A 56,759-nucleotide genomic window follows, 5' to 3' on the forward strand; every position below is an offset into this window, starting at 1 on the left:
ACCATTCGACGCACCATCCTGATTCACCGCAGAACCACGCACCACCGCCAACACCTCATGCCCCAACCGCCGAGCATCCGACAACCGCTCCAACAGCAGGACACCGACGCCCTCGGACCAGCCCGTGCCGTCGGCGGCCTCGGCGTACGGCTTGGGGTGGCCGTCGGCCGCGAGCGCGCGCTGCCGGGAGAACTCCACGAACGAGGTGGGCTTCGCCATGATCGCCACGCCACCCGCGAGGGCCAGGGAGCATTCGCCGGCGCGGAGGGCCTGGGCCGCGAGATGCACGGCGACCAGCGACGACGAGCACGCCGTGTCCACCGTCACCGCCGGGCCTTCAAGACCCAGTGCGTACGACACCCGCCCCGACGCCACACTCCCCGCGTTCCCCGTGCCCAGATAGCCTTCGAGTCCTTCGGGGACACGGCCCAGTTCGGTGGCGTAGTCGTGGTACATCACTCCGGTGAACACGCCGACGCCGCTGCCCCGCAGTGAGGTCGGGTCGATGCCCGCACGCTCGAAGACCTCCCACGACACCTCCAGCAGCTGCCGCTGCTGCGGATCCATCGCCAGCGCCTCACGCGGGGAGATGTCGAAGAACTCCGCGTCGAACGCTCCTGCGTCCCGGAGGAATCCGCCGTGCCGGGCGTAGGACGTACCTGGGCTGTCGGGGTCCGGGTCGTAGAGGCCCTCGAGGTCCCAGCCCCTGTCGTCGGGGAAGGGCGAGATGGCGTCGCCGCCCTCGGCGACCAGTCGCCACAGGTCGTCGGGCGACGCGATACCGCCCGGGAGCCGGCAGCCCATCGCCACGATGGCGACCGGTTCGTCGCCGTCGTCGCGTCGCCGGACACCACCGGCGGCGCCCACGGAGCGCGTCGGGGCGGCGCCCTCCGCCGCGCCGAGGAGCCGGGTGCGCAGGTGACGGGCCACCGCCGCGGGTGTGGGGTGGTCGAAGGCCAGGGTGGCCGGGAGCTGGAGACCGGTGCCCGCGGTGAGCCGGTTGCGCAGTTCGACCGCCGCGAGCGAGGTGAAGCCGAGGGCCTTGAACGGCCGGTCGGCACGCGCGGGTGTACTGCCGTCCTCCGGTTGCAGCCCGGCGACCTCCTTGCGTACGAGGTCGAGCAGCACGCGCTCCTGCTCGGCCTCGGAAAGGCCGGCGAGCCGCTCCCGCAGTGCCGCGGACGTGGCGTTGTCCGGAGCGGAGCTGCGGGTGGGGGCGTCGATCAGGCCCCGGAGCGGCGGGGCGATGGTGGTGCCCGCCGCCTCGGCCTCCAGCGCTTCGGGGGCGAGTCGCATCACGATGAGTGAGGTCCGGTCGGTGAGCTGGGCGGCGTCGAACATGGCTGTGCTCTGCTGCTCGGTCAGCCGGCCCAGACCCGCGGGTGCGGTCCTGCCGTCTCCTTCGAACGGCCCGGTGCGCAGGGAGAGTCCGGGCAGTCCGCGTGCGGCGCGGTGCTGGACGAGCGCGTCGAGGAAGACTCCGGCCACGGCTTCGTCGCTGTCGACGAACCCGCCCTGTACCGGGGCGTCCTGTGCGGGCACGCCGAGGACCCCGGTGACGGAGGAGTACAGAACGAAGGCCGACAGGTCGTCGTCGGAGGTCAGTTCGTGCAGATTGAGGGCGCCTTCCAGGACGGCCGTGAGGTCGCGGGTGTGGGCGCCTTCCGTGTGGACGATCGCCCCAGGCCTGCCGCCCCGGCGCTTCCCCGTCCGGTGCAGCAGCTTCTCCAGAGCTGCCCGGTCGGCGATGTCGCAGGCGGACAGGGTCACGTCGACGCCCCGCCCGGTGAGCTCGGCGCCCAGTTCGGCGGCTGCCCGGTCCGCCTGTCCGGTGGGGCTGACGAGGTGCAGCCGGCGGACTCCGTAGCCACCGACCAGATGGCGGGCCAGCGTCGCCGCGGCCGGCCCGTCGGCACCGGTGAGCAGTACCGGACGCCGGGGGTCGAAGGTGGCGGTGGGCTGTTCGGTGTCGGTGGAGGCGGAGACCCGCGATGCCCGGGGATGGAGGCAGACGCCGGAGCGTACGACGATCTGGGGTTCTCCCGAGGCCACCGCGTCGGGGAGTGCGTGGGCCGGCCTGTCGTCGTCGATGTCCAGGTCGATCAGCACGAGCCTGCCGGGGTGCGCGGCCTGGACGCTCCGTACGAGGCCCCAGAGGGGGGCCTGGATCAGGTCGGTCACGTCGTCCTCGGCGGCGACGGCGACCGCTCCCCGGGTCGCGATGACCAGGGTGGACGTCGCCGTACGGTCGTCGGCCAGCCAGCGTTCGAGCTGCTCGCCCAGGGTGCGGACGGTGTCCCGTACGGCGTCGGCGAGGCGGCCGGGCCTGCGGATTCCGGCTCCCCAGGCCAGTACGGTCACCTCCGGGAGGGGCTCGCCCGCCGCGGTGTCCCGGCGCAGTGCGTCCAGTGTCGGGTGCTCGGCGACGTGCTTGCCGAGCCCGCGCAGCCGGTCCGCCACACCGAAGGCATCGGCGCCGACGACCGCCCAGTCCTGGGAGAGCGGCCGGGGTGCGGGCACGGACGACTGGGGTATCCAGTCGAGGCGGAACAGCTGCTCGTAGTGGCTTCCGCCGCCGGCACGGAGCCTGGCGGGCAGTTCGAGCAGGACGTGGCGGGTGATCTTGCCGGAGGCCGTGCGGGGGATGCGGTCGATCTCGTAGAGCTCCTCGGGGACCTTGAAGTAGGAGAGACGGTCGCGGCACGCGGCGAGCAGCGCCTCCGGGTCGGCGCCCGTCCCTCCCGGCACGACGAAGGCCACCGGCACCTCGCCGAGCACGTCGTGGGGTTTGCCGACGACGGCGACGTCCGCGACGCCGGGGACGGAGCGCAGGACCTCCTCGACCTCGCCGGGGTGGATGTTCTCGCCGCCGCGGATGATGAGTTCCTTGATGCGGCCGGTGACGGTGAAGTAGCCGGCGTCGTCCCGACGGGCGAGGTCCCCGGTGTGGTACCAGCCGTCGCGAAGCGCTTCCGCGGTGGCCTCGGGCTGGTTGTGGTAGCCGAGCATCACGCTCGGGCCCCGGACCCAGACCTCGCCCTCCTGACCGGCCTGCGCGTCCAGGCCTGTCTCGGGGTCGACGAGGCGTACCCCGAGGCCGGGGACGGGGAGGCCGCAGGAGCCCTCGACCCGGGCGCCGGTGGGCCAGTTGATGGTGATCGAACCGCAGGTCTCGGTGGAGCCGTAGGCGTCGAGGAGCGGCGCGTGGAACGCCTCCTCGAACGACCGGCGCAGGGCCGCCGTCGTGACCGCTCCGCCGACGAGGCACATCCGGAGGTCGGGCGCCTCGAAGTTCTCCTCCCGTGCGGCGCGCACGAGTTGGTGGTACATCGTGGGTACTCCGGCGAGGAAGGTGGACGCCTCCTCGCGCAGCGCGTCGAGCACGTCGGCGGCGGCGTACCCGTCGACGATGCGGGCGGTGGCTCCGACGGCGGTCACGCCCAGGACGCAGACGATGTGGGAGAGGCTGTGGAACAGGGGCAGCGGCCACAGGACCCGGTCGTCCGCGCTCAGGGCGGGGATGGGCGCGTAGCAGGCGGCCACCGACCAGAGGCAGTTGCGCTGCGTGGAGAGCACGCCCTTGGGCCGGCCGGTGGTGCCGGAGGTGTAGAGCATCCAGGCGGGGTCGTCGAGGCCGAGGTCGTCCCGGGGCGGTGTGGCCGGCTCGGTGGCCGCCAGCGTCTCGAAGGAGTCCGTGCCCACGGGGGCCGGGCCGTCACCGGTGACCAGGACGCGCAGGTCGGCGCGGTCGGCAAGGAGGTGCGCGAGCTGCTCCGCACGCGTCGGGTCCGTGATCACGAGGCGTGCGCCGCTGTCGTCGAGGAGGTAGGTCAGCTCGGCTTCGGTGATCCGCGGGTTGATGGGTACGCCGATCACCCCGGCCCTGGTGAGGGCGAGGTAGCTCTCGACCGTCTCCACGCTGTTGCCGAGCAGGATGGCCACGCGGTCGCCGGGATGGAGTCGGCGCTCGGCCAGGTGGCCGGCCAGGTGGCGGGTGCGCTGCTCGAGTCCGGCGTAGGTCACACTGCGCAGGGCGTCCCGGAAGGCCACCTTGTCGCCGAATTGCCGGGCGTGCTCCGCCAGCAGTTCGGGCAGTGGCCGAATGAGCTCCGTACGCAACAATGCCTTCACATCCCTCGGTGACGTGGAACGCCGGAATAATGGAGCCGATGCGTGGGCGGGACTTCGTACACATGGAATTCACCATGCCGCCCTGCATAACGCCGTTCGCACGTCCAGTGTTGACGCGCGGGAAGGCGGGGCCTCCCCTAACCAGCCCCCTATGCCAGCCCTTACCACTGCTTGTGGGCCGTTCTCAGGTCTGCCGGAATGGAAAACGGCATCCCGCGCGAAGAGGCCCCGCAGCACGGTGGGCCCCGACACGTCGGACGTGTCGGGGCCCACGGTGCGCGGTGGATTCGGTCAGCGGGTCACGCGGTGCGAGGGCACGGGCAGCAGGGCCAGCAGGTCTCCGGGGGCGTGCAGAGCGGCGTCCGGCCCTTCCGCGTGCAGGGCCTCGGCGTCCGCCTCGCCCCACAGGGCCGCGACAGCCGTCACCTTCGCGGCGCGGGCGCTCGCCAGGTCGGTCACCGCGTCGCCGATCATCATGGCCTCGCCCGCCGGCACGTCGAGCAGGTCGAGTGCGCGCAGGACGATGTCGGGGGCGGGCTTGGCCCGGGCCACCTCGTCGGAGCCGATGACGTGCTCGAAGGAGCCGAGGAGTCCGAGCCGGTCGAGCAGGGAGCGGGCGCGGGGCCCGCTCTTGCCGGTGGCGACGGCGAGCCGCAGCCCTCGCCCTCTCAGCTCCGAGAGCAGTTCGGGTACGCCGTCGAACACGGTCACCTGGTGGGCGAGCCGGTAGCTCTCCCGTACGAACGGGGCCTCCAGCTCACCCGGCAGGCCCATGATGCTCATGATGTCGGGGAAGTACCGGCCCAGGTGGCGGCTGTACTCCTCGAAGGGTGCCTGGCCGTCTCCGACGACCTCGGCGTACGCGGTCAGGAACGCCTGCCGCATCACCGCGAAGCTGTCCACGATCACCCCGTCGAGATCGAAGATCACGGCGCTGGGTTCGGGAAGAGTGGCCGAGGGGGTCGTGGCGGAAGGCTGGAGCGGGGTGTGCATGAAGCTCTCCGTAGGTTGTCGGGCGGCCCACGTCCGGGCCTCAGTGGGCGGCCCGGCCGGCCGGCACCGGGCGGGAGGGGCCCGCGGAGCGGGCGGAGGCGTAGAGGCGTTCGATGACGGAGATCGTCTGCCGGGCCTGCGCGACGGCGGCTCCGCGGCTCGCGGGATCTCCGAGCCGGACGAGGATGTCGTCCAGCTGCCGGGCGTACTCGGCGCCGACCGGGTCCGGGGTCAGCGGGATCTCGGTCGTCCTGCCGTCGGCGGTGCGGGTGAGCACGGGGTCCTGCCGGTTGGGGCTGAAGCCGAAGGTGCAGCTGAGCGTCACGCTGCCGGCGCTTCCCTCGACGGAGACGCGGGTGACGTCCCGGGCCTCGTGCGACGCCCAGCTCGCCCGCAGCGCCACGGATGCGCCCTGCCCGGTGACCAGGAAGCCGCGTGCGGTGTCCTCGACGTCCCTGGTCCCCGGTGCCGTGGGGCCGACGGGCAGGCCGGTCCCCTCGCCGCGCCAGGGCGCCTGCCGGGAACGGCTGTTGACGAAGTCGTCGGTGACCGTGCCGACGACCTGCTCGAACTCCGAGGGGCCCAGCAGCGGGCCGATCGTGTCGAGGAGGTGCCAGCCCAGGTCGACCAGCGCTCCGCCTCCGGCCAGCCTCCTGTCGGTGAACCAGCCGCCCGCGTCCGGGATGCCTCCGGCCCGCACCCAGGACACGTCGATGTGCCGGATCCGGCCGAGGTCCGCGGCGATGGCGTGCAGGGCCCGCACATCGGAGCGGTGGCGGGCGGCGCTTCCCGCGAGGAGCACCGCTCCGCCCGTCCGTTCGGCCTCGGCCAGCCGGTCCGCCTCCTCGACGCTGAGGCAGACCGGCTTCTCCAGGAAGACCGGGATGCCCCGGGCGAGCAGCCGCGTGGCGACGGAGGTGTGCAGATGGTTGGGCACCGCCACGACGGCCAGATCGACCAGGGAGGCGTCCAGTTCACGGTCGTGCGAGAACACCTGGGGGCTGCCGCTGCCGGCGAACGCCCGGCGGCCCTCGGCGTCGGGCTCGACCACGGCGGTCACCGTGTATCCCGGGTGCTCGGTCAGGCGCGGCAGGAAGATGGTCCGGCCTGCCCAGCCGAGCCCCACCACGGCGACCCTGACCGGCCTGCCGTCCCCCGTCGCGGCGCTCACGCCGCGGCCAGGACGTCGGCCACGATCTCGGCGATCTCGTGCATGTTCCGCTCGGAGCCCAGCAGCGTGCGGTGGTGCAGCCAGATGCCGTCGGAGGTGAGCGCCTCGGTGTTCGGGCAGCGGCGGGCGAGTTCGTCGACGGAGGCCTGGGGCGCCCCGGTCTCCCAGAACCCGTCGGACCGGTAGATCGCCCGGAAGACCACGAAGGCGGGCAGTCCCCGGGCGATGAGCTCGTCGACGAGGGCGTTGCGCCGCTCCTCGCCGATGCCGGGTATGCGGAACATGGCCATGTAGTGGGGAATCCGGTCCGCGCGGTCGTCGCGGCCCTGGGGCACCACACCGGGGATCTCGGCCAGGAGCCGCTTGAGCAGCGGCGAGCGCTGCTCCCTGGTGGAGATCTGCCCGTCGAGGCGGCGCAGCTGCGCGCGCAGGACGCTCGCCGAGAACTCGTTGAGGCGGAAGTTCGAGCCCGAGGTCTGGTGGAAGTACTTACGGTCGCTGAACGGCCGCCCGCAGCTGTGCCGCAGGAACGCTTCCTCGTAGGACGCGTTGTCCGGGAAGGTGACGGCGCCGCCCTCTCCCGCGGTCATCAGCTTGCCGTTCTGGAAGCTGAACGCGGCGATCGAGCCGAGTTCTCCGACCTTGCGTCCCTGCCACTGCGCGCCGTGGGCGTGGGCGGCGTCCTGGATCACCGGTACGCCGCTGTCGGCGGACAGCTTGTCCAGGGCGTCCATGTCGGCCAGGTGGCCGGCCATGTGGACGGGCATGATCGCCCGGGTGCGTTCGTTGACCGCCGCCTCGGCGGCCCCGATGTCGAGGCAGTAGGTGTCGAGGTCGACGTCGACGGGCACGGCCACGGCGCCGAGGCGCTGGGCGGCCTGGGAGGACGAGATGAAGGTGAACGCGGGCACGATCACCTCGGTCCCGGGTCCCACGCCGAGCACCTGGAGGGCGAGCTCCAGGGCGTGGGTCCCGTTGGTGACGGCGAGCGCCCGCTCGGCCCCGTGGTATTCGGCGAATTCCCTCTCGAAGGAGTCGACCTCGCTGCCGCCCATGCGCCACCACTGGCCTTGTTCGAGCGCGCGGATGAGGCCTTCCCGTTCATCTGCGTCGTACTGCGGCCACTCGGGAAATACCGGAGCCTGGTGTTCGGTCGTACCCATATTCCGCTGCCTTTCTTGTCGAGGACGCGGTTTTTCGGCACGCTAACCCACGCAATGGCAAGCCGTCACTTCCCCTAGCGACCCCCCTATGTTTCTCCTGTTCCGATTTCTTTCCACCGGTTTTACGGAAGCCTCGGAGAAGGGCTGTTATAACGGGGACATGACCGAGCTGCTTTTGTTGAACGGACCGAACCTGGGGATTCTCGGCCGCCGCGAGCCGGAGGTGTACGGCACCGATACGCTCGCGGACATCGAGGAGTCGGTGGCCCGGGAAGTGGCGGGGCGGGGCTGGAAGGTCGTCTCCGTCCAGCGCGAGTCCGAGGGTGAACTGATCCAGGCGGTGCAGGAGTCGTACGACACCGTCGGCGCCATCATCAATCCGGGCGCCCTGATGATCGCCGGCTGGAGCCTCCGTGACGCCCTGGCCTCCTATCCGCGTCCCTGGATCGAGGTCCATCTGTCGAACGTGTGGGCACGGGAGGCCTTCCGTCACGAGTCGGTGCTCGCTCCCCTGGCCGTCGGTGTGATCGCCGGGCTGGGAGCGCACGGCTACCGGCTCGCCGCTCAGGCGCTGTCGGCCAGGATTCCGGCCTGAGGACAACGCCTCTGGCCGGCCACTACAGCGACCGGGAGTCGTCATCGGCCATCTGGGAATCGACGTGGGCGGCACCAAGGTGGCGCTGCGGGTGGAGGACGGCGGCGGCACGAGGTGGCTGGAGTCGGACCTCCGCTGGCAGACGTCCTCGGACAGCGCCCGGGACTGGAAGCAACTGACGTGCTCCGTCGAGTCGTTGTGCTCCGCGTGGGGTGAGCCCATCCGCTCGGTCGGTGTCGCGATGCCCGCGACACTGGACGGCGGGGGCCGCGTCTCCGTGTGGCCGGGCCGTCCGCACTGGGCCGGACTCGGCCTGCGCGACGCCCTGGCGGAGCTGTTCCCCGGCGCCGGGGTGCGGATCGCGGACGACGGGGATCTCGCGGCCCTGGCCGAGGCGGAGCGGGCCGGATGCCGGAATCTGGTCTATCTCGGTGTGGGCACCGGCATCGGCGGTGGCGTCGTGGTGGACGGACGGCCGCTCCCCGGCGCCGGCCGGGGCTCCTGCGAGGTCGGCCACATCGTCGTGGAGCGCGAGGGAGCGCGCTGCGACTGCGGGAGGAACGGCTGCGTGCAGGCCCTCTCGTCGGGCCCGGCGACACTGCGGCGGGCCGCCCGCATCCGTGGTGGCCCGGTGGACTACGAGGCGCTGCGCGACGGATACGCGTCGGGGGCGGCATGGGCGGTGGCCGCCGTCGCGGAGAGCGGCGCGGCCCTCGCGGCGGCGGCGGTGAGCCTGTGCGAGCTCACCCGCCCCGAACTCGTCCTGATCGGCGGCGGTTTCGCGGCCGGGCTGCCGCAGCTGGTTCCCGCCGTGGCCGCGCACACCCGCGCACTGGCCCGGCCCGGTTCGCCTCCGGTTCCGGTGAGGCCCGCCGCTCTCGGCGGGCTCTCCTCGCTGTACGGAGCGGTGTCCCTGGCGCGTTCCGCGGCCCCCGGGCCGCAGGAACGCCCTCAGCAGCAGAGAATCGGAGAAGAGACATGACCGCCGTACCCGCCGTCGCGCACCGGCGCATCGAAGTGCCGCTGGCCGGACGTGGCTACACCGTCCATATCGGCCCGGGGGTACGGCACTTGCTCCCCGAGGTCGTCGCCGCGACGGGCGCGCGGCGGGTGGCGGTGGTCACGGCGAGGCCCGCCGGGTGGACACCCGATCCGGGTGTGCCGTTCCTGACGGTGCCCGCCCGGGACGGCGAGCGGGACAAGACGCTGGCCTGGGTGGAGGAACTCTGCTCCCTGTTCGCCTCGTTCGGGCTCAGCAGGTCGGACGCGGTCGTCTCGGTCGGCGGTGGCACGACCACCGACTCGGTCGGCCTGGCCGCGGCGCTCTACCATCGCGGCGTCCCCGTGATCCATCTGCCGACCTCGCTGCTGGCCCAGGTCGACGCCAGTGTGGGCGGGAAGACCGCCGTAAACCTCCCCCAGGGCAAGAACCTGGTGGGCGCCTACTGGCAGCCCCGTGCCGTTCTCTGCGACACCGACTATCTGGAGACCCTGCCGCCGCGTGAGCGGATCAACGGGCTGGGGGAGATCGCGCGCTGCCACTTCATCGGCGCGGGCGATCTGCGCGGGCTCCCGCTGCACGAACAGATCGCGGCGAGCGTCGCGTTGAAGGCCTCGGTCGTCGCGTCCGACGAGCGGGACGCCGGTCCCCGGCATCTCCTGAACTACGGCCATACTCTCGGTCACGCGCTGGAGCGGGCCACCGGGTTCGCGTTGCGCCACGGCGAAGCGGTGGCCGTGGGGACCGTGTTCGCCGGCCGGCTCGCGGGCGCGCTGGGCCGGATCGGGGCGGACCGCGTCGCCGAGCACGAGGAGGTCGTGGCGGGCTACGGTCTGCCGACCGCGCTGCCGCCGGGCGTGGACACGGCGGAGCTGATCGCGCTGATGCGGCTGGACAAGAAGGCCACATCGGGGCTCACGTTCGTCCTGGACGGTCCGCGCGGAGCGGAGCTGGTGCGGGACGTCCCCGAGCGCGCGGTGGCGGCCACCCTGGACGCCATGCCCACGGGGCCGGTCCCGCATGCCTGAGATCAGCGGCACGACGAGGCTCTTCGCCGTACTCGGAGATCCGGTGGTCCAGGTCCAGGCCCCCGCGCTCCTCAACCCGGTCTTCCGCCGACTGGGCCTGGACGCGGTGCTGTTCCCCGTGCACGCACCCGCGGGTGAGCTCGGCCCGGTCATCACGGGGCTCCAGCGCATCGGCAATCTCGACGGGCTCCTCATCACCGTCCCGCACAAGATGGAGGCCTGCCGGTACGCGGACGAGCTCAGCCCCGCCGCCGCCCTGACCGGCAGCACCAACGCGATGCGCCGCGACCCCGACGGCCGTTGGTACGCCGACAACTTCGACGGTGCCGGTTTCGTCGCGGGGCTGCGGGGCGCCGGGCACGACCCGCGCGGCAGGCGGGTGTTCCTGGCCGGTGCCGGTGGCGCGGGCACGGCGATCGCCGCCGCGCTGCTGGAATCGGGCGTCGCGCACCTCTCCGTGTACGACCCCGCGCCCGACCGTTCGGCGGCGCTGGTCGGCAGGCTGCGTGGCACCGCCCCCGCCCGCGTCGTCGGTGCCAGCGCGCCGCGCCCCCGCGACGCCTGGCTGGCCGTCAACGCGACACCGCTGGGGCTGCGCCCCGGAGATCCGCTGCCGTTCGCTCCGAGTGAGCTGCCCGCCGGGGCCGTCGTGGCCGACATCGTGATGCACCCGAGGGACACAGCCCTGCTCCGGGAAGCCGCCGCGCAAGGGCTCGCCGTCCATCACGGTATCCACATGCTGGACAGACAGGTGGGTCTCTATCGCGAGTTCTTCCGCCTCGACACACCGGCCCCGTGACCCCGCCACGCTCCTGAACAGGGATTACACGCTTCCGCCACCGGACTGTGAACAGCTCGCTGCCCCGTCCACGACAGGACTGTGAACAGACCGTAAAACGCGGCGGCGGCTCCGGCATGCCCCTCCTATGCTGGGCGCCCGGGATCGTTCGGCATGACTGTCGGACCGGCTCGACGGCTTCGTGTGCGCGGCGCCTCGCCCGTTCCGCGTGGCCGGCCAAGAACGGGGGGCGTATGCGTTTCAATCTGCTGGGGCCGTTGGAAGCCACGGACCACGGGGTTCCCGTGCCGCTCGGAGGCGTCAACCAGCGGGCGGTGCTCGGCTACCTCCTGCTGCACCCCAACAAGGTCGTGGCGACCGGCGAGCTCGTCCAGCGGCTGTGGGGCGCCGGGGCACCCCCCACCGCCCGCAAGATGGTCCAGAACGCCGTCGCCGGGCTGCGCAGGGCACTGGCCGGGGACGACACCGTGTCGCTGTCGACCTCCCCGCCCGGTTACATGCTGCGGCTCGCCCCCTCGGACATCGACCTGGCCCGCTTCGAGGACCTGGTGCAGCACGGACGTGCCGCTCTCGCCGCGGAGTCCTGGGCCGTGGCGGCGCGGTCCCTGCGCGAGGCGCTCGCGCTCTGGCGTGGTCCGGTGCTGGCCGATGTCCTGGAGACGGGCGTGACCTGGCCGGAACTGGCCGTGGTGCGGGAGGCGCGGCTGACGGCCTTCGAGGACTGCGCCGAGGCCGAACTGGCGCTCGGCCGCCACCGCGAACTCGTCGGTGAGCTCGCCGCCATGGCGGAGGAGGAGCCCGTACGCGAACGGCTCTGCGGGCTGCTGATGCTGGCGCTGTACCGCTGCGGGCGCCAGCCGCAGGCGCTGGCCGTGTACCAGGGCATCCGCGACAGGCTGGTCAACGGCTTCGGCCTCGATCCGGCCCCCGAACTCCAGGACCTGGAACGCGCGATCCTGAACCAGCGCCCGGCGCTCGCCTGGCACCCGGGAGCCGAGCCGGCCGCGCTCGCCGCTCCCGCCGGCCCCGCCGAGGGGAGCTCCGCCGCCCCGACGCCCGGCCTGCTCTCCCTCCCCGCCGCCTCGGGCCCGTGCGGCGCCGGGCAGCCGGCCGAACCCGCCGCTCCGGCCGCCGCGCCCCCGGTCGGGCGCCTGCCACGGGCGATGACCGAGCGCAAGCAGGCCAGTGTGCTTCTGGTGCGCGCGCGGGTGGAGGCCGCCGGGGACGACCCCGAGCAGGTCGACGAGGCGCTGAGGGTCCTCACGCGCATCGTCGTGGAGGAGGCGGCCCGCTTCGGCGGACTGGTCCGGGGCGCCGTCGGTTCCGTACGGTCGGTTCTCTTCGGCGTCCCCCGCACCTACGAGGACGATCCCAGGCGGGCCGTCCGGCTGGCCCTCGCCATCCGTGACCGGCTCCACGGCAGGCCCGGCCGGTCCATGGCCATCCGGATGGCCGTCGCCACCGGCGAGGTCCTCGCGACGTACCGCGACGCCGACGACGAGGAGCCCGAGGAGGTATCGGGCTCGGTGCTGGACGAGTGCGAGGCCCTGCTCGCGCTCGCCGGCCGGGAGGGCGTCCGCATCTCCGACACGACGCTCAGGGCCAGCGGTTACCTGTTCGACCACTCCGCTCCGGGCGACACGGGTGACGGACGGCAGGTCTCCGTCGTGCTCCCCTCCCCCGCCTCTCCGCCGCCGGCCACGAGGCTGCTCGGCCGCGAACGTGAACTGGACATCCTGTCGGGCCTGTTGAGCGACACACTACGCCGCAGCCGGCCCCATCTGGCCACCGTCCTCGGCGAGTCCGGCATCGGCAAGAGCCGCCTGGTCGCGGAGTTCGGACGGTCGCTGCAGAACCGGCGCGAACCCGTACGGCAGTTCTCGGTGCGCGTCCCGGCCTTCGGCGGCGGCAGCTCATCGGCCCCGCTGGCCGCCGTCGTGCGGTCGTACGCCGGTATCGCCGAACGCGAACCGGAGGCGCTCGCCGAGCAGAAGCTGACCACGGCCGTCCGTCGGCTGATCGGCCCGGGCGACGAGGCGGACTGGATGCTGGGTCTGCTGCGCCGCTTCATCTCCCCTCCCTGGCCCGCCATGGACGGCACCGAGGAGGAGGAGACGCTGCGGGCCGTGCAGCGCCTCATCGAGGAGGTGGCGGCGGAACGGCCCACCGTGCTCCTGCTGGAGGACATGCACCTGGCCTGCCGCGGCTTCCTCGACCTGGCCGAGGACCTCACCGAGCGTCTGGCCCATGTGCCGCTGCTCGTCGTCGTCACGGCACGGCCGGAACTGAGGGAGCGCAGACCGCGCTGGACGTGCGGCAAACGCGATGCGACCACGTTCGTCCTCGACCCGCTCCCCGACGAGACCGTCGCCGGCATGCTGACCGGGCTGCTCGGCCGGCCGGTCGGCACGGCGGACGACGCGGACCTCCTCTCCCTCGTGGGCGGCATCCCGCTGTTCGCGGAGGAGTACGCCCATGAGCTGAGGAACCGCCAGCGCGACAGAAGGCCGCCGGTGCCTCCCCGGGTCCGCAACATCGTCGCGGCGAGGCTGGACACGCTGCCGCCCACGCGGAAGACCCTGCTGCGGGACGCGGCGGTCCTCGGGGGGCCGATCAGGGCCGACGGCGTGGCCGCCCTGTCGGGCCGCGATCCCGAAGAGGTCGCGGCGGGGCTCAAGCAGCTGGAACGGAAGGAGTTCCTGCGCCGCGTCCGGAACAGCACGCTGCGACGGGAGGCCGAATACGTCTTCCGCCACACGCTGGTGCGCGAGGTCGCGTACGCCCAGCTGCCCCGCCGCGACCGGGTCCTTCTGCACCGGCGGGCCGTCGACTGGATCGCCCTGCTCCCCGCCGACCAGGGCGATCTGCTCGTCCACCACTACCGGCGGATCCTGTCGCTGACCGCCTCCACGGGCCGGCCCACCGCGGCCCTCGTCCAGCACATCACCCAGGCCCTCACCGAGGCGGGCGGACGGGCCTTCGACGCGGGCGCCCACCGGAGCGCCATGCGCTGCTACCGCAGCGCCGCCGAACTCTCGCCCAGCGCGGGCACGGCACGGCGGCAGCTTCTGCTGCTGAGCGCGCGGGACGCGGAGCCGATGACAGCCGGGATGGCGCACCCGATGTGCTGCTGAGACGGTGCGGGCCGCGGGCGCGCGGTGCACGGGCGCGCGGGGTCCACTTGCCTACGGTTCAGGGTCGTACGGGGTTCACGGGCGTACGCCACGCAGTCCGGGGTGACATGTCAACCCGCCCCTGTCTGCCGGTAGAATCACCGGCCATGACCAGCACCGCGGACCACCTCTCGGCACGCGAAGATCGCGTCTGGCGCGCGTACTTCGAGACGCAGGTGCTGTTCTGGCGGCGCCTCGCCCAGCAGCTCCAGCAGGACACGGGCCTGTCGGAGCCCGACTTCGCCATCCTCAGCGCCCTGGTGGAGGCACCGGACACCCGGCTGAGGGCCTTCGAGCTGAGCGGTGTCACCCAGTTCGAGAAGAGCCGGCTGCACCACCATCTGAACCGGATGATCGGGCGCGGCCTGCTCACCCGCGAACAGTGTCCGGGCGCCTCGCGCGGCACCGTGATCGCGCTGAGCCCCGAGGGCCGCGGCGCCATCGAGGCCGCGCTGCCCGTCCGCGCCGAGCACATCCGCCGCGCGCTCACGGCCCCGCTGGACGAGGGGCAGATCGACGCCCTCACCGAGATCTCCGAGACCATGCTCGCCCATCTGCGCACCACGGACGGCACGCAGGACGAAACCGAGGGCGGCTGCGGCTGAGGGCTGAAACCGAGGGCGGCTGCGGCTGAGGGCTGCCCAGCCCTCGGGGCTTCGGATCAGGCCGGGCTCGCGTGCCCTGGCCTGATCCGGACGAATGGCCTCAGGAGACTTCTCCGGACGGGACGGCGGCGGTATTGCCGGTGGGTTCCATCAGCCATACCGTGCGCCCATGGAGCTGGAGTTGCGTCACCTGCGCACCGTACGGGCCATCGCCGACACCGGCAGCCTCACCAAGGCCGCGGCGGCTCTCGGGCTCGCGCAGCCCGCGCTCAGCGCCCAGCTCCGGCGGATCGAGAAGGCTCTGGGCGGGCCCCTCTTCGACCGGGACCACACGGGTGCCCGGCCGACCCTGCTGGGCGAACTGGTCCTGGAGCGGGCCCGGGTGGTACTGCCAGCGGTGAGCGGTCTCCAGGAAGAGGCGGTGCGCTTCGCCAACGCCTGGGCCACGGTGGAGCGTTTCCGGCTCGGCGGTACGCACGGCCCGCTCATGGGCGGTCTCGTCGACAGGCTCGCCACCGCGCATCCGACGGCGCCGGTGACGACGCACACCTCGTGGTCGGTGGCGGAGATCGCCTCTCTGCTCTTCGACGGCAGGCTCGACTTCGCGTTGATCGGTGTCTGCGGGGAGAGTTCGCCTCCGATGGCGGACCGGCTGGTCTGGCAGGTCATCGGCATCGACCCGGTCTTCGTCATGCTGCCCGGGAACCACCCGCTGGCCGACGAGCCGGAGCTCGAACTCTCCGCGCTGGCGGACGAGTGCTGGGCCGATGTGCCGGGCGACGGCTGTTTCGCCGACTGCTTCACCGCCGCGTGCGCGCGGGCCGGCTTCACCCCGCTGTCGGTGTACGAGACGGACACGGCGTCCGTCGTCCATCTGGTCCAGGTGGGCCGGGCCATCGGACTGTGCCGGGCCACGTTCCCGCCGACCCCCGGTGTGGTGACCCGCCCCCTGGCGGGCACGCCGCTGAGCTGGCGCCATCTGCTGGGGCGGCACCCACGCTCACCCGCCGCGAGCGCCACGGCCGCCGCGGTGTCCGGGCACACCCGCGCGGCATACACGGAGGCGGTGCGGCGCAGCGACAGCTATGCGCGCTGGCTCGCCGCACACCCCCGCTTCGGCGAGGCTCCGTGAGCCCGCAACGCCGCTACTTCGCGCCGTGGCCGGCCGCGACGGCCTCGATCCGCGCGGCGAGCGCGAGGTCCTTCCGTGTGACGGCGCCGCCCGCGTCGTGGGTGCTCACGGCGATGACCACGGTGTTGTAACCCAGTGTCAGATCCGAGTGGTGGTTGAGCTCGTCCTGGATCTGGGCGACGTGGACGGTCAGCCCGGCGGCGGCGAAGTGGGAGGGAAGCCGGTACGTACGTGTGATCCTGTCCCCTTCCAGCTCCCAGCCCGGCAGCTCGCGCAGCCCCGCTTCGATGTCGGATGCGGACAGCGGTTCGGTGGGCATACGGCGGCTCCCCGGCGTATCGGTGGGTCAACGGTGCCCGCGACGTTACGGTCCGGGGCGTCGGCTGTCCCGTACGACACGGGTTCCCTTGCCGGGGCCGTGCGGCACCTTCACCTGCCGGCGGGCGGCTTGGTCCAGGGCGCGTCGCTGCGGGCCAGCAGGGTCGCGGCGGTGCTCACGGCGGCCAGGAGGACGGCCGAGAGCAGCAGGGGCAGTGACGGGTGCCCGTTGAGCACGGCGAGTGCCCCGACGAACGCGCCGGCCAGCATGGCGGCGGCCGAGAGGACCCGGCGTCCCGCCCTGCTCCCCGGCCCTTTCGCGAGCCGGCTGTCGGCGACGGTGCCGGTGATGGTGAGCGTCAGCACCGTGGTGGTGAGGTCCGGTACGGCGAGCGCGCGGACGGCCGCGTTCTGCAGGCCGAGACCGAGGCCGAGCAGCGCGATGAGCGCGAAGCGGACGCCGCCGGTGTACGGCTCGCCCGAGACGAGCGTGACGATCAGGGCGGCGGCCACGAAGGAGGTCTCGGCGAGCAGGGCGTGCTGGAGCTGTCTGCCCCGGTGCGCCCGCGCCAGGTGGACGGCGACGCCGCCGACCAGCGCCCCGGCCGAGAAGGACACGAGCGCCACGGCCGAGGCGAGCAGCGAGAAGCCCGGGGCGCCTGCGAGGGCGAATCCCATGAAGACGACGTTGCCCGTCATGTTGGCGACGAAGACATGCCCGAGGAGCAGATAGCTGAACGCGTCGACGAGCCCGGTGAGTACCGTCAGGGCGAGCATCAGCGGCGGCAGCGGGCCGTGCGGACCGGCCATGTCGGGTACGAGCGTGTCCCGGGCCTCACGCAGCACGACGGGCATGAGCGGCACACTCCGATCACTGGATGTGGTCAGGATTGTGCCGCAGCCCGGCGCCCGTACCGCCCGTACGCGCCGGGCAGGGCGGGTCCCGCCCCTGCCCGGCGCACCGTCCGTGCCACCGGGGCGGCACGGACACAGCAGGCAGGCGTCCTACACGCGGGCCCCGTTGTCAGCGGGGTCCCTGCGTGTCCGCCCGGCCGCCGCCCCGCGCTTGGGTGCGCGCTTCCTGGCCGGGGGCGGAGCCTTGCTGCTCCGCTCCAGGAGGAGCGCCCCCGGGACGGCGGTCAGCACGGAGGAGTACGTCCCCACGCAGATGCCGATGAGGAGGGCGAGCGCGAAGTCCGCGAGCGAGTCCCCGCCCAGCACGGCGAGGGCCACCAGGATGAACAGGGCTCCCATTCCCGTGTTGACGGTGCGTGGCACGGTCTGGAGCACGGCGCGATTGGCCACGTCGGCGACCGGTGAGCGGCGGGCCCTCGCCCAGAGCTCCCGTACCCGGTCGAAGACCACCACCGAGTCGTTGACGGAGTAGCCGATGACGGTGAGCAGGGCGGCCAGGAAGATGCCGTCGACGGGGCGGCCGAGCCAGGCGAACGCGCCGACCAGCACGATGACGTCGTGCACCAGCGCCCCGACCGACGCGACGGCGAAGGTCCACCGGAACCGGGCCGCGAGATAGACGAGTTGCACGAGGACGGCGACGCCCAGCGCGATCAGCGCGTTGCGCCGCAGCTCGTCGCCGAGGCTGGGCCCGATGAGTTCGTCACGCACCTTGGTGGTCTCACCGCCCACCTCGGCCAGGGCGGCCCGCAGGGCGTGTTCGCCGTCGTTGTCGAGCTTCCCGGTACGTACGGAGAGGTCGCGGTCGTCCGCCGTGGTGACCTCGGCGTCGTCGAATCCGGCGGCGGCGATCGCATCGCGGGCGGTCTCGACGTCGACGGTGCGGCTGGTGGAGTACTCCATCAGCCTGCCCCCGGTGAACTCGACGCCCAGGTCCACGCCGCGCACGAGGATGCCGCTCACGGCGAGGACGACGACCGCACCGGACATCATCAGCCAGCGGCGCGGCGAACGGAACAGCTGCGGGTCGCGCCCGTTCAGCCAGGTGCGGACGCGGCCGGGCCGTCCGATGCCGTTGACGCTCCGGTAGTCGTTGACGAACCGGGAGCCCGCGGCGAGCTCGGTGAGCGCCCGGGCGATGACCAGCGCCGAGAACATCGAGGCCAGGACGCCGATGGCGAGCGTGACCCCGAAGCCCTTGACCGGTCCTGCGCCGAGGAAGAAGAGCAGGGCCGCCGCGATGAGGGTGGTGACGTTGGAGTCGGCGACCGCGCTCCACGCGTTACGGAATCCGGCGGTCAGCGCGGAGCGCAGCGAGCGGTTCCTCCGGTCCGCGTACTCCTCGCGGGCCCGCTCGAAGACAAGGACGTTGGCATCGACCGCCATCCCGATGGCGAGGACGAACCCGGCGAGGCCCGGCAGGGTCAGGGTGACTCCGAGGGCGACGAGAGCGGCGTAGAAGATCACGCCGTACGCGGCCAGGGCGACGGCGGCGAGAGCGCCGAAGAGGCGGTACACGAAGGTGATGAAGAGCGCGGTCGCCGCGGCGCCGATGAGGGCGGCACGGGCGCTCGCGTCGATGGCGGCGGCGCCGAGCGTCGGGCCGACGGTGCGCTGCTCGACGATCTCGACGGGCACGGGCAGCGCGCCGCCCTTGATGAGCAGAGCGAGATCGCGCGCCTCGTCGGCACTGAAGGACCCGGTGATCTGGGTGGAACCGGAGGGCAGCCCCACCGAGCAGCCGACCGACGGATCGACCTGCGGCGAGGAGATGACCTTCCCGTCGAGGACGATCGCGACGCGCCGCCGTTCGTCCCCGGGCGGGTTGCAGGCGGCGTCCCCGGTGAGGCGCTGCCACTGCTTGCCGGCGTCCTTGTGGAAGTCGAGCGAGACCGTCCAGCCCGCGCCCTGCTGGGCGTCGAACTGGGCGGTGGCGTCCTTGACCCCGGCGCCGGAGAGGCGCTCGGGCCCGAGGGCGAGCGGCGTGCCCTGTTCGTCCGGAAGCGCGGTGTGCTCGCCCGTGCCCGTACCGGGTTGCTGGACCGCGTGGAAGCCGAGCTGGGCGGTCTTGCCGATGACGTCCGCGGCCTGGCGCGGGTCCTGGACGTCGGGGAGTTCGACGACGATGCGGTCCTCGCCCGAGCGGGTCAGGGCGGGTTCGGCGACACCGAGGGAGTCGATGCGCTGCCGGAGTACCTCCAGGGTGCGGTCGGTGCTCTCCCGGTCCGCCTTCGCGGAGCCGGAGTCCTTGGCCTGGAGCACCATTCGGGTGCCGCCCTGGAGGTCGAGGCCGAGTCTGGGTGACATGGTCAGCGTGATGAACACGGACACGAGCAGAACGGCGGCAGCCAGAACCGCTCGCACCGTGGTGGCGCGAGACATGGGTATCCCCTCGAGTGGGCGTAGTCCGCCCTGGACTCAAGGAGGCCGGGACCCCGGAGAGACCGGGCCCCGGACGATTCGGGACCCGGCGGGGCCGTGACTCAGAGAGGCTGACGCGGGCGGTTCGACAGGTCTGTGGAACAGGGCCGGTGACGGGCCGGCTGACCCGCCGTCACCCCGGGAGGTCCACGCACACCGGGAAGCGCCGCCTTGATCCTGCCGTGCACGAGGAGTGCGGCCCTCGCGGCCCCCGGCACGGCGCCGTGCGGGAAGAGGAGGCCGGGCGGGCACGCGGGCAGAGCACCGTGCCCGGGCGGCGGAACGTGGAGCGGCCCATGCGGACGATCCACCCCCGCACGCGGCCCCGGTACGGGTACGGCCTCGGCCCAGCGCGCGGCTTCGGGCAGACCGGAGACCTGCGCGGCGGCAGCGGTGGCCGGAGTGGTGTGTGTGGCGGAGGCGGACGCGGAAAGCCCGGCGGCCCTGGAACCCGGCAGCGGCGCGGCAACGGCGGAACCCGAGGGCAACGCGGTGGCAGCCGCGGCCGGACGCGCGCCCGGGCCCGAAGTGAGGCCAGAGGTGGAACCCGCAGGCAGCTCGACGGACGCAGCAGCCGGAAGTGCGCCCGGGCCAGAGGCAGAGGTGGGACCCGCAGGCAGCTCGACGGACGCAGCAGCCGGAAGTGCGCCCGGGCCCGAGGTGGAAGCAGCGGTGGAACCAGCAGGCAGCGCGGCGGTGGCAGCCGCGGGCGTGCCGCCGAGCAGGGTGAGGACTGCGAGCAGGAGTGCGGAGAGGACGTACGGGAGCGCGTCGGGCCGCCCGCGCGGGGGCGGGTTGCCCAGGGGCGCCCCCTGGAGGCGGCTCACCTCGGCCGGGCCGGGAGAAAGGGCACCGCGCCCGCGCCACCGGAGCGCAGGACGGAGTCCAGGATCAGCCCGGCACCCCGCACGACAGCGGTCGAGGGGTCTTCGTCGACGCGGACGGGAACACCGAGGGAATCCGCGATGCGCTCGGTCACGTCGGCTCGCAGTGCTCCCCCGCCGGTGAGCACGGGACCTCGGCGCAGCGCCCCGCGTACCGCGCCGTCTCTGTCCTCGCGCCACATGGACGTGACCATATCGAAGACGTTCCGGACGAGTGCGGCGGGCAAGGACTCCGGGCCGAGATCGCTGAGCCCCGTCTCGGCCTGGCGGGCGTCGACGACCACCGCGTCCACGAGCAGGGCCACTTCGGTCAGCTCGGCACCCAGGTCGACGACGAGCACCGGGCCGCCGTCCCCCGGCCCGGCGCACGCGGCGGCGGCACTGGCGCTGTTGAGGACCAGAACGCCGGACGGGCCCAGCGCGCCGAGGAGTTCCCTCGCCAGAGCGCGATGCGTGGGTCCGGCCAGCACGGGATGGCTGAGGACGATCATGCTGTCCTGCCGGTGGGCCCCCAGTGCGGTGTCCGCGAGGCGGCCGAGCAGCCTTGCGCAGGAGTCCGCGTCGACGATGCGACCTCGCCGGACCGGTCGGCGGGTGCCGTCGTCCCAGCCCGCCGGACCGGGCACGAGTCCCCGGCCCGGAACCCAGGCGCGGGCCCCGGAACTGCCCAGGTCGATGGCCACCCCGCGCGCCGCACCGGCGTGTGCGTCCCGTCGCGCGAGGACCGGCCGGCCGCGCCGTCGGCCGTCCCGTGCAGACCGCATCGCCCCTCACCCTCCGGCGCCCGCCGCTGCGGCCGTGCACCACTCACCGCCACGCCAACCCCGGATAGTGAGGCCAGTCCAAGCCCTCACTATGCAATACGGGACATATAAACACCAGCCCTCTGCGATTCCAAGGCGCACCTACGTGTGCGCCTTTCACGCCTCCTGCGTCAGATAGGCCTCCACGAGCTCCGCGAACTCCTCGGGCGTGGCGATCCTGATCTCCAGGTCCTCCGCCTTGGCCCGCTTGGATCCTGCCTTCTCACCCGCGACGAGCAGGCTCGTGCGCTTGGAGACACTGGAGGACGACTTCCCTCCGGCCCGCTCGATCAGCTCGTTCATCTGATTGCGCGAGAGCTTCTCCAGAACACCCGTCATGGCACCGGTGACCACCACGGTCATTCCGCCGAGCGGCAGGCCGTCCGCCGGCTGCCCCTCCCCCGGAACATCCGCACCGGGCTCGGGCTCGGCACCGGGCTCCGGCGGCGGGGTCGCGCCGGGCTCCGTCATGGAGACTCCGGAGGCCACGAGCTTGGCGATCAGCGGCGCCAGCTCCACCAGCTCCGCGACGACAGCCGCGGCCTTCTCCTTGCCTATGCCGTCGACCCGCTGCAACTCCTCCACGTCGGCCGCGACGATACGGTCCATCGAGGCGAAGTAGCGCGCGATCCGGCGGGACATGGAGCGGCCCGTGCCCCGCACCCCGAGGGCACAGAAGACCCGGGACAGCGGGCGGGTCCTGGCGATGTCGATGGCTGCCAGCAGATTGTCGGTGGAGGTCTCCCCCATCCTGTCCAGGGAGAGCAGCTGCTCCCGCTCCAGCGTGAAGAGGTCGGCGAAGTCCTGGACGAGGCCCGCGTCCACGAGCTGGACGACACGGGTGGCACCGAGGCCCTCGATGTCCAGCTGGTCGCGCCCTGCGGCGTACGAGACGGAGGCGACCAGGCGGCAGTCCCGCCCGCGCGTACAGCGCCAGCGCTGCTCGCTCATGTCGATCTCCGAGCCGCACTGGGGGCAGACCTCGGGGAATTCGACCGGCTTCTCGTCACCGGTCCGCAGATGGGCGACGGGTGCCTCGATACGGGGGATGATGTCGCCCGCCTTGTAGACCATCACCTGGTCGCCCAGGCGCAGATCGCGGCGGGTGATGTCGGCCGGGTTGTGGAGCGTGGCGTAGGTGACGGTCGATCCGTCGATCTCGACGGGCTCCAGGACGGCGCGCGGCGCGATGATGCCGGTCCTGCCGACGTTCCACTCGACGCCCAGCAGCCGGGTGACCTTCTCGACCGCGGGCAGCTTGTACGCGATGGCCCAGCGCGGGGCCCTGGTCCCGGACCCCGCGTCGCGCTGGTCGGCCGCCAGATCCGCCTTGATCACGATGCCGTCGATCCCGAACGGCAGCGAGGCACGCAGCGCGGCGATCTCCTCGACACCGGCCTGCACCTCCTCGGCCGTGGTGACCACGCGCGGGGCGACCGCCGTGTCCGCGGCGGTGTGCACACCGAGCCCGGCGACACGCTCCAGGACCTCGCTGTGCGGGAGTCCGGCCAGGGCCTCGGCCAGCTCACCGGAGTCGGGCAGCGCGAGCGCCCCGTACGCGAAGAAGGTCATCTCCACGCGATACGGGCGGTCCTTGGCCCTGAGGGTGCCCGCCGCGCCGTTCCGCGGATTGGCGAAGGGGGCGGCGCCGTGCTCGGTGCGCACCGTGTTGGCCTGCTCGAACTGCTCGTTGGTCATGAGGATCTCGCCGCGCACCTCCAGGGTCTCCGGGGCACGGAGCCGCTCGGGCAGGCCGAGCACCGTCCCGATGGCGTGCGAGACGTCCTCCCCGGCCGTCCCGTCGCCGCGGGTGATCAACTGGTCGAGCCGGCCCCGCCGATAGCGCGCGGCGACCGCGAGACCGTCGAGCTTGGGCTCCACGCTCCAGGAGGCGACGGGTCTGCCGATCCGGCGCTCCACGGAGGCGGTCCAGGTGACGAACTGCTCGGCGGAGAAGACATTGTCCAGCGACAGCATCGGCACGGTGTGCGGCACATCGCCCGTCGCCGCCCCTCCCGCGACCTTGCCGGTCGGCGAGGCGTCCAGCACCTCCTGCGGATGCCCCTGCTCGTAGGCCGCGATGCCGCGCACCAGACGGTCGTACGCATCGTCGTCGAGGCTGCTCTCACCTGCGGTGTAGTACGCGGCGGCGGCACGCTTCGCCTCTTCCACCGCGGCGGCGTAGGCGGCGGTATCGGCGAGCGCACCAACTGAGTTCGTCGTCATGACCACCATCCTGCCGCCCACCACTGACAACGCCCTCCGGCCCCTTTTCGGAGAGCGCTCAAGAGAGCGCTCTCCCATGATCGAGCACCTCGAACTTGGTTCATCCAGCAGGTAATTGAGGGTGCGACGCAGAGGCTTGACATGCTTGCGTCACACTTCTACGTTCTCGAAGAGAGCGCTCTCTCGCTTCGTCCGGGGCACCGGCCGAAGGAACCGAAGGAACCCCACTTCCTCAGAACAGGAGTGCCGTGCTCTTCCTCAGACGACGCACGACCGGCCACGGCGGGCGCAGATCCCTGCCGCCCTGGCGCTATCGCATCGCGGGGCTCGCCGCCGCCGCGCTCACCCTGTCCCTCATCCAGGCCACCACGGGCAACGCGGCCGGCGACCCGGCCGCGAAGAGCGGGCCGAAGGCCGCTGCCGACGTGGTCCGGGTCGCCGAGTTCCTCGCCGAATGCCCCTACACGCACCGGGCGCCCGACGACCCGATCGTCCTGCCCAACCTGCCCGGCGCCTCGCACATGCACAGCTTCTTCGGCAACGACTCCACCGACGCCCACTCGGATCTGACGTCCCTGGAGAAGGCCGGCACCAGCTGTGCGCCCGTGACCGACCTCTCCGCCTACTGGGTTCCCACCCTGTACGACGGCGACAGGGAGGTGGAGCCGACCGGCACGACGTTCTACTACCTCGGCGAAGGCGTGCGGGACGACATCATCCGCACCATCAAGCCGTTCCCCCGGGGGCTGCGGATCGTCGCGGGCAACGCGAAGGCGACCGGCCCCGACGACAACACCATTTCCCGCTGGTCGTGCCTGCACCACGGCGAGGTCGATCCGTCCCACGACTTCGTCAACTGCCCGGCGGGCTCGATGATGGAGAGCTATCTGGACTTCCCCCAGTGCTGGAACGGCAAGGACCTGGATTCGGCCGACCACAAGAGCCACATGGCCTATCCGGTGGGCGGCGCCTGCCCGTCGACACATCCCGTCCCGGTCCCCAAGCTGCGGCAGGTCCTGCGCTACCCGGTCAACGGCGATCCGGCCCGCTTCCGGCTGGCGTCGGGACGCGGATACACGATGCACGGGGACTTCTTCAACGTATGGCCCGAGGCGGAGATGGCGCAGCGGGTCCGCGACTGCATCAACGCAATCATCAAGTGCGGCGCTGACGGCACTCCCTGACGTTCCGTCATTACCCCTTCCACAGGCGCCCGTCCAGGTCCGAGCGGCCCGGACGGGCGTCCCGGGAGCAAGGAGCTCCTTCCGATGCCGGCTCGTCGCACCACAGCCGTGATCCTCCTGATCTTCCTGCTGACCGCGTGCTCCCAGAAGGGAGGGGAGAACCCGGAGAGCTCGCGGGCGGCGCCGTCCGGCGCTGCTTCCGCGGACCCGACCGACTCCGCGTGGGTCCAGCTGATGATCCCGATGGACGAGCAGGCCATGGCTCTGCTGGACCTCGCGGCACGGAAGGCCACCGGGCCGGACCTGCGTCTTTGGGCGGCCCGGCTGCACAGTGCCCATGCCACCGAACTGGCGTCGTTGCGAGCGCTGCGGGACCGGATGGGGCTGCCGGACACCGATGTGCACAAGGGGCACGACATGCCCGGGATGGTGACGGCCGAGGATCTCGTACGCGCCCGAGCGGCCCGGGGAGCCGCCTTCGACCGGCTTCTCGTGACGCAGATCCACGACCATCTGCGCCAGTCGGCGCAGGTCTCGCGGTCCGAGACTTCGGCGGGCAGCGCCGAGGAGGCCAGATCGCGGGCCCGGGAGCTCGTGACGGCGCGCGGTGAGCAGTTGGCCGGCCTGTGCGCGGGCAAGGCCGCTGACGTGCCGGAACCCTTCGCCTGCGGGTCGGATCACCCGGTATAAAGACTGCATGACTGCCGATGTCTCGCCGCCCGCACGCCCCGCCACCCTGGAGGACGTCGCCGCGGTGGCGGGCGTTTCGCGGGCCACGGTGTCCCGTGTGATCAACGGTGCGACGACGGTGGACCCGGCGCTGCGGCGGGTCGTGGAGGAGGCGGTGGCCACCACGGGCTACGTCCCCAACCGTGCGGCGCGTTCGCTGGTGACCCGGCGGACGGACTCGATCGCCCTGGTGGTGTCCGAGCGTGAACGGCGCCCCGTCTCCGAGCCGTTCATAGGCCGGATGTTCTCCGACCCGCACTTCGGGCGCGTGGTCGGCGGGCTGATGGACGTGCTGCGCCCCGCCGGTATCCAGATGGTGCTGATGCTGGCCGACGACGAGGCCTCGCGCAACCAGCTGCTGTCGTATCTGCGCCAGGGGCATGTCGACGGGGTGGTGCTGATCTCCTCGCACGCCGACGATCCGCTGCCCGGCCTGCTGCACGACACCCGGCTGCCCGCCGTGCTCGCGGGCCGCCCCCGAAAGCCCTCTCCGCTCACCTACGTCGAGGCCGACCAGCGGGCCGGGGCGCAGATGGCGGCCGACCATCTGGCCGCGCTGGGGCGCCGGCGCATCGGGACGATCACGGGCCCGCAGGACATGCCCGCCGGGCAGGTACGGCTGACCGGTTTCCTGGACGCGCTGGAGCAGCACGGGATCGGCGGCGTGGCGACCGCCGAGGGCGGTTTCACGCACTCGGGCGGGGCCTCGGCGATGCGGCAGCTGCTGCGCGAACGGCCCGATCTGGACGCGGTGTTCGTCGCCTCGGACCTGATGGCGCTGGGTGCCCTGCCGGTGCTGCTGCGGGCGGGCAGGGATGTGCCCGGGGATGTCGCGGTGGTGGGATTCGACGACAGCAACGCGGCGGTGGCCTGCGATCCGCCGCTGACGACCGTGCGGCAGCCGGTGGAGGAGATGGCCTCCGAGATGGCCCGGCTCCTCCTGAAGCAGATCGGCCGTCCCGGTCTGCCCGAACCGTCGGTGGTCTTCCATCCGACGCTGGTACGGCGCGAGTCGGCCTGACCCCTGCCGGGGCGGGGGCTTCCGCCCGGGGCCGTCAGCCGCGCGCTCCGGGGACCGCGTCGCCGGAGCCGGGCACGCCGGGGCCACTCACGCCGGGGTCGCTCAGGCCGTGGTCGCTCACGCCGAGGTCGCTCAGGCCGTGGCCGCTCACGCCGAGGTCGCTCAGGCCGTGGTCGGCTCCGGTGAGACGGACGTATCCGTCCGGAGCGGTCTCCTCAGGAAAGCGTTCGTCCGCCCGCACCGACCCTGGGAAGCCTTCCTGCCGCAGCGGCACCTGCGGCCCCGAGAGCTCCCGCAGCCAGTGCGCCAGCACCCGGTGCACCGCCTCCGCCCCGACCGGGCCCGCGGTGGTTGGTTCCCCCGGACCTTCCGCCGCCACGGCGTCCATCGGGTCCGTGAGCGTGCGCGGCCACAGCAGGAACGGCCGGGACTGTTGGCCGCCGAGCCCGCCGTGCGAGCCGATCTGCTCCTCGAAGGCGTGCACCCGGCCGGTCTCCGGGTCGTACATCGAGTTGACCATCACGTCCGCCACGTGCGGGAAGGAGTCGGTCCGGCGGACCGCGTCGGCGGCACCGGCGCCGAAGACGGCGAGCGGCCCCTCGCCGTCCCTGAGCTCCGCCACCGGGACCTCCGCCCCGTCCCGGCCCAGCACCACGGACCCGTGCTTCTGGCTGCGCACGAGCAGGAAGCCGATCCCCGGATGGGCGGCGAGCGTGTCCAGCAGTGCGGGGTAGCGGCGGTCCAGCTGTTCGCGCGAGGCACGCCCCTGTATGTCGGGGAACGACAGCAGCCCGAGGTTCCCGGAGGCGAGCACGACCGGGTCGGACGGCTTCGCCGGGTGCTCGGCCTCCTGCTCCCCGTCGACGGGCCTGTGCAGCGCGATGCGCACGGCGTCACGTGCCTCGGACGCGCTGCGGGTCCGCTGTGCCCTGCGGGGTACGGGCAGCCCGCAGCCGGCCCGTACGAGGTCCTTGAGCGTGAGGCCGTAGCGCCCGGCGAAGGTCTCCCCCGGGCTCTGGCCGTGGTCGGACAGCAGCACGACGCGGTAGTCGCGCGGGGTGTGGTCCGCGATCTTCATCATGAGGCCCAGCGAGCGGTCGAGGCGCGCCAGGACCTTCTGCGCGTCCCTGCTGTCCGGCCCGGAGTGGTGGGCGACCTCGTCGTAGGCGACCAGGTCGGCGTAGACCGCGGTGCGTCCCGCGAACATGTCGCCGATCACGGCTGCGACCACCACATCGCGCTCCACGACGGTCGCGAACGCCCGGATGAAGGGGTACAGGCCGCCGCGCTTGACCCGGGGCGACTCCTTGCGGAGCCGGGCGCGGGTGGACTGACCCACCTCGCGGACCACCTCGGCGACGAAGGACAGCGCGGTGCGGACGGCGTTGGCCGGGTCGGAGAAGTAGGCGAAGTAGCCGGCCCGTGAGCGGCGGCCCTTCCCGAGCCTGGCCGCCATCGACAGGACCAGGGCGAGCTGGTCGGCGCCGCCGCTGAAGAGGTTGCCGCGGCTCGCGCCGTCGACGGTGAGCAGGCCGCCGTCACGGGTGCGGGCGATGGCCCTGCGCTGGAGTTCGAGGGCGCTCGCCGGTCTGCTGGAGACCATGACGGTGCCGCTCTCCTTCTCGTACCAGCGGAAGGCCGGCACGTCGAAGTTGCTGCCGTGCAGGATGCCGAGCTGGCTGGCGCCCGTCTGGCTGGACCAGTCGGTGGTCCACGGGGTGAGCCGGTGGCCCGCCTCGTCGGCCAGCAGCCCCGCCACGGTCGGCATGATGCCGTCGGCCGCCGCCTTCTCCAGCACGTCGTGGCCGACACCGTCGAGCTGGACGAACACCATGCCGGGCGGGCCGCCACGGCCTCCCTCCGTACTGCCCGGCGTGCCGCTGCGTCTGCGGCGGCGGTCCGCGAGGCGGGAGAGCCTGCGCCGGTAGGCGTCGTCGTCACCGACCGCGAGGGAGGTGGAGGTCGCGGAGGCGACGGCCGACATGACGGCCGCCACGACCACGGCGGTCTCCGCGTTGGCGGCGCCCCGGCCGTCCGGGATGAGCCGCAGGGCGATGAGCAGCAGTGAGCCGTTGAGGAAGAAGACCAGGGCGCCCAGCACGAGAGCGGGCACGATGAGCAGCGCTCTGACGAGCACGGGCCACACCAGGGCGGAGAGCAGGCCGAAGGCGCCCGCGCCCCAGGCCGCGGTGAAGGCGGTCCTGGTGACGGTGTCGCCGTCGTCCGACTGGAGCTGGAAGTCGGGCAGGATGCCCGCGAGGGCCAGCATCGTGAGCGTGGAGACCGCCCATACCGAGACCACGCGTACCAGCGCTCTGCCCGCCGTACGCCATCGCCCGTCACTCACGCCGTTCCACCTCACGTCCGGGCCCGGTGTTCGTCATGGGCCCGCGTCAAGCCTGTCACAGCCTTTACGGCATCCATCGGCGCCCCGGACACCCGCACGCCGTCAGCAGCCGTCGTACCCCGCGGTCGGCATGGAGAGCCTGCGGTGGACGCTGGCCTTGGTGCGCGCGGTGTAGACGGGCTCCTCCAGGCCGGCGAGCTCCAGCCGGACGCCGCGCCGCTCGCACTCGGCGGCGAAGTCCGGCACGGAGACGAGCGCCCTGGCGAGCACCCGGTCGTTGGGGGCCACGAACACGTCGACCTGTCCGCCCTCGGCTCCGGCCCACAGGGCGTGGTGGTCGGGTCGCAGCCCGTACACGCGCAGCTGGCGGGTGACGACGTATCCCTGGTCGGCGGCCCAGCGTGCGCACATGGCGTGCTGGCTGCGGGTGTCGACGAGGAAGGGGTCACCGTCGAGCTCTTCCAGTGGTGTGAGGCTGGCGATGGCCGCCACCCGTACGTCCCCGACGACGTCCCCCATGAACGGCTCCCCCCGCGCTCGGCTGCTCTCCACGACCCTACCCTTGGCGTAGCCCTGTGTAGTCGCGCGTATCCGTCCGGGGACCGGCGGAAAGGAGCACTCGGGCGTGGGAGGGGCGCGGACCGCCTACCCTCGTACGCGTAGAGGGATGACGGGGGCGTGTGCGAGGAGGCAGGGCGGTGGAGGTCACCTGGTGGGGTCATGCCACCTGCACGATCGAGGACACCGGGGTCCGGGTGCTGACCGATCCGCTGTTCGCGCGGCGCTTCGCGCATCTGCGCCGCCGCCGGGGCGAGGTACCGCCGCCCGAGGCGGCGGTCGCCGACGCGGTCCTGATCTCCCATCTGCACTCCGACCATCTGCACCTCCCCTCCCTGGCCCGCCTCGCCCCCGGCAGCCTGCTGATCGTGCCCCGGGGCGCGGTGGCGGCGGTACCCGGACTGCGGCTGCTGCGCCGGGCGCGCGGACTGCGGGTCGCCGAGGTCGGCCCGGGGGACGTGGTCCCGGTCGGTGAGGTCCTGGTCCGCGCGGTTCCGGCCCTCCACGACGGGCGGCGGCTGCCGGTCGGCCCGCGCCGGGTGCCCGCGCTCGGTTACGTGGTCGAGGGCGAGGCCCGCACCTATTTCGCCGGGGACACCGGACTCTTCGACGGCATGGCGGACGCGGTGGGGCCGGTGGACGTGGCGCTGCTGCCGGTCGGCGGCTGGGGGCCCAATCTGGGCCACCACCATCTGGACGCGGCGCGCGCCGCGCAGGCGCTGACCATGCTGGGGCCGCGGTCCGCGGTGCCGGTGCACTACGGCACGTACTGGCCGATCGGGATGGACGGGGTCCGGCCGCACGAGTTCCACTCGCCGGGCGACGAGTTCGTACGGCAGGCGGCGCGGATGGCACCGGAGGTGGCGGTGCACCGGCTGGGGCACGGCGAGCATGTGAGGCCGGAGGCCCGTAAGTGATCGATGAGGTGCTGCGGCAGCTGCCGACGGAGTCGACCCAGCAGGCCGTCGGCTATCCGTCGCTGTTCCTGCTGGTGGCGCTGGGGTCACTGGTGCCGGTGGTGCCGACGGGTGCCCTGGTGAGTACGGCGGCCGTGGTGGCGGTCCACCAGACGTCACCGTTCGCCCTGCTCGTGGTGTTCGCGGTGGCCTCGGGCGCCGCGTTCCTGGGGGACATATGCCTGTACTGGCTGGGGCAGCGCGGGGTGCGGTCCAAGAACGGGTCGAAGTGGCTGGAGGCGATCAGCAGCCGGGCGGCTCCCGAGCGCCTGGCGCAGGCGCGGCAGAAGCTGGACGAGCACGGCACGGTGGTGCTGGTGCTGTCCCGGCTGGTGCCCGCCGGGCGCATACCGGTCATGCTGGCCTGCCTGCTCGGCCGGATGCCGTTGCGGCAGTTCGCCCGGGGTGATGTGCCCGCGTGTCTGGCGTGGGCGGCGACGTATCAACTGATCGGGATCCTGGGCGGTTCGCTGTTCGCCGAGCCGTGGGAGGGAGTGCTCGCGGCGGTCGCGCTGACGCTGCTGGTCAGCGGGGCGCCCGCGCTCTGGAGGCGGCTCCGGGCACGGATGGCCGGCTGAGGGACCGGTGCGCCGGCCGGACACGGTCAGGCGTCCAGGACCCGGGAGCCGCCGACCGGCAGGTCCCAGAGGTCGGCGCGCGGGAGTCCGGCGCGCTGCCACGCCGTACGGAGCCTGGTGAGCGGTTCGAGCACCGGTTCGGCGGAGAGCAGGAACGTCGCCCAGTGCATGGGAGCCATCGCGCGGGCCCCGAGGTCCTGGTACGCCTGCACGGCCTCCTCGGGGTCGGTGTGCACGTCCGAGAGCCACCAGCGCGGTTCGTACGCCCCGATCGGCAGCATGGCCAGGTCGAGGCCGGGGTAGCGGCGGCCGATCTCCTCGAACCAGTGGCCGTAGCCGGTGTCCCCCGCGAAGTAGATCCGCCGTTCCCTGGAGTCCGTGAGCACCCAGCCGCCCCAGAGGGACCGGCAGGTGTCCAGCAGGGTGCGCTTGGACCAGTGGTGGGAGGGCACGAAATCGAAGCGGACTCCGCCCAGTTCCACCGATTCCCACCAGTCGAGCTCGGTGACGCAGGTGAAGCGGCGTCGGCGGCACCAGCGGCCGAGTCCGGCGGGGACGAGGAGCGGGGTGTCCCTGGGGAGCCGGCGGAGCGTGGGCGCGTCGAGGTGATCGTAGTGGTTGTGGCTGATCAGGACGGCGTCGATGCGTGGAAGCTCCTCCCAGCGGACGCCGACGGGGGTGATCCTGGCGGGGGTGCCGAGGATGCGCCGCGACCAGACCGGGTCGGTGAGGACGGTGAGACCCCCGATGCGGACGATCCAGCTGGCGTGTCCCGCCCACGTGACGGCCGTGGTGTCCGTGTCCACCCGGGGCAGCGGCCGGGGGGCGTAGGGCAGCCGGTGGATGCCACGGAGGCCCTCGGCGTTGGGCCGGAGCGCGCGCTCCTTCGCCAGACGGGTCATGCCCCTGACACCCGGAAGCGGGGCGGTGAGCCGGTCGGCGAAACTGCGGGGCCAGGTCCGGAGCTCGCCGAGGCGGCGCGGCGCGGCGGCTCGGCGGCCCGTGGGCGCGGGGCCGGCCGCGGCCTGGGGGCGCTCGGTCTGTTCCGTCATCGAGAGGCTCCTGTCCCGGAGTTCATCGAGGGCTGCTGCTGTCCCGGAGTTCGTCGAGGGCTGCTGCTGTCATCGGAGTTCGTCGAGGGCTGCTGCGAAAATGCTCAGTGCTCGGGCGACATGGGGCAATTTCAGGGGCTCCACCGCAGTGAGGGACTCCATCTGCTGCTCCGGGGTTGAGCCGAGCAGCGGGCCGGTGCTCAGCCGCACCCGCAGCGCGCCCAGTTCGTCCCCGAACCGGTGCCCGCCGGGAGCGGGGGCACCGAGGCGTTCCGACAGGTACTCCTCCAGTTCCAAAGAGTCCGTCACCCCCCGCGCGGCGAGCCGGGTGCGCAGCGGGCCGAGGTCGGCGTAGAGGTGGCGGCCCGCCTGCGGCGGCCTGGCCAGCGCACCCGCGGTGAGCACCGCGCGGTGCGCTGCGGAGGCGACCTCGGACTGGAGGCCCGCCGCCAGGCGGATCCGGTCCGTGACGGCTTCGGGCTCGCGCAGCGCGTGGGCGGCGGCCCTGGCGACCGGTTCCGCGACGACGGCACCGAGCGCGGTGAGGATGTCCAGCACGCGGGCCCGCCGGGCGGCGGCGCGCGCGGTGGCCGGGAAGCGTGCGACGGCGACCGGCCAGGCGGAGGGGGTGAGCGCCCCCGCCAGATCGGTGACCACGGTGACGTCGTCGGGGCACATCTCGGCAGGGCTGAGCACGACCGTGTCGTGCGGTCGGTGCAGGGTGTCGCGCCAGGTCTCGTCGCTGACGATGTGCAGCCCTTCGGAGACCGCGGCCTCGCAGGCCTCGCGGACCAGCTCCGGCGGGGCGAGGGTCGCGGTGGGGTCGTCGGCCACCGAGATCAGCAGCAGCCGGGGTCTGCCGCCCTCGGCCCGCACCCTGCGCACGGTCTCCAGCAGGGCGTACGGGTCGGGGATGCCGCCGCACTCGGCGGGGGTCGGCACGTGGTAGGCGGGCCGGCCGAGCAGCCGCGCCTGCGGCATCCAGCCGGCGGGGCAGGGCCTCGGCATGATCACATCGCCGCCGTACGCGGCGATCAGCGCGAACACGAGGGGCTGGGCGCCCGGGGCGGCCACGATGTCCTCGGGGCCGCCCCGCAGGCTCCGCCGCTCCCAGTAGGCGCGGGCGGCTTCCCGCAGGATCGTTCCTCCACCGGGCGGCTCGGGACGGGGCCGCGCGGCGGCGGCCGCGAGTACGGCGGCGAGCTCGGGCAGCACAGGGAGGCCGGGGTCGGGGGCGGGCGGCCCGTAGCGCACCGGGCCGCGGTCCTCCCTGAGCGGGTGTTCGCTCCCGTGCATCCCGGGCCTCCCTCCGCCTGCGTGTCCCTCAGGGCCCTTTATACGGAGGTTCCCCGGGGTCCGCCCCCGCACCGGCGCGGGAGACGGCGGAAATACGCCTCCCGCCCGGGCGGGCTCATCCGGCGAACGGCGTGCCGGGCAGCCCCTGCCCCGCGTCCGGCAGCACGAGCAGGGAGCCCGCCAGCGGAGGCGGCGCGTCCAGGCCCGTACGGGCGGTGGAGATGTACAGGTCACGCAGCCCGGGACCGCCGAACGCGCACGCGGTGGGCCGTGGCACCGGCAGTTCCACGACCCGGTCCAGCTTCCCGTCGGGGGTGTAGCGGCGGACGGCGGCGCCGTCCCAGAAGGCGGCCCACACGCAGCCCTCCGCGTCCACGGTGAGCCCGTCGGGCCAGCCGGAGCCCTCCTCGATGACGGTGAAGGGGCGACGGTTCACGACGCGCTCCCCGTCCACGTCGAAGACGTCGATCCGCCGTGTGGGGGTGTCCGTGTAGTACATGAGCCGGCCGTCCGGGCTCCAGCCGGTGCCGTTGCTGACCGTCACCGCGTCCAGTACGCCCGTCACCGTGCCGTCCGGGGCGAAGCGGGCCAGGTTGCCGCCCCCCTCCGCCTCGTCGTAGCGCATGGTGCCTGCCCAGAGCGCGCCGTCGGGCGCCACGGCCGCGTCGTTGCCCCGCCGGCCGGGTACGGGGTCGTGGGCCAGCCAGGAGAAGGCCCCGTCGGCGTCGTACAGCCCGACGCCGTCCCGAAGGACGACCACGAGGCCGCCGCCCGCCCGCGGCTTCGCCGCGCCGACGTGCTGTCCGGTGGCCATGACCGTGCGCCGCCCCGTCGCGGGGGTGAAGGTGTGGACGCGTGCGGAGAGGATGTCGACCCAGATCAGCCGCTCCCCCGCCGCGTCCCAGGTGGGGCCCTCGCCCAGCTCGGCCTGCTCGCGCACGGCCACTTCCAGGGAACTCACACCTGCCCCCGGTGGTGTCCGAGCCGACCGGACAGCGCGTCGGCGCCGCCCGAGGCGAGCTGTGCGAGCTCCGCCTCGCGCTCCTCGCTCCAGCGGATCATCGGCACGGAGATGGAGAGCGCGGCGACGACCCTGCCGGACCGGTCGCGCACGGGCGCGGCCACACAGCTCACGTCGGGGTTGGACTCCCGGTGCTCGACCGCTATGCCCCGCTTGCGTACGACCGCGAGCGCCGCCCGCAGCTCCGCCGCGTCGGTGAGGCTGTTGTCGGTCATGGCGACGAGCTCGCGTCCGTCGAGGCGGGCGTCGAGCTCCGCCTCGGGGAGCGCGGCGAGCAGCAGCTTGCCGACGGAGGTGCAGTGGGCGGGCAGCTTGCGGCCGGCGGCCGAGACCATGCGGACGGCGTGCGTGGAGTCCACCTTGGCGATGTAGATGACCTCGGTGCCCTCCAGGATCGCCACATGGACCGTCTCGCCACAGGTCTCGGCGACCTCCCTGGCGACCTGCTGGCCCTCGGCCGCGAGGTCGAGCTTCTCGGCGTACCGGCTGCCGAGCTGGTACGTGCGCACGCCGAGGCGGTAGCGGCCCGGCTGCTCCGGGACCGTGACCAGGTAGGAGCGCGCGGCGAGGGTGGTGAGCAGCTCGTGGACCGTGGTCCGCGGAAGTTGGAGCTTGCGGGTGACCTCGGGGGCGGAAAGGGTTCCCTCACCCTGGAGGAAGAGTTCGAGAACATCCAGCGCCCTGGTCACCGCAGGGACGAGTCGCCCCATGATCGCCCGCCAATCTCGTTCGACACTCCGGCCAATGACCGGAATCACGAACGCAGGCTAACGGCAGGGAACTTGTCCGGGCAACGCCCTTGACAGGCCGGAGCGGGCGGACAGGGGGTAATTCCCCATATATTTCGCGATTCGGCCGGATCTGTCGACGCCGTCCGTGCGCGCCTCCTGGTTCACCGCCCGGTCGCAGGGTATTCGCTGTCCCATGTCGACATCGAGCAGCTTCCCATCTCCCGGCCGCCTGCGGGCCTGGTTCCACCAGCGCGACCTTGCCGCGTTCCAGCGCGTGGCCGACAGACACTGGCCGGGCGCCGAGCCCGTCCTTCCCCGGCTGAGCCGCAGTGCCAACCACGGGCTGCTGTGGTTCGGGGCCGCCGCGGGCATGGCGGCCCTGGGCGGCAGCGCCCGGTCCCGCAGGGCCGCGCTGCGCGGCATCGCCTCGCTGGCCGTCGCGTCCGCCGCGATCAACACCGTGGGCAAGGGCGCGGTGCGCAGGGAGCGCCCGATACTGGACCTGGTGCCGATGGTGAGACAGCTGCACCGGCAGCCGTTCACCACCTCCTTCCCTTCGGGGCACGCGGCGTCCGCGGCAGCCTTCGCTACGGGCGTCGCCCTGGAGTCGAAGGGCTGGGGCGCGGTCGTCGCACCGGTGGCGGCGGCCGTCGCCGCGTCCCGCGTCTACACGGGGGTCCACTATCCGAGCGATGTGGTGGCCGGTGCGGCGCTCGGCATAGGGGCCGCCTTCGCGCTGCGGGGCGTCGTACCGACCCGTGGCCAGCTGCCCGCCCCCGGCCGCCCGCCCGCCGAGGCTCCGGCACTGCCGGCCGGCAAGGACCTGGTGGTGGTAGTCAACCGGGAGTCGGGCTCCGCGACCGCGGCGGCGACCTTGATCCGCGACGCACTGCCGCTCGCTGAGACGGTGGAGTGCGCGTCCTCCGATCTGTCCGGCTGCCTGGAGGAGGCGGCACGGCAGGGCAAGGCCCTGGGCATCTGCGGGGGTGACGGCACCGTCAACATGGCGGCGGCCGTCGCGGCGACCCACGGTCTGCCGCTCGCCGTGTTCCCCGGCGGGACCCTCAACCACTTCGCGTACGACCTCGGCATCGAGACCGTGCAGGACACGGTGACGGCGATCACCTCGGGCGACGCGGTCCGGGTCGACCTGGGCCGCTTCCGGCCGGGACCCCAGGGGCCGGGCGGCGCGGACGGATACTTCCTCAACGCCTTCAGCCTGGGCGTCTACCCGGAGCTCGTACGGACCCGGGAGCACTGGTCCCCCAGGATCGGCGGATGGCCCGCAGGGGTTCTCGCGGCCTTCGAGGCGCTGCGCGGTTCACGCCCCCTGACGGCCGAACTCCAGGGCAGGCGGCGGCCGTTGTGGCTGCTCTTCGTGGGCAACGGACTGTTCCAGCGGGTCGGTCCGGCGCCGGGTCGCCGCCACAATCTGGCGGACGGACTGCTGGACGTACGCGTGGTGCACGGGGGCCGCACACCCGGACTCCGGCTGCTGGCAGCGGCGGTCGCCGGACCCCTGACCCGGTCACCCGTCCATGCTGCGGTGCGCCGCCGCAAGGTGCGGCTCTCCGGCCTCAAGCCGGGGACTCCGTACGCCTACGACGGTGAAGTGGCGCACTCCGGAGACGAGTTGCTGATCGACAAGCTGCCCGAGGCGCTGACGGTGTACTGCCCCATGCCCGTCTGACCCATGACCACATATTGAGACGCCTATCTCATCATCCGACATCACGGCGTACCGTCGAGCGCATCGCCTGAGACTGAGGTCCGAGAGAGGACGTACGGCCATGCCGAAGGAATCCGCTGTCTACACCCACGGCCACCACGAGTCGGTGCTGCGCTCGCACCGGTGGCGGACCGCCGCCAACTCTGCGGCCTACCTGATCGCTGAACTCCGGCCCGGCCAGGCGGTCCTGGACGTCGGGTGCGGGCCGGGCACGATCACCGCGGACCTCGCCGGGCTCATCGCTCCGGGCCGGGTGACCGCGGTCGACTCGAGCGGTGACGTGCTGGAGCGCGCGGCGGAGGTGGCGCGTGAACGCGGTCTGGACAACGTGGAGTTCGCCACCGCCGATGTCCACTCCCTGGACTTCCCGGACGACTCCTTCGACGTGGTCCACGCCCATCAGGTGCTCCAGCACGTGAGCGATCCGGTCCAGGCGCTGCGCGAGATGCGGCGGGTCTGCCGTCCCGGGGGCGTCGTCGCGGCCCGCGACAGCGACTACGCGGCGATGACCTGGTATCCGGAGGTGCCCGGGATGCCGCAGTGGCAGGACCTCTACGGCCGGGTGGCCCGCGCCAACGGCGGCGAGCCGGACGCGGGCCGCCGACTGCTCTCCTGGGCCCGCGAGGCCGGGTTCACCGACATCACCCCGACCGCGGCGGCCTGGTGCTTCGCCACCCCGGAGAACCGCGCCTGGTGGAGCGGCCTGTGGGCGGACCGCACCACGGCATCGGTCTACGCCGAGCTGGCGGTCGACGGCGGGCACGCGAGCGCGGAGGAGCTGACGGCGATCGCGGAGGCCTGGCGCGCGTGGGGCCGGGAGCCCGACGGATGGTTCATGGTGCCGCACGGCGAGGTGCTCTGCCGGGTGTGATCCGGTGGCGGGGCGGGGAACCGATCACATCACGGCTGGTCGGCAACTACCCTCGTACGCATGGAAATCCTGGGAACCACGCTGCGTATCTGCGTCGACGACCTGGAGGCCTCGGTGGCCTTCTACGAGGGCCTGACCAGCACTCCGGCACTGCGCTTCGAGCGCGGCGGGGTCTCGGTGGCCGCGATCGGCTGCTTCCTGCTGATGAGCGGCCCCGAGTCGGAGCTGGAGGTGCTGCGCAAGGTGTCGGCGACGATCGCGGTCAAGGACGTCGAGGAGGCACACGCGGCGCTGACCCGGGTGGGTGCCCGGGTCATCGCCGGCCCGGTGCCCACCCCGGCGGGCCGCAATCTGATCGCGCTGCACCCGGACGGCTCGGTCTTCGAGTACGTGGACCGCAACGTCCCTGCCTGACAGCCGGTCCGCCGTTCCGTCGGTATCGCTCCCCGTCCCGTCACTCCTCCTCGGCGAAGGCGTCGACGACGATGTCCGCGAGCAGGGCGCCCGCCGAGGCGTCGGGGTCCAGGTCGGGGTCGTAGATCGTGACGTTGAGTCCGACGCAGCGGGGCGAGCCGACGAGGACGCGCAGCAGCGTGGTGAGTTCACCGGGGAACAGCCCGCCCTCGTCCGGGCTGTCGACGGCGGGCATCACGCCCGGGTCGAGGACGTCGGCGTCGAGGTGGACCCAGAAGCCGTCGAGGACGGGGACCTCCAGGCTGAGCACCGCGGCGCGGGCGATCTCGGCGGGACCCCACTCCCTGATCTCCCCGACGGTCGCGTTGGAGATCTTCAGGGCGGCCATCTCGGCGCGGTCCTCGTCGTAGTCGCGCATGCCGAAGAGGCGGATGTCCTCGTCCTTGAGATAGGGCCCGAGGCCCTCCAGGTCGGTGAGGTCGGCCTGTCCGCGCCCGGTGGAGAGCGCCAGCTCCTCGCCGCCCGCGGCGCCGATCCGGTCGCTGTTCCCGGGGTGCCGGAAGTCCGCCGAGCCGTCGACGGCGGCGAGACCGTACCGGCCGATGCGCCGCAGCGCGAGGGTGGCGCCGAGCTGGATGGAGCAGTCTCCCCCGAGGACTACGGGAAATTCGCCCGCCCTGACATGTTGTTCGATGCGGTCGGCGAGCGTGCGGGTGTACCGGGCGATGGCGGCGGCGTTGAAGACCCCGTCGCCCTCCCGCCAGTCACCGAGGTCGTAACGCGGCGGTACGACGACCCCGCCCTCCAGAGCTCTGAGCCGCCGCACGATGCCCTGCTCACGGAGCGCTCCGGCGAGCTTGTAGCAGCCGGGCACGGTGCCGGGGGCGGGAGGCCGCAGCCCGAGGTTGGAGGGGGCGTCGATGACCACACGAGTACGCATGCGTCCCATCCTCACCGCCCCCGGCCGGGTGTGTCTCCGTGTCGGCGGAACTCACCCGTTCCCCGGCCGGGGCCGTGTCCGCCGTACCCGGACGACCGCGCCGACGTCCTGCGCGGCGACGGCGCACCTGACCGGCCCGCCTTCCGGCCGGGCGCCGGTCGTCGTCAACGGCTCTTCGCGGAGGCCCCGTTCGAGGCGGTGGCCAGGTCCGGATCGGTGGATCGCCGGGGCGGGACGGAGCCCTCGGTGGGCTCGGACCTCGTCAGCCACAGGCCGGTGAAAACGGCGCCGGCCAAGGTGAGGGCGCCCGCCGCGACGAAGGCGCTGTTGAGGCCGGTCTCGAAGGAGGCGCCGCCGGACTGCCGGGTGCGGACGACGGCTCCGAGCACCGCCACGCCGAGCACCGCGCCGATCTGCCGGGTGGTGCTGCTGATGCCTGACGCGAGGCCGCCCTCCTGCGCGCTGACCGCTTGCATGGCGGCCCCCGTCAGTGGGGACAGGGTGAGGGCGAAGCCGGTGCCGACAACCGCCATCCGCCACCACACGTTCCCGTAGCCGGTGTCGGCGTGCACCGTGCCGAGCGCCAGCAGTCCCAGGCCGGCCAGCGCCATGCCGACGGTCACCACGATCCGGAAGCCGTACCGGGCGGCGAGCCGGCCCGCGTACGGGCTGACGATCACCATGGCGAGGGAGGCCGGCAGGGTCTGCAGGCCGGCGCGCAGGACCGAGCTGCCCTGGACGTACACGAAGAACTGGGAGAAGAAGAACGACGAACCCATGAGCGCGAACCCCACCACGACCATGGCGGTGTTGGACACCGTGAACAGCCGCTGCCGGAACAGCCGCAACGGCAGCATCGGAGCGGGACGACGCGCTTCGACGGCGACGAATGCGGCGAGCAGGACCACCGCGGCGATGAAGCTGCCCAGGATCACCGGCGCCGTCCAGCCGCGGGCACCGCCCTCGATCAGCCCGTAGGTCAGCGCCCCCACACCCAGAACGGACAGCACCGTCCCCGGGACGTCGATCGCGGGGGCGCTCGGACTGCGTGCCTCTTCGAGGCTGCGCAGACCGAGCAGCAGCAGGACCACGCCGATGGGCAGGTTGACCAGGAAGATGGCCTGCCAGCCGAAGGCATCGGTCAGCACTCCGCCGGCCACGGGCCCCGCGGCCAGTCCGATTCCGCTGAGTCCGGCCCACAGTCCGATCGCCCTGACCCGTTCCTGTGGCACGGGATGGGCGGCGGCGAGCAGGGCCAGCGAGGCGGGGCTCAGTGCCGCGGCCCCGATGCCCTGCAGCACCCGGCCGGCGACCAGCCAGCCGACCGAGGGCGCGAGGCTGCACCACACCGACGCGGCGGTGAAGACCATCACGCCGGCCAGGAACACCCGCTTGCGGCCGAACCGGTCGGCGAAGATCCCTCCGGCCAGCAGCAGCATCGCGACCAGGAGTACGTACGCGTCGACGATCCACTGCAGACCGGTCAGTTCGGTGTGCAGCCGCTGCTGCATGTCGGGCAGCGCGGCTCCGACGATCGTGTTGTCGAGCAGAACCATGAATTGGCCCAGGCAGGTCACCGTGAGCAGCACGGTCCGGTGTGACCGACTGCCTGCGGCCGCATGCGGTGCAGCCATGGGGGTTCCTCTCGATCGATGGTCGCGCCCGGCCCGCGGCCCACGCGGTGACGCGGGTGGCGATACGCCTGAGCGCACTAAAGCAGTCAGCGACTGCGTTAGGCGACTGTAGAGAGGGTCGCCCCGCAAACGCAAGTAGTTACTGCGTTAAGGTGGGGCCATGAATGAGCGAGAGCGCGCCCGGCGGCCAGGCGGGCGCAGCGCCCGGGTGGGCGCGGAGGTGCACCAGGCCGTCACCGACCTGATCAGTGAGCGCGGCTACGGCAACTTCACCGTCGGCGAGGTCGCGGCCCGCGCGGGTGTGGCCGACAGCAGCATCTACCGCCGGTGGGGCAGTCTGGAGACCTTGCTCACCGAAGTGGCGCTCACCCGTCTCAACGCGCGGTCACCAATGCCGGACACCGGGAGCCTCGCCGGTGACCTGCGCACCTACGCGGCCAATGTGGCCCGCGAGATCACCGGACCCGACGGCGTGGCGGTGGTACGCCTGGCCGTCGCCCTGTCCGGCAACGGCGGGAAGGGCCCGCAGGCCGGTGACGGCCTTCGCGACGAGCGCATGCGGCAACTGCAGTCCATGCTGGATCGCGCCGTAGAACGCGGCGAGCGCGCGCCCGACGCGTACGGCGTGCTGGACCACATCCTGGCCCCGATGTACATCCGCGTCCTGTTCGGCATGGTCCCGCTCACCCCGGAGTACATCGACGGGCTGGTCGACCGGCTGCTGTGACCCGGGGCCTCCCGTGCGGATCAGGCCGAGGAGCGGAAGGCGCCCGCGGCAGCCGCCAGGAACGCGGCCTCCGCGGCCCGTCGTGGGAGCCCGGGGTCCGGAGCGTCGCGCAGGAGCACCAGCTGGTGGTAGAGCGGGGCCGTGGCGGCGACGAGCAGGCTCCGCGCGTCCGTGTGCCGTGCGGGGATTTCACCGCGCTCGACGGCGCGCTCGACGAGGATCTCGCACTGGGCGTACCGGTCGGCCCACAGCCGCGTCTGGGCCCGCGCGGCCTGTTCCGAGTGGAATGAGGCCGCCATCAGCGCGACGGCGAACGACGGCTGCACGACCAGCGATTCCTGGATCTCCTGGTTGAGGGCCGTCAGATCGCCGCGCAGGGAACCGGTGTCCGGCGGCTGCCAGTCGATCTCACCGGCGGCGTCGATGAGGTCGACGAGCAGACCGCCGACATCGCGCCAGCGCCGGTAGACCGTGGCGCGGTGCACTCCGGCGCGCGTCGCGACCCCCTCCATCGTGAGTGCTTCGTGACCGCCTTCGGCGAGTTCGGCGCGCACCGCGTCGAGCACCTGGGCGCGGACGCGGGCGGTGCGACCGCCGGGACGGCGGTCCGGCGTCGTGTCCGGTGAGTCTGTCATCGGCCTTCGATTTCGGGTTGATCAAGGCGGCAGGGCTGTGCCAGCATCCTAACGCGACAGTTGTCGCTCTAGGTCCACTGGAGAGGAACCGCTTCCGCGATGACGCCCGTTCCCGCCGACCCCACCGTGCTCCACCCGATGCCCGAGCACCCGCGCGTGGTCCTCCTCAAGCCGTTGGTGAGGTCGCCGCTGATCGAGGTCGGTGACTTCTCCTACTACGACGATCCGGACGACCCGACCGCGTTCGAGACGCGCAACGTCCTGTACCACTACGGCCCCGAGCGGCTGGTCATCGGCCGCTACTGCGCGCTGGGGACGGGCACCCGGTTCATCATGAACGGCGCCAACCACCGCATGGACGGCCCTTCCACCTTCCCGTTCCCCACCATGGATGGCTCCTGGGCGGAGCACTTCGACCTGATCACCGGCCTGCCCGGCCGGGGGGACACGGTCGTCGGCAACGACGTGTGGTTCGGCCACGGCGTCACGGTCATGCCCGGTGTGCGCATCGGTCACGGCGCGATCATCGCCGCCGGCGCCGTGGTCACCGGCGACGTCCCCGACTACGGCATCGTCGGCGGCAACCCCGCCCGGCTCATCCGCACCCGCTACGACGCCCCGGACATCGCCCGGCTCCTCGCGGTGGCGTGGTGGGACTGGCCCGTGGGGCACATCACCCGCCATGTACGGACGATCATGACGGGGTCCGTCACCGAACTGGAGGAGGCCGCCGCGCAGATCGACCGGTCCTGACACCGCGTCCTCACCACGCCGCCCGCACCCGCCCCGCGCCGGAATCGAGTGATCGCCCATGCCCCGTCACCGCGCCCATGTCGCCATGGTCGGCGTCCCGATCGTCAGTCATGTCCTGCCGAGCCTCGCGCTCATCCGTGAGCTGGTGGCCCGTGGGCACCGGGTCACGTACGCCAACGACCCGTGCGTGGCCGACCGGATCGAGTCCACCGGAGCGGAACTGGTGTCCTGCACCTCCACGTTGCCGGTCGCCGACAACGACTGGCCCGCCGACCCCATCGCGGCGGCAAGCCTCTTCCTCGACGACGCCGTCCAGGCGCTCCCGCACCTGCACGCAGCCTACGACGACGATCCGGCCGACCTGTACCTCTACGACATCGGCGCCTACGCCGCGCGCGCCCTCGCCGAGGCGCAGGGCCGCCCCCTCGTGCAGCTCTCCCCGACCTTCGTCGGCTGGGACGGCTACCAGGAGGAGGTCGCGGCGCATCTGCGGAAGCTGCCGGGCGCCGACGTGTACCAGGACAGGTTCGCGCGGTGGCTGGCCGACTGCGGTGCGACCACCACGGACGTGGACACGTTCTCCGGCCCACCCGCCCGCGCCCTCGCCCTGATCCCGAGAGCGATGCAGCCGCATGCCGACCGGGTCGACACCGATACCGTGACCTTTGTCGGCCCCTGCTTCGACACCCGGACGGACGTGGACACAGACGGCTGGACCCGCCCGGCAGGCGCGGACAAGGTGCTCCTGGTCTCGCTCGGCTCGGCGTACACACGCCAGGCCGCGTTCTACCGCCGGTGCATCGCCGCCTTCGGCGGTCTGCGCGGCTGGCACGTCGTACTCCAGATCGGCGCGTACACCGACCCCGCCGAACTCGGCACCATCCCGTCCAACGTCGACGTGCAGTCCTGGGTCCCGCAACGGGCGATCCTGGAACAGGCCGACGCCTTCGTCACCCATGCCGGCATGGGCGGCTGCGGCGAAGGGCTCCTCGCGGGCGTTCCCATGATCGCCGTGCCGCAGGGGGCCGAGCAGTTCATGAACGCCGACCGGCTCGTGGAACTCGGCGTCGCGCGGCGCCTGGACACCGCCGATGCCACCGCCGAGTCTCTGCGCACGGCACTGACCGACCTGGTCACGGATCCGGAACGCGCCACCAGGTCACGGCAGTTGCAGGCCGCAGCGCGGGCCGAGGGCGGCACCCGGCGCGCTGCCGACCTGATCGAGGACGTGCTGACCGCCGCAGAGGGCACCGGGCGCTGAACGCCGCCTCCGCGCCGGACGCGCAACGGCGCACCGCGAACGGAACCGCGGTGGCGGCTTCCTGAGATCACGACGGCTCAGGAGGTGGCGGACACCAGGCCGATCCGGTGGGCGAGGACGACGGCCTGGACACGGTCGCGGAGACCTAGTTTGGTCAGGATCCGCGACACATACGTCTTCACCGTCTCGGGCGTGATGAACATCGCCGCGGCGATCTCCGCGTTCGACAGCCCCTCGGCGATCAGCCGGAGTGCCTCCAGCTCGCGGACGGTCAGCGCACCCACGACTTCCTCCCTGGCCGGCCGGGAGGTGTCCGCAGGGCGCAGCCGTTCGGCGAAGTGGCCGATGAGGTGCCGGGTGACGGCCGGAGCCAGCAGTGCCTCGCCCCCGGCGACCGTCCGTATCCCGCCCACCAGTTCGGCAGGGGGCGAGTCCTTGAGGAGGAAGCCGCTCGCTCCGGCCCGGAACGCGTCGTAGACGTAGGCGTCGACGTTGAAGGTGGTGACGACCAGCACCTTCGGTGGCGCCACCGCGTCGGGACCGGCCAGCAGGCGGGTCGCCTCGATGCCGTCGAGCAGAGGCATCCGGATGTCCATCACGACCACATCGGGGCGCAGTTGACGCGCGGCCTGGACCGCGGCGTGCCCGTTCTCGGCCTCCCCGACGACCTCCAGGTCGGGCTGGGACGAGAAGATGGTGACATAGCCGGTGCGCACCAACGCCTGGTCGTCGCAGACGAGTACGCGGATCGGCGGCGCATCACTCATGGGTCACTCCTGCGCGGACTGGGCGGGTATCACGGCACGGACATGGAACCCGCCGTCGGGACGGGGCCCGGCCTCCAGTTCACCATCGAGCATCCGCACCCGTTCACGCAGCCCGGTCAGCCCTCGTCCGCCGCCAGGGCCCTCGTGCCGGGTCGCCGGCGCGGCCGCCGAGGAGGAGTCGGCCCCTTCGGTGGCCACCTCGATCTCGATGCGTTCGTCGCCGTGCCGGACCAGGACCTGTGTCCGCCGTCCGGCCGCGTGCTTCATCGCGTTGGTGAGCGCCTCCTGCACCACGCGGTACGCGGCCAGTTCCACGTCGACGCTCCGCGTCCGCCGCCCGCCCCGCTCGATGAACTCGACGGGCTGGCCCGACATGCGGGCCCGCTCGACCAGGTCCGCCACCTTTCCCAGGGTGGGCGCCCGGTCCGCGGATTCGGAGGCGGAGGCGGACCGACCGGTGGCCTCCAGCACTCCGAGCAGATGCCGCAGTTCGGTGAGCGCCCGGCGGCCGGTGTCGCTGACGGCTGTCAGGCCCTCACCGGCCCGTTCCGGCGCGGACGTGAGCAGGAACTGCGCCGCGTCGGCCTGGACCACCATGGCCGTCACATGGTGCGTCACCACGTCGTGCAGTTCACGCGCGATGCGTGCGCGCTCGGCGTCCGCGGCCACCTCGGCGGCCAGCCTCCGCCGTTCGGCCTCCTCCGCCCGACGCTTGCGTACGCCGGTGCCCACCAGCCAGACCCCGGCCAGGAACAGGGAGAACGCGAGGTAGTCGGCAATCCGCTCCGGTGAGCCCAGGCGGTGCAGGACGACGGCCAGCACCGCGTAGCCCGCGCTCGCGGCGGCGGCGAGCGCGCGACGGAAGGAGGTCTGGTGGGCTCCGGCGGAGTACAGGGCCGCGTAGAGCCCGACGCTCCCGAACGTCGCGGGACAGCCCAGTGCCTGATGCACCGCGAAGGCACAGCCGACGACGGCGAGACAGGCCGCGGGCCACCGGGTACGTACCGCGAGCGGCAGGGTCTGCGCCAGGGTCAGTCCGATGCTCAGCGGGCTCGACGGGCGACCGGGCAGTTCGCCGATCTGCGCACCGATCTGCGACAGGGTCGGTAGGAAGGCCAGCACGGCGAGCACCAGCGCGAGACCGCCGTCCCTGACGTCCTGCTGACGGTCCGTCAGCCACACAAGTGGCCTCGGCGGCAGCGATGGTCTCCGCGACCACCTGAGCATCAACACGTCCGTCTCCGTTCCGTTCCGGTCAGCCGGGAGGGGTGCCACGCGCAGGGCTCAGCGGGCGACGCGCCGACGGGGCAGCAGACCGCCCCGCCGGTGGGCGAGGACGAACATCGGGATCACCAGCGCCACACCGATGAGGACGGTAACGATCGACGCCTCCAGACTGAAAACGCCGCCGGTCAGCAGGCCGGAACCGCTGACGTGCACGGACAGCAGCCCCTCGACGGCGTTGCCCGAGACGGGGATGCCGAGCAACTGCTCGGTGGCGTTCCAGGCGAAGTGCAGGCCTACGACGAACCACATGCTGCGCCGCCACAGGAAAGCCGCTCCGAGCAGCGCGCCCGCCTCGATGGCGATCGCCAGTCCGCTCCACACGGTGGCACCGGGGTTGGCCAGGTGCGCGGCACCGAACATCAGCGCGGTGATCGCGACGGCGGCACCACTGCCGAACAACCGCTCCAGGGCCTGGAGGGCGAGGCCGCGGAACATCAGCTCCTCGGTGACCGCCGCGCCCGCCTGGACGGCGACCGCGGACGTCAGGACGGGGAAGAAGCCGTTGCCGGCCCAGGAGAACGAGTAGCCTCCGAACGCCGCGATCACCAGGGCGGACACGAGGATGAAGCCCAGGCCGACCCCGCCGCCGAGGAGCGCCTCGCGCACGGCCCCGCGCCGGGCGATCTCCGGCGTGGACCGCCGGGCCACGAAGCGCATGACCGCCCAGTAGACAGCCACGGCGACGGCCGCTCCCAGGACCGGGACCGGTCCGGGGCCGGTCGCGGTCGCAGCCGAGACGGCGCCGACGCCGAGCATTCCGATCAGCATCCAGCCGAGCGGCGAGCCGAGTATCCGGCCGAGGCGGCCGCGGCCCGGACCTGAGGCATCACCCGGACCGGAGACGTCGCCCGGACCGGAGACGTCGCCCGGACCGGAGACGTCGCTCGGACTGCGGGTGTCACTCGGACCGTCCGCGAGCCGGTCGTGGCCCGCCCCGTGGCGTGTGGTGGATGAGGTGTTCATCGTGGCCCCCTTGGTGGTCGGCCGCCCCGATGGCGACCCGACGACCACGCTAGGAACTCCGCTGCCTCCGCGATTCACCCGCGAGCGGACGGAGCCGGTAGCTCTCATGGGGGATGCGCACAGCGCGGCGGTGTCCTCCCGCCGGTCCCCCACCTCTTCCGCAGCGATCGATGCGGAAGAGGTAGGCTCCGTGGGTGGCTACCAGACAGCGCGGCTCCATCGGCCGGCCCCGGGGATTCGACGCCGAAGAGGCTCTCGAACGCGCCATGCTGTTCTTCTGGGAACACGGCTACGAGGGCGCCGGCCTGGCAGGCCTGACCGAGGCGATGGGCATCTCGACCACCAGCATGTACGCGGCCTTCGGGAACAAGGAGGAGCTGTTCCGCAAGGCCCTGGACCGCTACACCGAAGGTCCCAGCGCCTACCTCGCCCGGGCCCTGGAGGAGCCGACCGCCCTCGGCGTGGCCGCCGCGGTCCTGGCCGGCACCGTACGGACCACCACCCGGCCGGCCCACCCCCAGGGATGCCTCGGCGTCCAGGGCGCCCTGGCCACCGGCGACTCCGGGAAGGCGGTCCGCGACCTGCTCTCCGCCTGGCGCACCAACGGCTGCCGTCAGCTCCGCGACCGGTTCCAGCAGGCCGTCGACGACGGCGAACTGCCTCCGGAGGCCGATCCTGGACTGCTCGCCCGCTATGTCACCACCCTGGCCTTCGGCATCGCCGTGCAGGCCGCGAGCGGCATCGGCCGCGACGACCTCCAGGAGATGGCGGACGCCGCCCTGCTCAGCTGGCCGCTCTCCCGGGAGCCGGCCGGGTGACGGCCGGGACGGTCACGGCCCGTGCGGCGCGATCCGCCGCGAGAGGGTGCCCCTACCGGTTCGCCCGCCTGCGGAACAGGTAGGCGCCGCAGAGCCCGCCGGCCACGAAGACCCCCAGCAGCGCGGCCCAGAGGGGCATCGTGACCTTGGGGATGATGACGCGGATGGTGACGTCCTGGGTGTTCACACAGATGAAGACGATCGTCAGGATCGCCAGGACCGTGACGGCGATCCGAGCGGGGGTGAACGCGTTCGTACTGCCGCTGGATACGTCCTTGGGGCTCATGAGCGGCCCTTTCGCTGGGTCCTGGTCCACGGGACCGGGAACCGGCGGTCCCCGGACCTCAGGATGCCTCCGTCCCGGGTCCGGGGTGCTGTGGAGCAGGGCCGTCCGGGTGACGTCAGCCGGCCACGGGCAGTTCCAGGACCCCGGTGTCCTGCGGGGCGCTGACCACGGTGACCGGTTTGATGCCCCGGTTGCCGAAGTACGCGCTGTCGCTCGCCGCGATCACGAAGCGCAGCTTGTGCCCCTTCTCGTACCGGTGGACGATGCCCGGCAGCTCCACGGTGAAGGGGCGCGTGACGTCGGGGACGCGCACGGGCGCCACCAGTCGGTTCACCAGCTTCTGGGTGCCGTCGGGCGCCACGTCGTAGACCTTGGTGAACAGGACGAGCTTGTCGGCCGCGTCCCCGCTGTTCTGGACCCGCTCCGCCTTCGGCGAGACGACCCTCAGGGTGGCCCTCGGCGCGCCGACGACGTCCAGCGGCGCGGTCAGCGGGGCACTGGTCCAGCCGAGGTGGGTGCCCTTGATGTCGTACGGTGCCGGGTCGGGCAGCCCGATGAGTCCGGCGAGGGAGCTCTCGGAGTGGCTGCTGGGCAGAAGCCAGTTGGTGTACTGGCGGCTGCCCCGGGTGACCTCGGAGCGGCTGTCCACCAGGGCGCCGTCGCCGGAGAGGTACATCGTGCGTGAGAGGGCGGGCACGGCCGCCGCGGTGCCGTACCCGCTCGCGTAGTCACGGTAGTAGGCGAACTCGGGCCCGGTGGCGGTGTCCTCCTCGTGGTGGAGGTAGCGGTCGAACCAGGCGAGGATGCGCTGTCCGACGTAACTGGTCTCCAGATTGCCCGTGCCCAGGTCGAGTTCGCCCGCCACCTGGCCGCCGCTGTGGCCCCAGGACTGCCAGATCATCTTGGCCGTGGTGCCCTGCGCCTTGAGCGTCCGGTAGGTGGCGGTGGCCTCGTTGAGGTTGAACAGGCTGTCGGCCTGGCCCTGGACGAGCAGGGTGGGCGCGGTGACGCCGGACAGATAGGAGGCCGGCGAGACGCTCCGCGCGTAGGCCAGCATCTTCGCGGTCGCGGCGGCCGGGTAGCTCCCGGAGTTCAGGAGGCGGATTATGTCGCAGGCGTCGGCGGCGAAGTGCAGACAGGTGAGGCTGCCGAAGCGGGACGGGTCCAGGCTCGGGACCAGCAGGGGCTGCCCCTCGCCCATCAGGTAGAAGCCGTTGGTCCACTGCCACTTGAAGACACCGGCCGTGCCGGAGGAGACACCCAGGGCAGCTCCGGTGGCGTTGGGGGCGAGGGAGTAGGCCAGGTCGTTCCAGGTGATCAGCGGCACGAGCGCGTCGACGCGGTGGTCGGCGGACGCGGTGGCCAGCTGTATGGCCCCTCCGTACGAGCCGCCGATCATGCCCACCACCGGGTCGCCCGGGGCGTCGGCGGTGACGAAGTCGGCCTTGGTGCCGTCGTCGGCGGCGCGGGTGCCGCCGAGGAAGTCGACGAGCCCGGATGCCGCCCTGCCGTCGATCGCGGGGTCGTCGAGGGTGATGAGGCAGCCGGACTTGCCGAAGCCCAGGCCGGAGTAGACGAGGGAGACGTAGCCGCGCTCCGCGAACGCCTTGCCGATGGCGTCCGTCGAGCCGTCGGACTTGCTGCCACCGAAGCCGTTGGTGGCGAGGACGGCGGGGGCGGGGTGCCGGGCGTCCACGCCGTCCGGCCGGTAGAGGTCGGCGTCCACGGTGCAGGTCCGGTCGCCCGCCCGCACGGTGAACTCCAGTGCGGTGACGGTGTACCGGTCCGCGGCCGACGCCGGTGGCGCGCCCGTCAGAGCGAGCGGGGCGAGAAGCGCCGCCCCCGCGAGCGAGGTGAGTGGACGACGGAACCTGGACACAGCACGCGACACATGGGCCTCCACACCGAGGACACATTACCGACCGGTAAGTACCGGGCCCGGCCCATGGTGTGACACAGGTCATAGCGGTGTCAACGCACGGGAGGCGGGTTTCCCCGGGGATTCGGACCTCTGTCCGGGTCCGTCCGTTCAGAGGAGCGCGGGCACGTGGACGGTGAGGGTGCAACGGCCGCCGTCCGCCGGGGCGTTCAGCACCGCCGGCACACCGAGCGGGACGGTCAGCGCCGTGGGTCCGTGGCCGAAGCCCAGCTCCTCGGCCACCGGGACCCCGAGTCCGCCGAGCAGGTCGGCGAGCACGGCCCGCACCTTCCCGTACGGCCCGCAGCCCTCCCAGGAGCCGCACACCACCCCGGATATGCCGTCCAGGGCGCCGATGCGCAGCAGCCTGGTCAGGTATCCGTCGAGGCGGTACGGGTCCTCCCCGACATCCTCGATCACCAGCAGCCCGCCCCGGGCCGAGGTCCTGGCCCCGGGGGTGCCCGCGTCGGCGGCGAGCAGGCTCAGACAGCCGCCGTACGTGACCCCCCGGGCGGTGCCGGGAACCAGCGCGGCGGCCGTGCCCAGGCCGAGGTTCAGCACCGACTCGGGTTCGAACAGGGTGGAGCGCAGGGCGTGCCGGGTCGCCTCGTCCTCCAGGAAGACCTCGGTGGCGGTCATCGGGCCGTGGAGGGTCGAGAACCCGGCCCGCAGGGCGAACGCCTCGTGCAGCACGGTGATGTCGCTGTATCCGACGAACACCTTGGGCCCGGCCGCCCTGAGCGCGGACCAGTCCAGGAGGTCCACCATGCGGTGGGCGCCGTATCCTCCCCTGGCGCACAGGACGGCGTCCACGGACGGGTCGCACCACGCCTCCTGGAGGTCCTGGGCGCGGTGCTCGTCCGTAGCGGCGAGATGGTCCAGCTCGGGGTGGGTGCCCAGGGCATGGGGTGCCGCCACCGCGTCGAGGCCCCAGCCGCGCAGCAGTTCGAGGCCGCGTTCCATGCGGTCGGGAGGCACGGGGCCGCTGGGGGCGACCACCACGACCCTGGAGCCCGGACGCAGCCGGGCCGCGCGGGCGAGGGGTTCCAGGGTCACCGCTTCAGCTCCAGTCCGGGAACATCGGGGCGGTCGAAGCCGAACGTCTGGGCGTAGAGCGAGAGTTCCGCCTCCAGTGCGCGCCGCACGGTCCCGGCTCTGCGGAAGCCGTGCCCCTCCCCCTCGAAGGCGAGGTAGGCGTGCGGCACCCCGCGGCCCTCGACGGCTGCCAGGAAGCGCTCGCACTGTACGGGCGGGCAGATCGGGTCGTCGAGCCCCTGGAGCAGCAGGAAGGGCGCGGTGAGCGAGGCCGTGTGGTGGACGGGCGAGCGCTCCCGGTAGCGCTCGGGCACCTCGGCGTACGGGCCCACGAGCGATTCGAGGTACTGCGATTCGAAGTCGTGCGTCTCGCCTGTCGCCCAGCCCTCCAGGTCGAGGATCGGATAGCTGATCGCCCCGCAGGCGTAGACGTCGGTCCGGGTGAGCGAGGCCGCGGTGGTCCAGCCCCCGGCGCTGCCGCCCCGGATCGCCAGCCGGGCGCGGTCCGCCGTGCCCTCGTCGGCCAGTGCCAGGGCGACGGCCGCGCAGTCCTCGACGTCGACAACGCCCCACTGCTCGCGGAGCCGTTCCCGGTAGGCGCGGCCGTAGCCGGTGGAGCCGCCGTAGTTCACCTCGGCGACCCCGATGCCCCGGGAGGTGAAGTAGGCGATCTCCAGGTCGAGTACGAGCGGGGCGCGCCCGGTGGGGCCGCCGTGCGCCCAGATCACGTACGGGGGAAGTTCGCCGTCGGGTCCGGTGCGGTCGGGGTGGCGCGGCGGGTGCACATGGGCGTGGATCTCGCGCCCCTCGGGGCCGGTGAAGGTCCGCACACGCGGCTGGGAGCAGTACGCGGGATCGACCACGTCCTCGTGGGGTACGCCGATGGTCCGGGCGTGCCCCGTTGCGGTGTCCAGCTCCACCACCTCGTACGACGTGCTGGGGCTCGCGGCGATGCCGACGACCCTGGTGTCCTGCACGGCGAGGGTCTCGGCCCAGGCGGTCCAGGGGCCGGCGGCGTCGACGAGTTCGCCGGTCTCCGGGTCGAGCACGCCGAGCCTCGTGGTGCCCCGGCCGTGGATGACGGCGATCAGCCCGTTGTCCAGGAGGTGGAACCAGCGCAGGCCGATCTTCCACAGCGGCCCGCCGAACTCCTCGCTCCGCCCGGCGCAGAGTCGGCTGCTGGGCACGACCGCTCCCGCGACGGCGTCGGGGCGCAGCCGCTGGAGCTCCCACCAGCCGCCGACGTCCGACACGAAGAGGAGCGTGCCGTCCCGGTCCCACTCCACCTGGACGACCGATTCGTCGATGTCGCCGACCAGGGGCCTGGCCCCGGTGAAGGTCCCCTCCCCGGTGACCTCGGCCATCATCGCGACGGTGCCGTCCCACGGCATCCGCGGATGGTCCCAGGCGATCCAGGCGGCCCTGGAACCGTCGTGGGACAGCTTGGGCCCGGTGACGAACCGGTGCCGGTCGTCGCTGAGTTCGCGTACGGCGCTCCGGTCTGCGGCGGCCGATCCGTCGAGCGGGACGGCGGCGATCACGCGTCGCACATCGGTGGGCGATTCGCCCGTGAACTCCTCCAGCACACACCACACTTCGCGGCGTTCGAGACGCAATTGCGGTTCCACCCAGCGCAGTCCGCCGCCGATGTCCGACAGGGGGGTCAGCGGCCACGGCTCGTCGGGCCCGTCCGGCGCGTAGGCGTACAGCCGCTGGTCGGGGAAGTGGACGAAGACGACGAGCGGGCCGCCCTCCTCGCGCGCCACGCCCGCCCACGGCACCCCGCCGTACTCCATGACACGGCTGCGGGGGTTCCACGGTTCGGGGAGCACGGACCGGGTGGTGCCGTCGGCCCTGCGGCGTACGAGGGCGCGGCGGCCTCCCTCGGCCGGGCGTGGTTCCGTCCACCACACCTCGTCGCCGACGGTGCCGACGAACTCCGGCCGGCCGTCGTGCGCGGCGGCGAGCGCCGCGTCGATCGGTGAAGGCCATGTGCCGTACGCCGCTGTGGACACCATGGTCGGTTCCCCCTCTTCGCTCTCTACGGTCGGCCGGGTGCGGTGCGTGGGCCGTGGCGGGTGGTTCTTCTCAGGCGGTGCGCAGGAAGTGGTCCAGGACCCGGACGCCGAAGTGCAAAGCGTCGACCGGGACGCGTTCGTCGACACCGTGGAACAGCGCCTGGTAGTCGAAGCCCACGGGCAGCTTCAGCGGGGAGTAGCCGTAGCCGGTGATGCCGAGCCGGGAGAACTGTTTGGCGTCCGTGCCGCCCGACATGCAGTAGGGGACGACACGGGCGTCCGGGTCGAACAGCTCGATGGCCGCCCGCATCTTCGCGTACGTCGGGGAGTCGACCGGAGCCTGGAGCGGAACCTCGCGGTGCAGGAACTCCCAGTCGATCCCGGGGCCGGTCAGCCGGTCCATCGTCGTGCGGAACTCGTCCTCGCCGCCGGGCACCATGCGTCCGTCGATCTGGGCTGTGGCGCGGCCCGGGATCACGTTGACCTTGTAACCGGCTTCCAGCATCGTCGGGTTGCTGCTGTTGCGGACGGTCGGCTCGACCAGCGCGGCGGCGGGTCCGAGCTTGCCGAGGAGTTCGTCCACGTCGAAACCGGGGGCGTCGGGATCGATCCGGATGTGGTGGAGGGCGGCGATCTCGATGAGGGCGGCGCGCACGGTCGGGGTCAGCCGCACCGGCCATTCGTACGCGCCGATCCTGGCGACCGCCGCGGCCAGGGCGCTGACGGCGTTGGCCTTGTTGACCTTGGAGCCGTGGCCCGCCTTGCCCTCGGCGGTCAGCTTCAGCCAGCCGGTGCCCCGCTCGCCGGCGGCGATGGGATAGAGCGGCATGCCGGGTCCCGCGTGGAAGGTGAAGGCGCCGGACTCGCTGATGCCCTCGGTGCAGCCCTCGAAGAGCTCGGGGTGCTTGTCCGCGAGGAAACCCGCGCCGTCGTGCGCGCTCGCCTCCTCGTCGGCCGTGTAGGCGACGACGATGTCACGGCGCGGGCGTACGCCGGCGCGCGCCCAGGCCCGGACGACGGCGAGCACCATCGCGTCCATGTTCTTCATGTCGATGGCGCCGCGGCCCCACACGACTCCGTCGCGCACCTCTCCGGAGAAGGGGTGCACGGTCCAGTCGGCGGCCTCGGCGGGCACCACGTCCAGATGCCCGTGGACGAGGAGGGCGTCGGCGGACGGGTCGGTGCCCCGGATGCGGGCGACGACGTTCGTCCGCCCCGGTGTGCGTTCCAGGAGGGCGGGCTCCAGCCCGGCGCCGGCCAGCCGCTCGGCGACGTACTCGGCGGCGGGGCGCTCCCGGCAGCTGCCGTCGCCCCGGTTGGTGGTGTCGATCCGGATCAGCTCGGAGGTGAACGTCACGGACTCCGCGAGCGCCGTCGCGTCGACCGGACCGGTCGGGTTGCCCGCCTCAGCCATACTGCTCCTCCACGGCGGCCGACACGATCGTCGTCACCGCCTTGAACGTGCGGATACCTTCGTACATCGTCCCGCTGGTGTAGGCGACACGCCGTTCACCGCTCGGCGCCACGCCGGGAACCACGGTCGCGGACGCCGCCAGATGCTCGGCGTCGAACTCCAGCTCCACGGTGTGGGAGCCGCCCGTCACCGGTGCGTGGCGCCCGGCGAGCGAGGTCGCCTCGGCGGCCGCCTTCCGGATGTCGGCGGCGGTACGGGCCGGGGTGCGGCACACGGCGGCGTAGCGCGAGACGTAGTCCTTCACCGCCACCGTACGGGCGCGGGGGGCGTAGCCGGCGGCGTCCACGCAGGTCAGGTCGTCGCCGGTGACGAGGATGACGGGGACCCCGTACTCCGCCGCGACGTGGGCGTTGAGCAGGCCCTCGCTGGCGCGGACGCCGTTCAGCCAGACGCCGGTGATGGAGTTGGCCAGATAGGTGTGGGCGAGCACGCCCTCCGTGCCCGCGCCGGTGTGATAGCCGACGAAGGCGACGGCGTCGACGTCGCCGTGCTGGATGCCCTCGACCATGGAGAGGGACTTGTGCTTGCCGGTGAGCATCTGGACGCGCTCGTCGAGCCGCTCCAGGAGCAGGTTGCGCATGCTCCAGTGGGCCTCGTTGACGAGCACCTCGTCGGCGCCGCCGTCGTAGAAACCGAGCGCGGCGGCGTTCACGTCGGAGGTGAACAGCGAACGGCACCGCTCCCACTGCGGGGTCCCGGGCAGCACATCGGCCGGCCAGGTCACTCCGGTGGCGCCCTCCATGTCGGCGCTGACGAGGATCTTCACGGTGCGCGGTCCTGTCACTGGTCGGTACGGTCCCCCGCCCGCCGCGCGGGAAGAGGATCTTCGTGCCGCCTCACGGTACGCGCCGGGACAGTGCCGGGCCAGAGCCTTCGTGATCTGTCACTGGTCCAGTCCGGTGAAGCCGTCCGCCGTGCGGCGGACGGCTTCCGGAGCGGGGCCGCGGTCAGGGGCGGGCGGTGCCCTTGACCAGCTCGTCGATCCGGGCGAGCTCGTCCGCGCCGAACTCCAGGTTCCCGATGGCCGCGACGCTGTTCTCCAGCTGTGCGACGCTGCTCGCGCCGACGACGGCGGAGGTGACCCGGCCGCCGCGCAGCACCCAGGCGAGCGCCATCTGTGCCAGGGACTGTCCGCGCTCCCGCGCCAGTTCGTTCAGCTCGCCCAGCCGGGATACCAGGTCCGGGGTGACCGCCTCGGCCGACAGGAACGGGCTGGTGCCCGCCGCACGCGAGCCCTCCGGGATGCCGCGGAGGTAGCGGTCGGAGAGGATGCCCTGCTCCAGCGGGGAGTAGGCGATGGAGCCGGTACCGAGCTCGTCGAGGGCGTCCAGCAGCCCGTCCTCGACCCAGCGGTCCAGCATGGAGTAGCGCGGCTGGTGGATGAGGAGCGGGGTGCCCAGCTCGTTCAGAATGCGGGCGGCCTCACGGGTCTGCTCGGCTGAGTAGTTGGAGACCCCGGCGTAGAGGGCCTTGCCCTGGCGCACGGCGGTATCGAGCGCGCCCATCGTCTCTTCGAGCGGGGTGTCCGGGTCGAAGCGGTGCGAGTAGAAGATGTCGACGTAGTCGAGGCCGAGCCGGGTGAGGCTCTGGTCGAGCGAGGAGCGCAGGCTCTTGCGGGAGCCCCACTCGCCGTACGGGCCCTCCCACATGTGGTAGCCCGCCTTGGTGGAGATGACGATCTCGTCCCGGAGACCGGCGAAGTCCGTCTTCAGGGCGCGGCCCATGGCGATCTCGGCGGAGCCGGGGGGCGGGCCGTAGTTGTTGGCGAGGTCGAAGTGGGTGATGCCCAGGTCGAAGGCCCGGCGCAGGATCTCGCCCTGGCTCTCGGGGGTCCGGTCGCCTCCGAAGTTGTGCCAGAGGCCGAGGGACAGCGCGGGGAGCAGCAGACCGCTGCGCCCGGTGCGCCGGTAGGGCATGGCGGTGTAGCGGTCGGCGGACGGAAGATACATACGGGCACTCCACGGGGACACGGGCCTGCGCGCCGGATCCGGTGCGCGTTCCCCAGACTGGCGGAGATCGATCCAGCGGTCCAACAGGAGATTCCGCTCGGATTCATCGCTTAGATTGCTCAATCATGGAATTGCGTCAGCTGGAGCACTTCGTCGCGGTCGCCGAGGAGCAGCACTTCACCCGCGCGGCCGAACGTCTGGCCGTCTCGCAGTCCGGGCTGTCCGCGTCCGTCCGGGCCCTGGAGCACGAGCTCAGGACACCGCTGTTCAGCCGCACGACGCGCACGGTCCGGCTCACCGAGGCGGGCCAGGCCCTGCTGGTCGAGGCGGAGCGCACGCTGGCGGGGGCCAGGGCGGCGCGGGACGCGGTCGACGCCGTACGGGGACTGCTGCGCGGGACGCTGACGCTGGGGGTGGAGCAGTGCGTGGCCGGGGTCAGCCCGGCGCGGC

Annotated in this window: 48 protein-coding genes (1 of these 48 running past the window's edge); 20 read left to right on the plus strand and 28 right to left on the minus strand. The window is 72.6% G+C overall.

The window, feature by feature from the left end; genetic code table 11:
• The 4 genes from ACWCQM_RS21050 to ACWCQM_RS21065 form a co-directional block, all read right to left on the minus strand.
• Window positions 1-4,122, minus strand: a 4,122-nt coding sequence (locus ACWCQM_RS21050) for an AMP-binding protein (RefSeq protein ID WP_450916690.1), incomplete at its 3' end; no start/stop codon positions are given.
• Window positions 4,123-4,422: 300 nt separating this feature from the next.
• Window positions 4,423-5,124 (minus strand): HAD-IA family hydrolase, encoded by a 702-nt coding sequence (locus ACWCQM_RS21055; RefSeq protein ID WP_450916691.1) that lies wholly within the window; start codon window positions 5,122-5,124, stop codon window positions 4,423-4,425.
• Between the two features lie 40 nt (window positions 5,125-5,164).
• Window positions 5,165-6,295 carry a Gfo/Idh/MocA family protein gene (locus ACWCQM_RS21060; RefSeq protein ID WP_450916692.1) on the minus strand — a complete coding sequence of 377 codons (1,131 nt, stop codon included), beginning with the start codon at window positions 6,293-6,295 and terminating at the stop codon, window positions 5,165-5,167.
• A complete protein-coding gene (locus tag ACWCQM_RS21065; RefSeq protein WP_450916693.1) occupies window positions 6,292-7,458 on the minus strand; it encodes a DegT/DnrJ/EryC1/StrS family aminotransferase in 1,167 nt (388 codons plus the stop codon). Before ACWCQM_RS21065 ends, ACWCQM_RS21060 begins: the two co-directional genes overlap by 4 nt.
• Before the next feature lie 160 nt (window positions 7,459-7,618).
• Here ACWCQM_RS21065 and ACWCQM_RS21070 point away from each other — a divergent pair, with 160 nt between their 5' ends.
• The 7 genes from ACWCQM_RS21070 (at window position 7,619) to ACWCQM_RS21100 (ending at window position 15,790) form a co-directional block, all read left to right on the plus strand.
• The gene (locus ACWCQM_RS21070; RefSeq protein ID WP_073748812.1) at window positions 7,619-8,053 is read left to right on the plus strand and encodes a type II 3-dehydroquinate dehydratase; all 435 of its coding nucleotides are present in this window, start codon (window positions 7,619-7,621) and stop codon (window positions 8,051-8,053) included.
• 64 nt (window positions 8,054-8,117) lie between these two features.
• Window positions 8,118-9,035 carry an ROK family protein gene (locus tag ACWCQM_RS21075; RefSeq protein ID WP_450916694.1) on the plus strand — a complete coding sequence of 306 codons (918 nt, stop codon included), beginning with the start codon at window positions 8,118-8,120 and terminating at the stop codon, window positions 9,033-9,035.
• Window positions 9,032-10,081 carry a 3-dehydroquinate synthase family protein gene (locus tag ACWCQM_RS21080; RefSeq protein WP_450916695.1) on the plus strand — a complete coding sequence of 350 codons (1,050 nt, stop codon included), beginning with the start codon at window positions 9,032-9,034 and terminating at the stop codon, window positions 10,079-10,081. The genes ACWCQM_RS21075 and ACWCQM_RS21080 overlap by 4 nt, the downstream gene beginning before the upstream one ends.
• On the plus strand, window positions 10,074-10,880 hold the full coding sequence (locus tag ACWCQM_RS21085; protein WP_450916696.1) for a shikimate dehydrogenase family protein: 807 nt from the start codon (window positions 10,074-10,076) through the stop codon (window positions 10,878-10,880). Before ACWCQM_RS21080 ends, ACWCQM_RS21085 begins: the two co-directional genes overlap by 8 nt.
• Window positions 10,881-11,113: 233 nt before the next feature.
• Entirely contained in the window at window positions 11,114-14,014 is a 2,901-nt protein-coding gene (locus tag ACWCQM_RS21090) for a BTAD domain-containing putative transcriptional regulator (RefSeq protein ID WP_450916697.1), read from the plus strand.
• 146 nt (window positions 14,015-14,160) lie between these two features.
• Window positions 14,161-14,658 carry a MarR family winged helix-turn-helix transcriptional regulator gene (locus tag ACWCQM_RS21095; protein ID WP_450916698.1) on the plus strand — a complete coding sequence of 166 codons (498 nt, stop codon included), beginning with the start codon at window positions 14,161-14,163 and terminating at the stop codon, window positions 14,656-14,658.
• 169 nt (window positions 14,659-14,827) lie between these two features.
• Window positions 14,828-15,790 (plus strand): LysR family transcriptional regulator, encoded by a 963-nt coding sequence (locus ACWCQM_RS21100; protein ID WP_450916699.1) that lies wholly within the window; start codon window positions 14,828-14,830, stop codon window positions 15,788-15,790.
• Window positions 15,791-15,803: 13 nt separating this feature from the next.
• On the opposite strand, the gene ACWCQM_RS21105 is transcribed toward ACWCQM_RS21100, so the two are convergent.
• The 5 genes from ACWCQM_RS21105 to ligA all read right to left on the minus strand — a co-directional run bounded on the left by ACWCQM_RS21105 (window position 15,804) and on the right by ligA (window position 23,357).
• Window positions 15,804-16,109, minus strand: a complete 306-nt coding sequence (locus ACWCQM_RS21105) for a 4a-hydroxytetrahydrobiopterin dehydratase (RefSeq protein WP_450916700.1) — start codon at window positions 16,107-16,109, stop codon at window positions 15,804-15,806.
• A 110-nt stretch (window positions 16,110-16,219) separates the two neighbouring features.
• A complete protein-coding gene (locus tag ACWCQM_RS21110) occupies window positions 16,220-16,963 on the minus strand; it encodes a YoaK family protein (protein WP_450916701.1) in 744 nt (247 codons plus the stop codon).
• A gap of 150 nt (window positions 16,964-17,113) precedes the next feature.
• The gene (gene secD / locus ACWCQM_RS21115) at window positions 17,114-19,405 is read right to left on the minus strand and encodes a protein translocase subunit SecD (protein WP_450916702.1); all 2,292 of its coding nucleotides are present in this window, start codon (window positions 19,403-19,405) and stop codon (window positions 17,114-17,116) included.
• 862 nt (window positions 19,406-20,267) lie between these two features.
• Window positions 20,268-21,092 carry a rod shape-determining protein gene (locus tag ACWCQM_RS21120; RefSeq protein WP_450916703.1) on the minus strand — a complete coding sequence of 275 codons (825 nt, stop codon included), beginning with the start codon at window positions 21,090-21,092 and terminating at the stop codon, window positions 20,268-20,270.
• 156 nt (window positions 21,093-21,248) lie between these two features.
• Complete coding sequence (gene ligA, locus ACWCQM_RS21125; protein WP_450916704.1) at window positions 21,249-23,357, minus strand: NAD-dependent DNA ligase LigA; 2,109 nt, start codon at window positions 23,355-23,357, stop codon at window positions 21,249-21,251.
• A gap of 248 nt (window positions 23,358-23,605) precedes the next feature.
• Between ligA and ACWCQM_RS21130 the strand changes: the two genes are divergently transcribed.
• From ACWCQM_RS21130 to ACWCQM_RS21140, 3 genes are all read left to right on the plus strand, one after another.
• Window positions 23,606-24,541, plus strand: a complete 936-nt coding sequence (locus ACWCQM_RS21130; RefSeq protein ID WP_450916705.1) for a DUF1996 domain-containing protein — start codon at window positions 23,606-23,608, stop codon at window positions 24,539-24,541.
• Window positions 24,542-24,625: 84 nt separating this feature from the next.
• Complete coding sequence (locus tag ACWCQM_RS21135; RefSeq protein WP_450916706.1) at window positions 24,626-25,231, plus strand: DUF305 domain-containing protein; 606 nt, start codon at window positions 24,626-24,628, stop codon at window positions 25,229-25,231.
• A 7-nt stretch (window positions 25,232-25,238) separates the two neighbouring features.
• Window positions 25,239-26,291, plus strand: a complete 1,053-nt coding sequence (locus ACWCQM_RS21140; protein ID WP_450916707.1) for a LacI family DNA-binding transcriptional regulator — start codon at window positions 25,239-25,241, stop codon at window positions 26,289-26,291.
• A 34-nt stretch (window positions 26,292-26,325) separates the two neighbouring features.
• Here ACWCQM_RS21140 and ACWCQM_RS21145 read toward each other — a convergent pair whose 3' ends face one another.
• Window positions 26,326-28,638 carry an alkaline phosphatase family protein gene (locus ACWCQM_RS21145; protein ID WP_450916708.1) on the minus strand — a complete coding sequence of 771 codons (2,313 nt, stop codon included), beginning with the start codon at window positions 28,636-28,638 and terminating at the stop codon, window positions 26,326-26,328.
• Window positions 28,639-28,740: 102 nt separating this feature from the next.
• Complete coding sequence (locus tag ACWCQM_RS21150) at window positions 28,741-29,157, minus strand: hypothetical protein (RefSeq protein ID WP_073748798.1); 417 nt, start codon at window positions 29,155-29,157, stop codon at window positions 28,741-28,743.
• A gap of 179 nt (window positions 29,158-29,336) precedes the next feature.
• On the opposite strand from ACWCQM_RS21150, the gene ACWCQM_RS21155 reads away from it, so the two are divergent.
• Window positions 29,337-30,113, plus strand: coding sequence for an MBL fold metallo-hydrolase (locus ACWCQM_RS21155; protein WP_450916709.1), 777 nt, complete (start codon window positions 29,337-29,339; stop codon window positions 30,111-30,113).
• A complete protein-coding gene (locus tag ACWCQM_RS21160) occupies window positions 30,110-30,730 on the plus strand; it encodes a DedA family protein (protein WP_450916710.1) in 621 nt (206 codons plus the stop codon). The genes ACWCQM_RS21155 and ACWCQM_RS21160 overlap by 4 nt, the downstream gene beginning before the upstream one ends.
• A 26-nt stretch (window positions 30,731-30,756) precedes the next feature.
• Here ACWCQM_RS21160 and ACWCQM_RS21165 read toward each other — a convergent pair whose 3' ends face one another.
• The 4 genes from ACWCQM_RS21165 to ACWCQM_RS21180 form a co-directional block, all read right to left on the minus strand.
• The gene (locus ACWCQM_RS21165; RefSeq protein WP_450916711.1) at window positions 30,757-31,782 is read right to left on the minus strand and encodes an MBL fold metallo-hydrolase; all 1,026 of its coding nucleotides are present in this window, start codon (window positions 31,780-31,782) and stop codon (window positions 30,757-30,759) included.
• A 69-nt stretch (window positions 31,783-31,851) separates the two neighbouring features.
• Complete coding sequence (locus ACWCQM_RS21170) at window positions 31,852-33,078, minus strand: aminotransferase class I/II-fold pyridoxal phosphate-dependent enzyme (protein ID WP_450916712.1); 1,227 nt, start codon at window positions 33,076-33,078, stop codon at window positions 31,852-31,854.
• A gap of 115 nt (window positions 33,079-33,193) precedes the next feature.
• On the minus strand, window positions 33,194-34,039 hold the full coding sequence (locus tag ACWCQM_RS21175; protein ID WP_450916713.1) for an SMP-30/gluconolactonase/LRE family protein: 846 nt from the start codon (window positions 34,037-34,039) through the stop codon (window positions 33,194-33,196).
• Window positions 34,036-34,809 carry an IclR family transcriptional regulator gene (locus ACWCQM_RS21180; RefSeq protein ID WP_073748792.1) on the minus strand — a complete coding sequence of 258 codons (774 nt, stop codon included), beginning with the start codon at window positions 34,807-34,809 and terminating at the stop codon, window positions 34,036-34,038. Before ACWCQM_RS21180 ends, ACWCQM_RS21175 begins: the two co-directional genes overlap by 4 nt.
• Window positions 34,810-35,023: 214 nt before the next feature.
• Here ACWCQM_RS21180 and ACWCQM_RS21185 point away from each other — a divergent pair, with 214 nt between their 5' ends.
• The 3 genes from ACWCQM_RS21185 to ACWCQM_RS21195 all read left to right on the plus strand — a co-directional run bounded on the left by ACWCQM_RS21185 (window position 35,024) and on the right by ACWCQM_RS21195 (window position 37,844).
• Window positions 35,024-36,520 (plus strand): phosphatase PAP2 family protein, encoded by a 1,497-nt coding sequence (locus tag ACWCQM_RS21185; RefSeq protein ID WP_450916714.1) that lies wholly within the window; start codon window positions 35,024-35,026, stop codon window positions 36,518-36,520.
• Window positions 36,521-36,620: 100 nt separating this feature from the next.
• Window positions 36,621-37,430 (plus strand): methyltransferase domain-containing protein, encoded by an 810-nt coding sequence (locus tag ACWCQM_RS21190; protein WP_450916715.1) that lies wholly within the window; start codon window positions 36,621-36,623, stop codon window positions 37,428-37,430.
• A 60-nt stretch (window positions 37,431-37,490) separates the two neighbouring features.
• Window positions 37,491-37,844 carry a VOC family protein gene (locus ACWCQM_RS21195; RefSeq protein ID WP_267078236.1) on the plus strand — a complete coding sequence of 118 codons (354 nt, stop codon included), beginning with the start codon at window positions 37,491-37,493 and terminating at the stop codon, window positions 37,842-37,844.
• Between the two features lie 40 nt (window positions 37,845-37,884).
• On the opposite strand, the gene ACWCQM_RS21200 is transcribed toward ACWCQM_RS21195, so the two are convergent.
• Entirely contained in the window at window positions 37,885-38,784 is a 900-nt protein-coding gene (locus tag ACWCQM_RS21200; RefSeq protein WP_450916716.1) for an arginase family protein, read from the minus strand.
• Between the two features lie 164 nt (window positions 38,785-38,948).
• Window positions 38,949-40,418: an MFS transporter gene (locus ACWCQM_RS21205; protein WP_450916717.1), complete on the minus strand. Its 1,470-nt coding sequence runs from the start codon at window positions 40,416-40,418 to the stop codon at window positions 38,949-38,951.
• A gap of 160 nt (window positions 40,419-40,578) precedes the next feature.
• Between ACWCQM_RS21205 and ACWCQM_RS21210 the strand changes: the two genes are divergently transcribed.
• Entirely contained in the window at window positions 40,579-41,145 is a 567-nt protein-coding gene (locus tag ACWCQM_RS21210) for a TetR/AcrR family transcriptional regulator (protein WP_450916718.1), read from the plus strand.
• Between the two features lie 20 nt (window positions 41,146-41,165).
• Here the strand turns inward: ACWCQM_RS21210 and ACWCQM_RS21215 are convergent, their stop codons facing one another.
• Window positions 41,166-41,780, minus strand: a complete 615-nt coding sequence (locus ACWCQM_RS21215; RefSeq protein ID WP_450916719.1) for a TetR/AcrR family transcriptional regulator — start codon at window positions 41,778-41,780, stop codon at window positions 41,166-41,168.
• Between the two features lie 99 nt (window positions 41,781-41,879).
• Here ACWCQM_RS21215 and ACWCQM_RS21220 point away from each other — a divergent pair, with 99 nt between their 5' ends.
• On the plus strand, window positions 41,880-42,533 hold the full coding sequence (locus ACWCQM_RS21220) for a CatB-related O-acetyltransferase (RefSeq protein WP_450916720.1): 654 nt from the start codon (window positions 41,880-41,882) through the stop codon (window positions 42,531-42,533).
• 58 nt (window positions 42,534-42,591) lie between these two features.
• Window positions 42,592-43,794, plus strand: a complete 1,203-nt coding sequence (locus ACWCQM_RS21225) for a macrolide family glycosyltransferase (RefSeq protein ID WP_450916721.1) — start codon at window positions 42,592-42,594, stop codon at window positions 43,792-43,794.
• A 77-nt stretch (window positions 43,795-43,871) separates the two neighbouring features.
• Here the strand turns inward: ACWCQM_RS21225 and ACWCQM_RS21230 are convergent, their stop codons facing one another.
• From ACWCQM_RS21230 to ACWCQM_RS21240, 3 genes are read right to left on the minus strand one after another with little or no spacing between them, the layout of a single operon-like run.
• Window positions 43,872-44,561 carry a response regulator gene (locus ACWCQM_RS21230; RefSeq protein ID WP_450916722.1) on the minus strand — a complete coding sequence of 230 codons (690 nt, stop codon included), beginning with the start codon at window positions 44,559-44,561 and terminating at the stop codon, window positions 43,872-43,874.
• A 3-nt stretch (window positions 44,562-44,564) separates the two neighbouring features.
• The gene (locus ACWCQM_RS21235) at window positions 44,565-45,788 is read right to left on the minus strand and encodes a sensor histidine kinase (protein WP_450916870.1); all 1,224 of its coding nucleotides are present in this window, start codon (window positions 45,786-45,788) and stop codon (window positions 44,565-44,567) included.
• Window positions 45,789-45,845: 57 nt separating this feature from the next.
• Window positions 45,846-46,811, minus strand: coding sequence for a CPBP family intramembrane glutamic endopeptidase (locus ACWCQM_RS21240; RefSeq protein WP_450916723.1), 966 nt, complete (start codon window positions 46,809-46,811; stop codon window positions 45,846-45,848).
• Between the two features lie 194 nt (window positions 46,812-47,005).
• Between ACWCQM_RS21240 and ACWCQM_RS21245 the strand changes: the two genes are divergently transcribed.
• Window positions 47,006-47,629 (plus strand): TetR/AcrR family transcriptional regulator, encoded by a 624-nt coding sequence (locus ACWCQM_RS21245; RefSeq protein ID WP_450916724.1) that lies wholly within the window; start codon window positions 47,006-47,008, stop codon window positions 47,627-47,629.
• Between the two features lie 52 nt (window positions 47,630-47,681).
• On the opposite strand, the gene ACWCQM_RS21250 is transcribed toward ACWCQM_RS21245, so the two are convergent.
• The 7 genes from ACWCQM_RS21250 to ACWCQM_RS21280 form a co-directional block, all read right to left on the minus strand.
• Window positions 47,682-47,915, minus strand: coding sequence for a DUF1049 domain-containing protein (locus ACWCQM_RS21250; RefSeq protein WP_450916725.1), 234 nt, complete (start codon window positions 47,913-47,915; stop codon window positions 47,682-47,684).
• Between the two features lie 115 nt (window positions 47,916-48,030).
• Window positions 48,031-49,806 (minus strand): CocE/NonD family hydrolase, encoded by a 1,776-nt coding sequence (locus ACWCQM_RS21255; RefSeq protein WP_450916726.1) that lies wholly within the window; start codon window positions 49,804-49,806, stop codon window positions 48,031-48,033.
• Window positions 49,807-49,944: 138 nt separating this feature from the next.
• Window positions 49,945-50,889: a S66 peptidase family protein gene (locus tag ACWCQM_RS21260; RefSeq protein ID WP_450916727.1), complete on the minus strand. Its 945-nt coding sequence runs from the start codon at window positions 50,887-50,889 to the stop codon at window positions 49,945-49,947.
• Window positions 50,886-52,886 carry a S9 family peptidase gene (locus tag ACWCQM_RS21265; protein WP_450916728.1) on the minus strand — a complete coding sequence of 667 codons (2,001 nt, stop codon included), beginning with the start codon at window positions 52,884-52,886 and terminating at the stop codon, window positions 50,886-50,888. Before ACWCQM_RS21265 ends, ACWCQM_RS21260 begins: the two co-directional genes overlap by 4 nt.
• Before the next feature lie 70 nt (window positions 52,887-52,956).
• On the minus strand, window positions 52,957-54,300 hold the full coding sequence (locus ACWCQM_RS21270; RefSeq protein WP_450916729.1) for a M20/M25/M40 family metallo-hydrolase: 1,344 nt from the start codon (window positions 54,298-54,300) through the stop codon (window positions 52,957-52,959).
• On the minus strand, window positions 54,293-55,126 hold the full coding sequence (locus ACWCQM_RS21275) for a M55 family metallopeptidase (protein WP_450916871.1): 834 nt from the start codon (window positions 55,124-55,126) through the stop codon (window positions 54,293-54,295). The genes ACWCQM_RS21270 and ACWCQM_RS21275 overlap by 8 nt, the downstream gene beginning before the upstream one ends.
• A gap of 181 nt (window positions 55,127-55,307) precedes the next feature.
• Window positions 55,308-56,309, minus strand: coding sequence for an aldo/keto reductase (locus ACWCQM_RS21280; RefSeq protein WP_450916730.1), 1,002 nt, complete (start codon window positions 56,307-56,309; stop codon window positions 55,308-55,310).
• A 125-nt stretch (window positions 56,310-56,434) separates the two neighbouring features.
• On the opposite strand from ACWCQM_RS21280, the gene ACWCQM_RS21285 reads away from it, so the two are divergent.
• Window positions 56,435-56,759 carry the start of a LysR family transcriptional regulator gene (locus ACWCQM_RS21285; protein WP_450916731.1) on the plus strand. It continues 578 nt past the right edge of the window, so 325 of the gene's 903 nt are visible here — the first part of the coding sequence; its start codon is at window positions 56,435-56,437; its stop codon lies beyond the right edge, outside the window.

The organism is Streptomyces sp. NPDC002125 (assembly GCF_053593715.1).

Coding starts and splice junctions, on each gene's coding strand:
- ACWCQM_RS21280 (WP_450916730.1), bottom strand. CDS start 56,309: ATGTATCTTCCGTCCGCCGACCGCTACACCGCCATGCCCTACCGGCGC.
- ACWCQM_RS21120 (WP_450916703.1), bottom strand. CDS start 21,092: ATGCGGTCTGCACGGGACGGCCGACGGCGCGGCCGGCCGGTCCTCGCG.
- ACWCQM_RS21150 (WP_073748798.1), bottom strand. CDS start 29,157: ATGGGGGACGTCGTCGGGGACGTACGGGTGGCGGCCATCGCCAGCCTC.
- ACWCQM_RS21210 (WP_450916718.1), top strand. CDS start 40,579: ATGAATGAGCGAGAGCGCGCCCGGCGGCCAGGCGGGCGCAGCGCCCGG.
- ACWCQM_RS21070 (WP_073748812.1), top strand. CDS start 7,619: ATGACCGAGCTGCTTTTGTTGAACGGACCGAACCTGGGGATTCTCGGC.
- ligA (WP_450916704.1), bottom strand. CDS start 23,357: ATGACGACGAACTCAGTTGGTGCGCTCGCCGATACCGCCGCCTACGCC.
- ACWCQM_RS21165 (WP_450916711.1), bottom strand. CDS start 31,782: ATGACGGAACAGACCGAGCGCCCCCAGGCCGCGGCCGGCCCCGCGCCC.
- ACWCQM_RS21095 (WP_450916698.1), top strand. CDS start 14,161: ATGACCAGCACCGCGGACCACCTCTCGGCACGCGAAGATCGCGTCTGG.
- ACWCQM_RS21215 (WP_450916719.1), bottom strand. CDS start 41,780: ATGACAGACTCACCGGACACGACGCCGGACCGCCGTCCCGGCGGTCGC.
- ACWCQM_RS21250 (WP_450916725.1), bottom strand. CDS start 47,915: ATGAGCCCCAAGGACGTATCCAGCGGCAGTACGAACGCGTTCACCCCC.
- ACWCQM_RS21270 (WP_450916729.1), bottom strand. CDS start 54,300: ATGGCTGAGGCGGGCAACCCGACCGGTCCGGTCGACGCGACGGCGCTC.
- ACWCQM_RS21055 (WP_450916691.1), bottom strand. CDS start 5,124: ATGCACACCCCGCTCCAGCCTTCCGCCACGACCCCCTCGGCCACTCTT.
- ACWCQM_RS21140 (WP_450916707.1), top strand. CDS start 25,239: ATGACTGCCGATGTCTCGCCGCCCGCACGCCCCGCCACCCTGGAGGAC.
- ACWCQM_RS21100 (WP_450916699.1), top strand. CDS start 14,828: ATGGAGCTGGAGTTGCGTCACCTGCGCACCGTACGGGCCATCGCCGAC.
- ACWCQM_RS21085 (WP_450916696.1), top strand. CDS start 10,074: ATGCCTGAGATCAGCGGCACGACGAGGCTCTTCGCCGTACTCGGAGAT.
- ACWCQM_RS21225 (WP_450916721.1), top strand. CDS start 42,592: ATGCCCCGTCACCGCGCCCATGTCGCCATGGTCGGCGTCCCGATCGTC.
- ACWCQM_RS21200 (WP_450916716.1), bottom strand. CDS start 38,784: ATGCGTACTCGTGTGGTCATCGACGCCCCCTCCAACCTCGGGCTGCGG.
- ACWCQM_RS21065 (WP_450916693.1), bottom strand. CDS start 7,458: ATGGGTACGACCGAACACCAGGCTCCGGTATTTCCCGAGTGGCCGCAG.
- ACWCQM_RS21190 (WP_450916715.1), top strand. CDS start 36,621: ATGCCGAAGGAATCCGCTGTCTACACCCACGGCCACCACGAGTCGGTG.
- ACWCQM_RS21110 (WP_450916701.1), bottom strand. CDS start 16,963: ATGCCCGTCGTGCTGCGTGAGGCCCGGGACACGCTCGTACCCGACATG.
- ACWCQM_RS21080 (WP_450916695.1), top strand. CDS start 9,032: ATGACCGCCGTACCCGCCGTCGCGCACCGGCGCATCGAAGTGCCGCTG.
- secD (WP_450916702.1), bottom strand. CDS start 19,405: ATGTCTCGCGCCACCACGGTGCGAGCGGTTCTGGCTGCCGCCGTTCTG.
- ACWCQM_RS21105 (WP_450916700.1), bottom strand. CDS start 16,109: ATGCCCACCGAACCGCTGTCCGCATCCGACATCGAAGCGGGGCTGCGC.
- ACWCQM_RS21205 (WP_450916717.1), bottom strand. CDS start 40,418: ATGGCTGCACCGCATGCGGCCGCAGGCAGTCGGTCACACCGGACCGTG.
- ACWCQM_RS21135 (WP_450916706.1), top strand. CDS start 24,626: ATGCCGGCTCGTCGCACCACAGCCGTGATCCTCCTGATCTTCCTGCTG.
- ACWCQM_RS21185 (WP_450916714.1), top strand. CDS start 35,024: ATGTCGACATCGAGCAGCTTCCCATCTCCCGGCCGCCTGCGGGCCTGG.
- ACWCQM_RS21240 (WP_450916723.1), bottom strand. CDS start 46,811: ATGAACACCTCATCCACCACACGCCACGGGGCGGGCCACGACCGGCTC.
- ACWCQM_RS21090 (WP_450916697.1), top strand. CDS start 11,114: ATGCGTTTCAATCTGCTGGGGCCGTTGGAAGCCACGGACCACGGGGTT.
- ACWCQM_RS21265 (WP_450916728.1), bottom strand. CDS start 52,886: ATGGTGTCCACAGCGGCGTACGGCACATGGCCTTCACCGATCGACGCG.
- ACWCQM_RS21220 (WP_450916720.1), top strand. CDS start 41,880: ATGACGCCCGTTCCCGCCGACCCCACCGTGCTCCACCCGATGCCCGAG.
- ACWCQM_RS21180 (WP_073748792.1), bottom strand. CDS start 34,809: ATGGGGCGACTCGTCCCTGCGGTGACCAGGGCGCTGGATGTTCTCGAA.
- ACWCQM_RS21195 (WP_267078236.1), top strand. CDS start 37,491: ATGGAAATCCTGGGAACCACGCTGCGTATCTGCGTCGACGACCTGGAG.
- ACWCQM_RS21230 (WP_450916722.1), bottom strand. CDS start 44,561: ATGAGTGATGCGCCGCCGATCCGCGTACTCGTCTGCGACGACCAGGCG.
- ACWCQM_RS21170 (WP_450916712.1), bottom strand. CDS start 33,078: ATGCACGGGAGCGAACACCCGCTCAGGGAGGACCGCGGCCCGGTGCGC.
- ACWCQM_RS21235 (WP_450916870.1), bottom strand. CDS start 45,788: ATGCTCAGGTGGTCGCGGAGACCATCGCTGCCGCCGAGGCCACTTGTG.